Origin of the sequence: Pseudomonas sp. KD5 (assembly GCF_012932895.1) — a bacterium.
Taxonomy (GTDB): Bacteria; Pseudomonadota; Gammaproteobacteria; order Pseudomonadales; family Pseudomonadaceae; genus Aquipseudomonas.
Genome location: NZ_JDWJ01000015.1, coordinates 57,672 through 114,415 on the forward strand (window position 1 = coordinate 57,672; position 56,744 = coordinate 114,415).

Genomic DNA, 56,744 nt, shown 5'->3' on the forward strand with positions numbered 1-56,744 from the left:
CACGGAAAACGCTTGCTATGAAAGCAGCTGGCCGGCGAGTCAGTTGCACTGTGCGGTGGATGCCTCCTGCTGGGTGCGCGGCCATCTCAATACCCTGGCCCAGGCGCTGGAAAACATTCTGCGCAATGCCATTCGTCATTCACCGAAGGGAGCTGTCGTGACGCTCGATGGCAGGCGCGATGGCGACTTCTGGCATCTGTGGCTGGAGGACGAGGGCGGTGGGGTGGCTGACGAGGATCTTGAACGGATCTTCTCGCCGTTCATCCGGCTCGAGGGTTCACTGCCGGGGGAGGGTGGATTCGGGTTGGGGTTGAGCATCGCGAGGAATGCGGTGCAGCGGCAGGGCGGGCGGCTTTGGGCGGAGAATGCAGGGCGGGGCTTACGACTGAATATGCTGTTATTGGCTGATCTCCATGGCGACAATGATGACGCCCCCGCTCCCACAATTGATATGTGTCGACCACAAATTGCGTGATCAACCCCGGCCGCGAAGAGGCTTGCTGATTTTGCCGGAGCGTTCCCGTTATTTTGTACGACCTTTCTTAAAGGGTATCGCCGACACCTTAAGCCTGACTTGACGGAATAGACTCGCGTTTTTCCTCGTCCTCCAGGAGTTCGGTATGAATGCATCCAGCGTCCCCGGCAACGCACACGACGACCGTTTCAATGAAGTGCTTGCGCTGATTCAAAATGCCAAACAGCAGGCCATGCAGGCGGTGAATACCCAGTTGATCGAGCTGTATTGGCAGGTCGGTGCTTACATCAGCCGCAAGCTGGAACAGGCTGAGTGGGGCGATTCTGTGGTCAGCCAACTGGCTGAGCATCTGGCTCAGACTCAACCGGGGTTGCGCGGGTTTACCCGGTCGAACTTGTTTCGCATGCGCCAGTTCTATGAGACTTATCACGCTGAAGAGAAAGTCGCACCACTGGTGCGACAATTGTCCTGGTCGCATAACCTGATCATTTTCAGCCAGAGTAAACGGCCGGAAGAGCGGGAGTTCTACGTGCGTTTGGCAGTTCAGGAAAAATGGTCGAAGCGCGAACTAGAGCGTCAGTTCAAAACCGCACTGTTTGAACGAAGCGTGACCCAACCAGCAAAAATCTCAGCAGTGCTGAGACAAGCCCACCCGGCAGCGCTTGAGATATTCCGCGACGCCTACATGCTCGAGTTTCTCGACCTGCCGGGTGGCCATGCCGAAACTGATCTGCATAAAGGGCTGATGGCGCGCCTCAAAGAATTCCTGAGCGAGCTTGGCCGCGATTTCTGCTTTGTCGGTTCCGAGTATCCGCTTCAAGTGGGTGGGTGTGATTTTTCCCTGGACCTGCTGTTCTTCCACCGTGGCCTTAATTGTCTTGTAGCCATTGAGCTTAAGGTCGGTCGTTTTAAGCCGGAGTATTTGGGCAAGCTGAACTTCTATTTGGAAGCGCTGGATCGCAAGGAGCGCAAACCCCACGAAAACCCGGCCATCGGTGTGTTGCTCTGCGCCAGTAAGGATGACGAAGTGGTCGAATACGCCCTTAACCGCAGCCTGTCGCCAGCGTTGATCGCTGAATACCAGGTCCAGCTTCCGGACAAACAGCTGCTGCAGGCCAAATTGCATGAGTTTTATGCATTGAATATTGCACAAGGAGAAGAGGAGTGAACTGCTTATTCCCATAAGCCATAAGCCCCTTACTTTGCGTGATATGGCCTGCGCACGTTTGCCGGTATGATAGGCGCCCCCGCAGTTCGGATTGCGAATACGCCATGACCTTGCAGTACCCAACCATCGCCGATTGCGTCGGCAACACTCCGCTGGTCCGTTTGCAGCGCCTGCCTGGCGTCACCAGCAACACTCTTTTGCTCAAGCTCGAAGGGAACAACCCGGCGGGTTCGGTCAAGGATCGTCCGGCGCTGTCGATGATCACCCGCGCCGAATTGCGCGGGCAGATCCACGTCGGCGACACGCTGATCGAAGCGACTTCGGGTAACACCGGGATTGCCCTGGCCATGGCCGCCGCGATCAAGGGTTACAAGATGATCCTGATCATGCCGGACAACTCCAGCGCCGAGCGTAAAGCCGCGATGACGGCCTATGGTGCCGAGCTGATTCTGGTCAGCCAGGAAGAAGGCATGGAAGGCGCGCGCGACCTCGCCCAGCGAATGGAAGCCGAAGGCCGTGGCAAGGTGCTCGATCAGTTCGCCAACGGTGACAACCCCGAGGCGCATTACACCACCACCGGTCCGGAAATCTGGCGTCAGACCCAGGGCACCATCACGCATTTCGTCAGCTCGATGGGCACCACCGGCACCATCATGGGTGTCTCGCGCTACCTGAAAGAACAGAACGAGAACGTGCAGATCATCGGTCTGCAACCTATGGAAGGCTCGGCAATTCCGGGCATCCGCCGCTGGCCCCAGGAATACCTGCCAAAGATTTATCAGGCTGATCGCGTGGACCGGATCGTCGACATGGCGCAAAGCGAGGCCGAGGACGTGACCCGTCGTCTGGCGCGCGAAGAAGGCATTTTCTGCGGCGTGTCTTCGGGCGGAGCCGTGGCGGCGATGCTGCGCCTGTCCAAAGAAGTTGAAAACGCGGTGATTGTCGCGATCATCTGTGACCGTGGCGACCGTTACTTGTCGACCGGCATTTTCGACGCGCCCAACTGATGGCCAAGCAAGAGAGAGGCCTGCGCTTCCAGCCCACGGGCGGTAGCAAGGCCCCGCAAGTCCCGACCGGCAAAAAGCAGCGTTTGACCATCGAGCGCCTGGCTAATGACGGTCGCGGTATCGCGTTTTTTGAAGGTCGCACCTGGTTCGTCATCGGCGCCTTGGCCGGTGAAGAAGTCGAGGCGCGGGTCTTGGGTGCCCACGGTAAAGTGGTCGAGGCGCGTACCGAGCGGGTGTTCCAGGCCAGCCAATTGCGCCGCCCGGCACCGTGCGCCCATGCCGGTCGCTGCGGTGGTTGCAGCGTGCAGCATCTGCCCCACAACGAACAACTCGCCCTGAAACAGCGCATGCTCGCCGAGCAATTGTCGCGGGTTGCCGGCGTCGAACCCGAAGAGTGGGCTGCGCCATTGAGCGGTCCGGAATTCGGCTACCGGCGTCGTGCCCGGGTGGCGGTGCGTTGGGACATGAAGGCGAAAAAACTCGAAGTCGGTTTCCGCGCAGCTGGCAGCCAGGACATCGTCGCCATCAACGAGTGCCCGGTGCTGGTACAGCCCTTGCAACCGATCATGACCCGCTTGCCGGATATGCTGCGGCGCTTGAGCAAACCTCAGGCACTGGGGCATGTGGAATTGTTCAGCGGTTCGTCATTGGCGGTATTGCTGCGGCACATGGCGCCGTTGTCCGAAGCCGACATGACGATCCTCAAGGAATTCTGCGCGCTCCATGAGGCCCAGTTGTGGCTGCATGGCGACGGCGAGCCGCAACCGGTCGACGCCGATCAGACCCTGGGCTATCGCCTTGAACCGTGGGACTTGAACCTGGCGTATCGGCCTGGAGATTTCATCCAGGTCAACGCCGGGGTCAACGAAGCGATGATCGCTCAGGCGCTGGAATGGTTGGCGCCGAAAGCCGATGAGCGGGTTCTGGACCTGTTCTGCGGGTTGGGCAACTTTGCCTTGCCGCTGGCCAGAACCGTTCGTGAAGTGGTGGCGGTGGAAGGTGTGCAGGCCATGGTCGAGCGGGCCGCCGCGAACGCCGCTAGTAATAATTTGCATAACGCAAAATTTTTTCAGGCCGATTTATCCCAGCCTTTGGCTGATGCCGAATGGGCCAGCGAAGGCTTTTGTGCGGTACTCTTGGACCCACCTCGCGACGGTGCTTTCGAGGTGGTGCGCAAGCTTGCGTCCCTGGGTGCCGAACGATTGGTTTATGTGTCGTGCAACCCTGCAACTCTGGCGCGCGACACGGTCGAATTGATCAAGCAGGGCTACCGGTTAAAACGTGCCGGGATTCTCGATATGTTTCCTCAAACGGCGCATGTCGAGGCCATGGCGTTATTTGAAGCGAGCTAGGATGGCTCGTCTGGTCCGACTGACCGTCCGTGCCGCCACGCATCAGCCCGGCGGGGCGCCCGGACAATGAAGGTCAGCGATTTGACGCATTGAATCTGCGTCGTAGGGAAGGTAAAGCAAGATGGTACAGGTGAGAGCACACCAGCCGATCAACACTGACGGCAGTATCAATCTCGAGGCTTGGCTCGATCACGCGGTCAGTATCGATACGGCACTGGATCGCGAAGCCTTGAAAGAAGCCTGCGAGTTCGCTCGCGAGGCCGAACAACAAGCCAATGCGGCGAAAAACCTGTGGTCCGAAGGGACCTCGAGTTTCCGCACCGGCCTTGAGATCGCCGAGATTCTCGCCGACCTCAAACTCGATCAGGATTCGTTGGTCGCGGCAGTCTTGTACCGCGGCGTGCGCGAAGGCCAGATCCAGTTGCCGGCGGTCAGCCAGCGCTTCGGCCCGGTGGTCGCCAAACTGATTGACGGCGTGCAACGCATGGCGGCGATCAGCGACAGTCTGAGTCCGCGTAAATCCATGGTGATGGGCACCCAAGGCCAGGTGGAAAACCTGCGCAAGATGCTCGTGGCCATGGTCGACGACGTGCGCGTCGCGCTGATCAAACTGGCCGAGCGCACCTGTGCGATCCGTGCGGTAAAAACCGCCGATGACGAGAAGCGCAACCGCGTCGCCCGTGAAGTCTTCGACATCTACGCGCCGCTGGCTCATCGCCTCGGTATCGGTCATATCAAGTGGGAGCTGGAGGACTTGTCCTTCCGTTACCTCGAGCCCGACCAGTACAAGCAGATCGCCAAGTTGCTCCATGAGCGACGGCTGGATCGCGAGCGCTTCATCAGCGATGTGATGACCCAGCTCAAGAACGAGTTGCAGGCCACCGGCGTCGAGGCTGACATTAGCGGCCGGGCCAAACACATCTATTCGATCTGGCGCAAAATGCAGCGCAAGGGTCTGGAGTTCAGCCAGATCTACGACGTGCGCGCCGTTCGCGTGCTGGTGCCGGAAATGCGCGACTGCTACACCGCGCTCGGCATCGTCCACACCCTGTGGCGGCACATCCCGAAAGAGTTCGACGACTACATCGCCAACCCGAAAGAGAACGGCTACCGCTCGCTGCACACCGCGGTAATCGGCCCTGAAGGCAAGGTGCTGGAAGTGCAGATACGCACTCACGCCATGCACGAAGAAGCCGAGTTGGGTGTCTGCGCGCACTGGCGTTACAAGGGCACCGACGTCAAGTCCGGCTCGAACCACTACGAAGAGAAAATCTCCTGGCTGCGTCAGGTTCTCGAGTGGCACGAAGAGCTGGGCGATATCGGCGGCCTTGCCGAACAGCTGCGGGTCGATATCGAGCCGGACCGGGTTTATATCTTCACTCCCGACGGTCACGCCATCGACTTGCCGAAGGGCGCGACGCCGCTGGACTTCGCCTACCGCGTGCACACCGAAATCGGTCACAACTGCCGCGGCGCCAAGATCAACGGGCGCATCGTACCGCTCAACTACAGCCTGCAAACCGGTGAACAGGTCGAGATCATCACCAGCAAGCACGGCACCCCAAGCCGCGACTGGCTGAACCCGAACCTGGGTTACATCACCACGTCGCGGGCGCGGGCGAAGATCGTTCACTGGTTCAAGTTGCAGGCCCGCGATCAGAACGTCGCGGCCGGTAAAACCTTGCTTGAACGCGAACTCAGTCGCCTCGGTCTGCCGCAGGTGGATTTCGACAAGCTGGCCGAAAAGGCCAACATGAAGACCGCCGAAGACATGTTCGCTGCGTTGGGCGCAGGCGATTTGCGCCTGGCGCAACTGGTGAACCTGGCGCAGCAACTGGTCGAGCCGGAACGCGGCAACGAACAGCTGGAGCTGATCCCGCGCAAAGCCACCGGCTATAAACCGGGCAAGCGCGGCGATATCCAGATCCAGGGCGTCGGCAACCTGATGACCCAGATGGCCGGTTGCTGCCAGCCATTGCCGGGGGACGCCATCGTCGGTTACATCACCCAGGGCCGTGGCGTGAGCATCCACCGTCAGGACTGCGCCTCGGTGCTGCAACTGGCCGGGCGCGAGCCGGAGCGGATCATCCAGGTCAGCTGGGGCCCGGTGCCGGTGCTCACCTATCCGGTGGACATCATCATTCGCGCTTACGACCGTTCCGGTCTGCTGCGTGACGTGTCGCAGGTGCTGCTCAACGAGCGGATCAACGTGCTGGCGGTCAACACCCGCTCGAACAAAGAGGACAACACTGCGTTGATGTCCCTGACCATCGAGATTCCGGGGCTGGATGCGCTGGGGCGGTTGCTGGGGCGGATCTCCCAGTTGCCGAACATCATCGAAACCCGCCGTAACCGCACACCGTGAGAAACCTTCACGGAAATTGATGGTGTAGAGATTGATAAAAGATGTATTCACTTGAAGACCTGCTGCACCTGATGAACCGTCTGCGCGACCCGCAGTACGGCTGTCCGTGGGACATCAAGCAAACCTACGCCACCATCGTCCCGCACACCCTGGAAGAAGCCTACGAAGTCGCCGATGCTATTGAACGCGGCGATTTCGATCACTTGCAGGGTGAGTTGGGCGACTTGTTATTCCAGGTGGTTTATTACAGCCAACTGGCTCGGGAAGAAGGGCGCTTCGAATTCGCTGGCGTGGTCGACAGCATCACGCGCAAGTTGATCCGCCGTCATCCTCACGTATTTCCCACCGGTGATCTGTACGCGCCGCTGGACGTCCCGCGTCTGAATGAAGAGCAGGTCAAGCAACGCTGGGAAGAGATCAAGGCCGAAGAACGCGCCGAGAAGTCTTCGGCGCCGGAGCAGTTGTCCTTGCTCGATGACGTACCTGCGGCACTGCCGGCGTTGTCCCGTTCGGCAAAACTGCAGAAGCGCGCAGGGCAAGTCGGTTTCGATTGGCCGGACGCCTTGCCGGTGCTCGACAAGGTTCGCGAAGAGCTCGATGAAGTGCTCGAAGCCATGGCCGACAATGACTCGGTGGCGATTGCCGATGAAGTCGGCGACTTGCTGTTTTCCGTGGTCAATCTGGCGCGTCACCTCAAGGTCGATCCGGAAACCGCACTGCGTGGCGCGAACACAAAATTTGAAAGACGCTTCCGATTTATCGAACAGGCATTGCGCGACACCCACCGTCCCATAGAAGATTGCACCCTCGAAGAGTTGGACGCCTTGTGGGGCGAAGCCAAACGTCAGGAAAAGAATTTGCCCAGCTGCGGCTGAGCTGTTGCCTAAGTGAGTAAGCACCATGAGCCTTTCCCTTCGCGACCAGTTGCTCAAAGCAGGGCTGGTCAACCAAAAGCAGGCCAAACAGGTCGGCAAAGAAAAACAGAAACAACAGCGTCTGGCCCACAAAGGCCAGATCGAACTCGATGACTCCCAGCAGCGTGCGGCTCAGGAAGCCATGGCCGAGAAGGTCAAGCGCGACCAGGAGCTCAACCGTCAGCAGCAGGAGAAGGCCGAGCAGAAGGCCCGAGCCGCCCAGGTCAAGCAATTGATCGAAGTCTCGCGCCTGCCCAAGCTGAACACCGAGGACTACTACAACTTCGTCGACGACAAGAAGGTCAAGCGCATCAGCGTCAACACCCTGATGCGCAACAAGCTCAGCAGCGGTTCCCTGGCGATCGTGCATCACGCTGGCGGTTACGAAGTGATCCCTCGTGAAGCGGCCCTGAAGATTCAGGAGCGCGACCCACAGCGCATCGTGCAGCTGAATGTGAAGACAGAAGAAGTCAGCACCGAAGACGATCCGTACGCGGCCTATCAGATTCCTGACGATCTGATGTGGTAAGCCGTTAGCAGCTGCAACAACGACAAACCCCGCTCATGGCGGGGTTTGTCATTTTCAATGCGGTGGTTATGCAGAACGCGCTTCGCGTTGCTGCTCCAGTGATTCCAGTTCGGCCTTGTATTGGTGGGCTTCGGTCTCGGAGTGGAACATCCCGACCAGCAGGTCTTGTTGATGTACATCCCAGATGCGGATACCGGCGGCGATGCCTTCATGGGACATATGTGAATCGTCGCGTTCAGTTACTTTTACAGTCATCTGCTAGCTCCAATCTCTGTTATCTGCAGCAAGGCGTGTGCAGGCCTTTGTTATAAGTTTTGTTAGCTGGCTAAGTAAACGACTGAAATCGGTAACGGATTTTTGCAAAAACGGAGAAAGTGCTGCAGCCCGCGAAATACGCGACATTCAGTCGCAGGCTGTTGAGTTCCATGACAAATGTTTCATGTTTCAAGGGCTGTCTGGCCGTAGATAAAACCTGGCAAAAAAAAACGCCCCGAACCAGTCGGGGCGTTTTTATGTGTGGCGTAGGCGGGGTATTACTTACCCTGCCAGCGCTTCAGTACCAGCGTGGCGTTGGTGCCGCCGAAGCCGAAGCTGTTGCTCATCACGGTGTTGATGGTGGCGTCTTCGCGAGTCTTGGTCAGGATTGGCATGTCTGCCACTTCCGGGTCCAGTTCGTCGATGTTGGCGGAACCCGCCATGAAGTTGCCTTCCATCATCAGCATGCAGTAGATCGCTTCGTGAACGCCGGCGGCGCCCAGGGAGTGACCCGACAGGCTCTTGGTGGAGCTGATGGCCGGAGCGTTGTCGCCGAACACTTCACGCACACCTTTCATTTCCATCACGTCGCCGACCGGAGTCGAGGTGCCGTGGGTGTTCAGGTAGTCGATCGGTGCGTCGACGGTGGACATAGCCATCTGCATGCAGCGGATGGCACCTTCGCCGCTTGGGGCGACCATGTCGTAGCCATCGGAAGTCGCGCCGTAGCCAACGATTTCCGCGTAGATCTTCGCGCCGCGGGCCAGAGCGTGTTCCAGCTCTTCGACCACGACCATGCCGCCACCGCCGGCGATGACGAAACCGTCACGCTTGGCGTCGTAGGCACGGGAAGCTTTTTCCGGGGTTTCGTTGTACTGGCTGGACAGGGCGCCCATGGCGTCGAACAGGAACGACTGGCTCCAGTGCTCTTCTTCACCGCCGCCGGCGAATACGATGTCCTGCTTGCCCATCTGGATCTGTTCCATGGCGGTACCGATGCAGTGAGCACTGGTGGCGCAGGCAGAAGCGATGGAGTAGTTCAGGCCCTTGATCTTGAACGGGGTGGCCAGGCAAGCGGAGACAGTGCTGCTCATGGTCCGCGTTACGCGGTATGGGCCGACACGCTTGACGCCTTTCTCGCGCAGGATGTCCAGCGCTTCCATCTGGTTCAGCGTGGAGGCGCCACCGGAACCGGCGATCAGGCCGGTACGCGGGTTGGAAACTTGCTCTTCGGTCAGGCCGGAGTCTGCGATGGCATCTTTCATGGCCAGGTAGGCGTAAGCCGCCGCGTGGCCGACGAAGCGATAGATCTTGCGATCGATCAGCTCTTCGAGGGGAAGGTCAATGGAGCCGGAAACCTGGCTACGCAGACCCATTTCGGCATATTCCGGGTTGAACCGGATGCCAGGGCGGCTTGCACGCAGGTTAGCGGAGACGGTCTCTTTGTCATTGCCCAGGCACGAAACGATGCCCAGACCAGTGATAACGACGCGGCGCATGCGGATAACCCTTAGAAGTTGTCAGTGGAGGTGAAAACGCCGACCCGAAGGCCTTCGGCGGTATAGATTTCGCGGCCGTCGACAGTCACGGAACCATCGGCGATGGCCATGTTCAGCTTGCCTTTGAGGACGCGTTTGATATGGATGTTATAGGTGACTTTCTTGGCGGTCGGCAGTACCTGGCCAAAGAATTTCACTTCGCCCGAACCCAGGGCGCGACCGCGGCCCGGCAGGCCTTGCCAGCCGAGGAAGAAACCGACCAGTTGCCACATGGCATCGAGGCCCAGGCAGCCCGGCATCACCGGATCACCTTCGAAGTGGCAGGCGAAGAACCACAGGTCTGGAGTGATATCCAGCTCGGCGACCAATTCACCTTTGCCGTACTTGCCACCCTCTTCGGAGATCAGGGTGATGCGATCGACCATCAGCATGTTCGGGGCGGGCAGTTGCGCGTTACCCGGGCCGAACAGCTCACCACGACTGCAGCGCAGCAGGTCTTCCCGAGTAAAGGCGTTTTGTTTGGTCATGCGAGCTCCTCAATAGTCCATGCGGCAGGGGGGCGAATCTTCCCGGCCGATCGAAGCGTTCATGCCTCGAGTCAGCAGCCTACTCATAGACTATTGCGTTGTAGTGAAAGTCACAGCACCAAGGACATGAATGTACACTTGTGCACTGAAATTATTATTCAAGCCCCTTTTAGGGCCTGTTCGGGTGCCTAAGACTGCCGCACTTTCGTCTTTCACGCCAGTCGCAGATCGTCGAAAGGCCTGCACTACTGCACCCAACGCTGCAGAATTTGCTGCAGATCAGTGCGTTTAAAGGGCTTGGCCAGGTAATCGTTCATTCCCGCGGACAAACAGGCTTCACGATCGCCCTGCAAGGCGTTGGCCGTCAGGGCGATGATCGGCACGTCAGCGCAGCCGGGCAGTTGGCGAATCTGTCGGGTGGCCTCGTAGCCGTCAATGACCGGCAGTCGGCAATCCATCAGAATCGCTTCGAAAATCAGGCTCTCGGCGCTGCGCACCGCTTGTGCGCCATCGGTGACAACGCTGACAGTAAAGCCCAGGCTGCGCAACATTGCTTCGACGACGGTGCGGTTGACCGGGTTGTCTTCCACCAGCAACACATTGCGACCTTCGCCGTGGCCATTGCCGGTATGTACTCGCGGCGTCAGCACCGGCAACGACTGCTTATACAGCGCCAAAGGAATTTCCAGGGTGAACACCGAGCCGACGCCTTCTTCGCTCTGAGCACGCAAGGTGCCGCCCATTCGTTCTGCCAGGGTGCGGGCAATCGGCAGCCCCAGCCCGGTGCCACCGTAACGTCTTGAAATAGAACTGTCGGCCTGCTGGAACGCGTTGAACATCAATTCCAGGCTTTCGGCCGGGATGCCGATCCCGCTGTCGCGCACGGTGCAGGTGAACCACAGCAATTCGTGATCCAGCGACTGCCACTGCGGTTCGATCGTGACGCGGCCCCGTTCGGTGAATTTCAGCGCATTGCCGACCAGGTTGACCAGTATCTGCCGGATCCGCGTCGGGTCGCCCTGAACCTGCAGGGCGCGCATGTCCTCGGGGATCTGCAGTTGCAGGTCAAGCCCGCGTTGCACTGCGCTGTGCTGGAACGACTGGGCGCAACTGGTGATCAGGTCCGCGAGGTTGAATGCAATGTGCTCCAGCTCCAGTTCCGAGCGTTCGATGCGCGAGAAGTCGAGAATGTCGTTGATCACTTTGAGCAGGTGTTCAGTCGATTCAGAAGCCAGCGCGGCGTACTCGATCTGTTCCTCGGTCATCGCGGTGGTTTCCAGCAGTTGCAGCATGCCCAGCACGCCATTCATCGGCGTGCGCAGCTCATGACTCATCATCGCCAGGAATTCGGATTTGGCGTTGTTGGCCTTTTCCGCTTCCTCGCGGGTCTGGATCAATTGCGCCATGGCCTGATGCTGTTCGCGGCTGGCTTGTTCAAGGCCCTGGGCAAGGTTGTTGATGTGTTGCGACAGGGCGCCCAGTTCGGTGTCATCGACAATCGGCAGGGGCGTTTTGTAGTCGCCTTTCTGGATCGCCTTGACCGCATTGCCGATGTCGTGGATCGGTTGCGACAGGCTGCTGGCCAGGCGCCGAGCCAGCAGAAAGGTAAACAGCAGGGCGAACAGGGCCAGGATCCCTGCCTTGAACAGGATTTCCTGTTGGCGCTGGTTGAAGGCGTCATTGGACAGACCGACGATCACCCGGCCCAGATAATCCTCTCCCGGCTTCGTGGGGGCGGTGCGGCTGTTCTGGAAGAAGTCATTGTTGAGCGCGATGCGTTGCAGCCGCACCGGTGCCTGGAACACTTCGACCTGGTGCGAGCGATTGTGGGTTTCCGACGGTTGTTCGACGTACACCAGAACCCGGTTGGTGCTGTCCTGAACCTCCAGAAAACGCACATTGGGCGTGGCCAGGGTGGCTTTGAGCAAACTCTCGAGCACGTCGTTATTACCCGAGATCACCCCGTATTCGGTGGCCGGCGCCAGTTGGTTGGCGATCAGTTGACCGGTGTGGTTGAGTTCCTGGCGCAGGTCCTGGATTCGCACGAAGGTGAAAAAACTGATCAGCAGCAACGTCAGCAGCAGCGCCGGGCCGAGGCTGATGATCTGGGTACGGGTATTGATGTCCCAACCGCTATGGAAGGTCATGGGCGATGTTCTCCTTCGGCCAGCTGTGTTGCGACAGAAGCTTCATTCATCGGTTCAATGCTTAATGAACGAGCCACTTGCGGGTTGCTCAAGACCTTGAAGTGCTGCGGATAAAGGGTGCGCGGCCAGGTGCTGGAGGGGCGGTCGAGCAGTTCGTCGAGAATCTTCAGCCAATCGCTCTGATCGCTGTAGGTGCTGGCGAGGCTGCCCGCCCTGACGAAGGCGGCATTGGGACCGATCAGCGGCAACTGCCGTGCGTAGCTGCTGAGCAGTAGGTTTTTCACGGTTTTGGGGTTGTACAGATCAGGATCATCCAGGCCCAGCAGCACATCGCTGTTTTTCAGCAGGGCCTGCAACGGGCGGCTGTCATTGGTGTTGTCCCAACGCTCGGTGACCACTTCAAGGCCCAGGGGCAGGGCAGCCTGATGCAGTTCCTTCAGCAGGAATTCGCTGTGGCTGTCGAAAAGCACGCCGACACGTCGAGCCTCGGGCAGGACGAGTCGGGTCAGGCGCAATTGTCGATCCAGCGGCGGATCGCTCCAGAGCAGGCTCAGGTGCGGTGGCGAAACATCGCCAAAGCGTTGGTGGGCTTGCAGACGGCTGATGCGCAGCACCAGCGTTGCCGGGCCTTGGGTGTCTTGCAGGCGCCAGTCGAGGCTTTGCAAGTCGAGCAGAATCAGGCGGGTGCCCGTGGGCAGTTGGCCGGGTGCCGGCAAGCTGGCGACCGGCTGGAAACGCACGCTGTCGGTGGGGCGCAACTCGCTCAGAGCCTGGACGAAAGACTGCACGCCAGGGCTGTCGTCGGCGCCGGTCAGCAGAATGTCGGCGGCCCGGGCCGGCAGATTGCACAGCAGCCCGGCAAACACCAGGCACAGCCCGGCCAGCAGGCGGCCAAGGGTTGGCGTCTTCCGTGGCAGGCAATACGGCATCTTAAAACTCCAGCTCCGCGCTGAAGTAGAGCACCCGGCGTTCGTCGTAGTTGTTGTCGACGAAAGTGGTGGGCTGATTGTCGAGGCGTTGCTGGAGGATCCCGGCCAGCTCCAGATTGGCCTTGCCCAGGCCGATGCGTTTGGCGATGCGGGTGTCGACCCGTTCGAAGCGGTAACCGTTGAGGGCGTCGGCACCATAGTAGAAGAGCGCACTGTTCCAGCCCTGGCCCCAGTTGCGCAGCCAACCGGCGGAGCCGCTGTTGCGCGCCGTTTGTTGTGCATCCAGCGGGTTGCTCGCCTCGGCATCGACATAGGCGTACGTCAGGCGCAGACGATCGGTGCTGCTGACGCGCCAGTCCAGTTGGGTTTCCGTCCCTGAGAATCGTGAGCTGTTCGAGTTGCTGGCAATGTACTGATTGTTGCGCAGCGGTTCGCTGATCATGCCGTTGATTTCGTCGTAGAACAGCTTTACATCGACCGTCAGCCCCCAGTCTGTGAAGTAGCCGTTGTAGCCCAATTCCCGGGAGCGCATGCGTTCCTGTTCGAGGTCACCCGGGCCACGGGTCCTGACGAAATAGCGGACGCTGGTCTGGCCATAGGCACTGGGTTGCAGGTTGGTCACCTGGTAACTCCAGTTGACGCTGTTCTCGAACATGTCCGGCGAGCGGACGGCTTCTGAATACACCGCGCGCAAACCGTGACGCGGAGTGATCAGATAGTTGACCGCCACCCGCGGGGTCAGCGAACTGCCGGTCAATTGTGTGTCTTCGAACATCGCCCCGCCTTGCAGCAACCAGTGCTCGGTGGCGCGCCACTCGAGTTGGCCGAACGCCCGCCAGGTGGTGTCGTCGAGCGTGCCATTGAAGTAGGTCTCGGAATCGGCCCGGTCGTAACGATAGTTCATGCCGCTGACCAGCCGCAGCGTGTCGGACAGGCTGAGGGTGTCTTGCAGTTCGAGGTCGTAGCGCGACTCTCGGGCACTCTGGTCGATGTCGCCGCACAGCGTTTTGTTCGCGCCGTTTCGCCATTGCGCCAGAACCTGATTGGCCAAGTCTTGTTCTGCCGCTGTACCGGGGGGCGCGCCGGTGAAACGAGCGATGTTGCGCGCCAGGCGTTCGGTGTAATTGGGATTGAGCTGCCAAAGTTGGGTCAGCTCCGGGCTGAACGAGATCTCGGCATCGCAGGCACGCCAAGTCTGCTGACGATCCCAGTGTTGCGCCGAGCCTTGAATATAAAGGCTGTGATCAGGGTTGATGTCCAGGTTCCAGCGCAGCGAGCCCGCGTAGTCCTTGGCGATGACGTCGGAATTGTTCCCAGCGGCGGTAATCCCTGAGAACACCGGGCGGTAGGTATAGGGGCGCTGGTTGCTCCCGTCCTTGGCGTTCAGTTGCCAGTCGATGCTCTGGTTTTCATTGAGTGTCTGGCTGACGGCCAGGCTGAAGCGGTTCAAGCGACGGCTGTCGCGGTAATCGGCGCCGGTGCGGTCCGAGTCGAAGCCATCGTCTTGTTGCCCGGACAACGACAGGCGCAAGTCGCCGCTGTCCCAGCCCATGCCCTGGCTGGCGTAGAAATCGTTGATGCCGCGTTGGCCTCGGGTGATTTTCAGCCGCGTGCCGTGGCTGTCGGCCGGTTTGCGGGTGATGATATTGACCACCGCCATCAGCGCGTTGGCGCCGTAGCTGACGGTGTTCGGCCCACGGAAAACCTCGATGCGCTCGATGTCTTCCATGGCCACCGGAATATCACTCCAGTCCACCGTGGCCAGGCCCGCGCGGTACACCGAGCGGCCGTCGATCAGCACTTGCATGCGCCGCGCTTCGCTGGCGTTGGTGCCGTGGTAGTTCACCGCCGCCTGGTTGCCGCTGATATTGCCGACCATCATCCCCGGCACCAGCCGCAGCAACTCGCTGATGTCCCGCGCGCCGCTGGCGTTGATCAGTTCGCTGTCGATCACCGTCATGCTGCCCGGCACGGCCGCCGGCGACTGCTTCAGGCGCGTCGCGGTGAGCACTTGCGGCAACGGATCGTTGTCCAGGAACAGGTCGTCGGCCAGCAATGGCGAGCTGAACATCAGCGCCAGCACCAGTGGCGAGCGAGGAGAGGGAGAGCCAAAAGACACGGCACGGCCTTGATAGCGATTAATTGGCGCGCATGTTAACCGAGCGCAATGACTTTTCCAGTCACGTTGTGGGCATTTTCCTCGGTTTTCTTGGTCTTCTTCCTACAAGTGCCGGTAATTGATGTCGGGGCTGGCCGCCACTGGGCCGCTCCGTATAATGCGGGCATCGCCACTGGTATGGATTAACGGATTGCATATGACTGAACAGCGCCCAATTGCGGTCCTGGGAGGCGGAAGTTTTGGTACCGCCGTGGCTAATCTGCTGGCCGAGAACGGGCATCAGGTGCGGCTGTGGATGCGTGACCCCGAGCAGGCCGAGGCCATTCGGGTCAATCGCGAGAACCCGCGTTACCTCAAAGGCATCAAGATTCTTCCGGCGGTGGAGGCAGTCACAGACCTGCAAGCCACGCTGGAAGCCTGCGACCTGTGCTTCGTCGCGTTGCCCTCCAGCGCGCTGCGCTCGGTGCTGGCGCCTTACGCTCAGCTTCTGAGCGGCAAAATGCTGGTGAGCCTGACCAAAGGCATCGAAGCCCATACGTTCAAGCTGATGAGCCAGATTCTTGAAGACATCGCCCCGCAAGCGCGCATCGGCGTGCTGTCGGGACCGAACCTGGCCCGTGAAATCGCCGAACACGCGCTGACCGCCACGGTGGTCGCCAGCGAAGACGAAGACCTTTGCCAGCAGGTCCAGGCCGCGCTGCATGGCCGGACCTTTCGTGTATACGCCAGCGCCGACCGCTTTGGCGTGGAGCTGGGCGGGGCGCTGAAAAACGTTTACGCCATCATCGCCGGCATGGCAGTGGCGTTGGGCATGGGCGAAAACACCAAGAGCATGCTGATTACCCGGGCGCTGGCGGAAATGACCCGCTTCGCGGTCAGTCAGGGTGCCAACCCGATGACGTTCCTGGGGCTGGCGGGCGTCGGCGATTTGATCGTCACCTGCTCATCGCCGAAAAGCCGCAACTACCAGGTCGGGTTTGCCCTTGGCCAGGGCTTGAGCCTGGAGGACGCGGTGACGCGTCTGGGCGAAGTGGCCGAAGGCGTGAATACCCTCAAGGTGCTCAAGGCCAAGGCTCAGGAAGTAGGCGTGTACATGCCGCTGGTCGCCGGATTGCACGCGATTCTGTTCGAAGGGCGCACGCTTGATCAGGTGATTGGGTTGTTGATGCGTGGCGAACCGAAAACCGACGTGGACTTTATTTCCCCCAGTGGTTTCTAAGCATTTAACCGATACGAGCAGGGAGCGAGACAGACATGAACGATCCGAAAGTAGAAGAAGGCAAGTACGAATCCATCCTGCTGCGGGTGCTGTGGATGATTGTCTATGTGCTGGTCTGGCAAGTGGCGCAATTGATCCTCGGCGCGGTGGTGCTGGTGCAGCTGATCTATCGTTTGATATATGGCGCACCGAGCGCCAGCCTGATGAATTTCGGCGACAGCCTGAGCCAGTTTCTGGCGCAGATCGGTCGTTTCGGCAGCTTTCACAGCGACCAGAAGCCCTGGCCGTTCGCCGACTGGCCAGCGCCGCGTACACCGGAAGGTGAAGCCCCGCACGTTGTGGCGCCGGCGCCGCATCCGGCCCGAGATGAGGAACCGAAACTATGAAACTCTGGGTATTGCGTCATGGTGAAGCCGAACCTCACGGTACCCGCCCGGACTCCGAGCGGGCCCTGACCGATAAGGGGCGCAAAGAGGTGAAGCGCATCGCGGCGAAATTGAAGGGCAAACACCTGACTGCCATTTATGCCAGCCCTTACCTGCGAGCACAGGAGACCGCAATGCTGGTGCGTAAGGAACTGGGTTTTGCACCGGAGATTCGCACCGTCGAATGGCTGACGCCCGACAATAATCCGCAAGCGGTGGCGGAGCAGTTGGTTTCCGTGGATCACGCGCTGCTGGTCAGCCACAACCCGCTGGTCGGTAACCTGCTGGGCTATTTGCAGCATGGTCACGTGCAAGACCCTGAGAGAGTCGGCACCGCCGGGCTGGCGGAGCTTGAGGGCGACGAGCTGCTGGTTGGGGCGATGAAGCTCAACGGCATCAAAACCCCATAACCGGCTCCCACAGAACGCTGATTTTTGTGTGAAATAGTCAACCAAGCACTTGCTTGGTTGACTACGCTTGCTCCAGACCAGAAATATGGGAGCAAGTCGCATGTCTGCTGCTTTTCGTTTGCCACTGGACGTCTTCTACGAGCGCGAAGCCCGTCATCCGCGCCAGCGCTTTCTGGTCCAGCCGACAGGGGGTGGCCAGGTTGAGACGCTGACCTGGGCCGACGTCGGTCATCAGGCGCGTTGTGCCGCCCACTGGCTGCGGGCTCGCGAATTGCCGCAAGGCAGCCACATCGCATTGATCTCGAAAAACTGTGCCCACTGGATCATCGCCGACCTGGCGATCTGGATGGCCGGGCATGTCTCGGTGCCGCTGTACCCCAATCTGACCGCCGATTCCGTGGCCCAGGTGCTCGATCATTCTGAAGCTACACTGGCGTTCATCGGCAAGCTGGATGACTGGCCGGGCATGTCCGTCGGGATTAGGCCTGACCTGCCGACCATCAGCCTGCCGCTGTGCCCGGTGGGCACTTTCGATTTCAGCTGGGCCGACCTGCAACGCAGCTCACCGATTCAGGACGACCCCAAACCCGCCGCCGATCAACTGGCAACCATCATTTACACCTCTGGCACCACGGGCCAGCCCAAAGGCGTGATGCACAGTTTCGGCACGCTGGGATTTGCCACCACCCATGGCACCCGGTTGTTTGGCCTGAATGAGTCGGATCGCCTGCTGTCCTACCTGCCGCTGTGCCATGTCGCCGAGCGGATGTTCGTCGAGCTGGCAGCGATCTACACCGGGCAAACGGTGTTTTTCGCCGAGAGCCTCGACACCTTCCTCACCGATTTGCAGCGTGCCCGACCGACCGCGCTGTTCGGCGTGCCACGCATCTGGACCAAATTCCAGATGGGCGTGTACGGCAAGATCCCGGCAAAACGCCTCGACTTCCTGCTCGGCCTGCCTTTCATCGGCAAACGGGTAGGGCACAAAGTCCTCGCCGGGCTGGGGCTGGACGCTTTGCGCATCGCCTTGTCCGGCGCGGCGCCAGTGCCGCAGACCTTGTTGCATTGGTACCAAAAACTGGGGCTGGACGTGCTGGAGGTGTACGGCATGACCGAAAGCTGCGGTTACTCCCACATCGGCCTGCCCGGTCAAAACAACCCCGGCTGGATCGGCAAGCCCTGCCCGGAGGTCGAGGTGCGCATCGAGCCGTCCGGCGAAGTGCTGGTGCGCAGTGGCGCGACCATGCTCGGCTATTTCAAGGAGCCTTTGAAAACCGCCGAAACCCTCACCGAGGACGGCTTCCTGCGCACCGGTGACAAGGGCGAGGAAGACGCAGAGGGCAACCTGCGCCTGACCGGGCGCCTGAAGGAAATCTTCAAGACCAGCAAAGGCAAATACGTGGCCCCGGCGCCAATCGAGAATCGTCTGGCGGTGCATTCGCGGATCGAACAAGTGTGCGTGGTCGGCGATGGTTTGAGCGCGCCACTGGGGTTGTGCGTGTTGTCGGCGGTCGGTCAGCAGGACGCCAGCGGGACGGCGAGGGCGGGTTTGCATTCAAGCCTGGAACAACTGCTGGAGGAGGTCAACGGCGTCCTCGACAGGCATGAACGCTTGTATCGGCTGGTGGTGGTCAAGGACAGTTGGGCGGTGGAAAACGGCTTCCTGACACCGACCCTGAAGATCAAGCGCAACATGATCGAAGCGGCTTACGGTGCGCGCTTCGAAGAATGGAGCGCGCGCAGCGAGGCGGTGCTGTGGCAGGATTGAGTCACGAACAACACCAACAAAGGAACGCAACGATGACTCTGTGGCGCACCACTCCCAACATCGAGCAGTTGAACGCTATCCAGAAAAACACCATCGGCGAAGTGCTGGATATTCGCTTCGAAGCCTTCGATGACGAGTCGCTGACCGCGAGCATGGTCATCGACCACCGTACGCACCAGCCTTATGGCTTGCTGCACGGCGGCGCTTCGGTGGTGCTGGCCGAAACCGTTGGCTCGATGGCCAGTTTCCTGTGCATCGACGCCAGCAAGTTTTATTGCGTGGGCCTGGAAATCAACGCCAACCATTTGCGCGGTCTGCGCAGCGGGCGGGTGACGGCGGTGGCCAAGGCGATTCACATCGGGCGCACCACCCATGTCTGGGATATTCGCTTGACCAGTGATGAGGGCAAGGCCAGTTGTGTGTCGCGGCTGACCATGGCGGTGGTGCCGTTGGGGGAGAAACCGCCGGCGCGATGAGTTTCGGCATGGTCTGTGTAGCAAGGCGAGGGGGCATTCTTGCTCCCCCGCCATAGCCCTGACCCGACTGTCATCATTCCTGTCAGTTACGGTCATTGCTGTAGGACGCCGTCTTACGGACAATCAACGTCTGTTTTTCGCACATGGATCCGTCGGTATGCCGCAACAGATATTTTTCGCCCACGCCAATGGCTTCCCTTCGGGGACCTACAGCAAGTTGTTCGCGGCGCTGGCGCCCGAGTACCAGGTGGCGCATCTGGAGCAGCACGCCCATGACCCGCGTTTTCCGGCGGACGACAACTGGAACAATCTGGTGGATGAGCTGATTCATCACCTCCAGCAGCAGCCGGAGCCGGTCTGGGGCGTCGGCCACTCTTTCGGCGGCGTGCTGCACCTGCACGCCGCGTTGCGCTGCCCTGAGCTGTATCGCGGCGTGGTCATGCTCGATTCACCGGTGCTGACCCGCACCGATCAATGGGTGATCCGTGCCGCCAAACGCTTTGGTTTCATCGATCGCCTGACCCCGGCCGGTCGCACGTTGGGACGACGGGAAGAGTTCGCCGATCTGGAAGCGGCCCGCCTGTATTTCGCCGGTAAAACCCTGTTTCGTGGCTTCGACCCGGAATGCTTCGAAGCCTATCTTCAACATGGTTTGCAAAAGGTCGGCGACAAGCTGCGCCTGCGTTTCGACCCGGCCACGGAAATCAGCATCTACCGCGGCGTACCGCACACCAGCCCTGGCCGCGCGCGACAGTTGAAAGTGCCGCTGGCAGTAGTTCGCGGGCACAAGAGCCGCGTGGTGATGCGTCATCACGCCCGATCCGTCGGGCGCATGCCGCTGGGCGAGTCCTTGACCCTGCCCGGTGGCCACATGTTTCCCCTCGAACGTCCACAAGACACGGCCACGCTGCTGAAGAATCTGTTCAGTCGCTGGGACAGTCGCCGCCAACAGGATTGCGCATGAGCAGCGTTGTTGAAGAAGTTCGCCTGAGCCTGCCGCATATCGAGTTGGCGGCGCACCTGTTCGGTCCCGAGGACGGTTTGCCGGTGATTGCCTTGCACGGCTGGCTGGACAACGCCAACAGCTTTGCCCGGTTGGCGCCGAAGCTCAACGGCTTGCGCATCATCGCGCTGGACATGGCCGGGCACGGTCACTCGGGGCATCGGCCGAACGGCGCCGGTTACGCGCTGTGGGACTACGCCCACGACGTGTTGCAAGTGGCCGAGCAGTTGGGATGGAAACGTTTTGCGCTGCTGGGGCATTCCCTGGGGGCAATTGTCTCGCTGGTGCTGGCTGGCTCGTTGCCGGAGCGGGTGACTCACCTGGCGTTGATCGACGGCATCATTCCTCCTACGGACAAAGGCGAAAACGCCGCCGAGCGCATGGGCATGGCCCTGCAAGCGCAGCTGGACCTGCGGGAAAAACGAAAACCGGTCTACAACACCCTCGACCGGGCCATCGAAGCGCGCATGAAAGGCTTGGTGGCGGTCAGTCGCGAAGCTGCTGAACTGCTGGCCCAGCGCGGCTTGATGCCGGTGCCGGGCGGTTATACCTGGCGCACCGACAGCCGCCTGACGCTGCCGTCGCCGCTGCGTCTGACCACTGAGCAGGCAATGGCTTTCGTCCAGCGCGTCAGTTGTCCTGCACACCTGGTGGTCGCGGCTGACGGCATGCTCGCCAAACATCCCGAGTTGCTGGAGCGTCTACCCTTTAGCCATGAACAGTTGCCTGGCGGCCATCACTTGCACCTCAATGACGAACCCGGTGCCGGTCTTGTCGCAGACTGTTTCAATCGGTTCTTCGCCGTTCCTTGACTTGCGTCGGGCAACTGTCGAGGCTGGGCGGGTTGAAATGGGAGACAACCATGATAGATCTGTACACAGCTGCGACCCCGAATGGCCACAAGGTCTCTATCGTGCTCGAGGAGCTCGGCCTGCCCTACACGGTGCATGCCTTGAGTTTCGACAAAAAGGAACAGAAGTCCGAGGAGTTCCTCAAGATCAACCCCAATGGCCGGATTCCGGCGATTGTCGACCGCGCCAATGGCGATTTCGCCGTGTTCGAGTCCGGCGCGATTCTGATTTACCTCGCCGAGATGACCGGCAAACTGCTGCCCCAGGATCCGAAAGGGCGCTCGGTGGTGTTGCAGTGGCTGATGTTTCAGATGGGCGGCATCGGCCCGATGCAGGGCCAGGCCAACGTGTTTTTCCGCTACTTCCCGGAAAAGCTCCAGGGCGCCATCGATCGCTATCAACATGAAACCCGACGCTTGTATGAAGTGCTCGACACGCGTCTGCAAGCCGTGGAGTTTCTGGCGGGCGAGTACAGCATTGCCGATATCGCGACCTTTCCGTGGGTCCGTGGTCATGACTGGTCCGGTGTCTCGGTGGACGGCTTGCCGGCCTTGCAGCGCTGGCTGGCCGCCCTCGAGGCGCGCCCTGCGGTGCAGCGCGGTTTGCGGGTGCCGGAGCGCATCGATGATGCCAGTGTCATCAAGGGTGCCCAGGCCATGTTGATCCGATGAGCCTGTCCATGCGTTCACTCACTCTGCTGGCGCTATGCAGTTTCAGTCCCTGGTTATTGGCTGCTGACATTCCTGGCAGTCAGGACCTGCCTATCGTGCCGCGCATGACCGATGCGCAGATCGTCGACTATCGCCCGACGGTGGAACTCGAGCGGATTTACCCGCTGGGTTCGATCCGCAAGATCAGCGGCCAATTGCGTTTCGACGGCCAGGTCACCGCTCGCGGTCAAACCACCTCGGTCACCTACGAATTGCCACCGGAGCATTCCTCCACCGATGCCTTCACCGCCGCCCGCGAAGCCTTGCAGAAGCAGGGCGCCGAGCTGTTGTTCTGGTGTCAGGCCCGGGATTGTGGGGAAAGCAGCCTGTGGGCCAATGAAGTCTTCGGTAACGCCAAGCTCTATGGCGCCGATAATCAGCAGGCTTATTTGCTGCTGCGTCTGGCGGCCCCTCAAGACAACACCCTGGTGGCGCTTTACAGCATCACTCGCGGTAATCGCAGGGCTTATCTGCACGTCGAACAGTTCGATGCTTCGGCGCCGTTGGGGGATTTGCTGCCGACATCCGCGACGTTGCTGCGCCAGCTCAAAAGCACCGGGAAACTCGATTTCCCCAAACTCGACGGCGACCCTGACGATACCTGGCTGCGTTTGATTTCCCGAGGCCTGAACCTGGACACCACACTGCGAGTCAGCATTTCCGGAGCCAGTGCCGAAGCCTGGCGCCAGGCGCTGATCGGCCAGGGCGTGCGCACGGCGCGGATGGAAACCGGCAGCGTCGAAGGCTCTGGCCTGCACTTCGAACTGTTGCGATAAGCTTCATTTGGCGAATGCGTTCTGCGCATTTGCCTACTCTTTACGGACTGACTTTTTTCGGGATCTTACATGGTCAATAACGATCGGCTGTTGGTGCAGATCCTGCTGCTGGTGCTGTTTGGCGCGAGTTTATGGGTAATGGCGCCGTTCTGGTCGGCACTGTTCTGGGGCGCGGTGCTGGCGTTTGCCAGTTGGCCGTTGATGCGTCTGTTGACTCGTTGGCTCAATGGTCGTGAATCCCTGGCGGCGCTGTTACTGACCCTCGGCTGGATGCTGCTGGTGGCGGTGCCGCTGGTGTGGCTGGGGTTCAACCTGGCGGATCACGTGCGAGATGCCACGGCGTTCATCAAGGATGTGCAGGTCGATGGTCTGCCCGAAGCGCCGGCCTGGGTTGGCAGTATTCCTTTGGTCGGCGAGCGGCTGGTAGGGATCTGGAACAGCATTGATCAGCAGGGTGCGGCGATGATGCTGGCGATCAAGCCCTATCTGGGTCAGGTCGGTAACTGGTTGCTGGCACGCAGTGCGCAGATTGGTGGCGGGATCCTCGAGTTGACGCTGAGTATCGTGTTTGTGTTCTTTTTCTACCGGGACGGGCCGCGTTTGGCGGTGTTTGTCCATGGGTTGCTGGAGCGGCTGATTGGCGACCGCGCCGGGTATTACATCGAACTGGTGGCGGGCACCGTGCAACGGGTGGTCAACGGGGTGATCGGTACAGCGGCGGCGCAGGCGGTGCTGGCGTTGATTGGCTTCCTGATTGCCGGCGTGCCTGGGGCGCTGGTACTGGGGATCGTGACTTTCTTGTTGAGCCTGATTCCGATGGGGCCGCCATTGGTGTGGATTCCGGCCACGGCGTGGCTGGCCTGGAAGGGTGAGTACGGAATGGCGGTGTTCCTCGGGATCTGGGGCATGTTCATTATCAGCGGGGTCGACAACGTGCTTAAGCCGTACCTGATCAGCCGGGGCGGGAATTTACCGTTGGTAATTGTGCTGCTTGGGGTGTTTGGCGGGTTGATTGCGTTCGGGTTTATCGGCCTGTTCATCGGCCCGACGTTGTTGGCAGTGGCTTACAGCCTGTTGACCGATTGGAGCAAGAGCCAGGCCCGGGTTGAAGATCGCCGGCCCTAAGTTTTTTGTTGGGTCTTAGGGCCGCGAAGTTTTTTGACTCAGGTCGCCACGTTCAGGTGTTTGCCCACGGTCGCCACGTTGTCGAGCGAATACTGCTTGCTCAGGTTGGCGATCATTTTGTTCAGGGCTTCGGTCACGTTGAACTGATGGGTGGAGCTGTCGGAGTTCTGCTCGCGGCCGGCTTGCAGGACGGCTTTCAGTTCATCGCTGCTGACGCCACCGCTGCTGTCGCTATCGAGTACTTTGAGCAACGCGGCGCTGGTGTCGGTGGCGGTCGATGAAGTGCTGTCGCTCGCCTGCAACGCGCTGCTCAGTTCCGTGGTCGTGACACTGCCATCGCTGTCGGTATCGAGTTGGCTGAACAGCTCTTCGCTGGACATCTGCTGAGGTGGCGGTGGCGGCGGGGTCAGGCTGGCGGCGAGTTCTTCCTGGCTGACGGTGCCGTCTTCATTCTTGTCCAGGGCCGAGAAAATTTCCGAACTGTCGGCCGTGCTGCCGGTGCTGGTCAGGCCATTGCTCAGCTCATCGCTGTTGATGGCGCCGTCGCCGTCTGTGTCCAGCGCGCTGATCAGCGCATCGGCCAGCTCGGTGTTCGGTGCCTGATCGTGCGGCGGTGGCGATGGAGGGGCCATCGCGGCCATTTCTTCGCTGCTCAGGCTGCCGCTTTCGTCGCTGTCCAGGTCGCTGAAGTTCTTGCTCAGGCTGACCAGCAGACCATCGTCGGATTTCTGCGACAGGGCGCTCTTGAGCTCATCCTGATCCACCGCACCGTCGCTGTTGTTGTCGAGTTTGGCGAGCAGTTCTTTCTGGAATTGCTGGCTGCGGGCGCTGTTGGTGGCGGTACTGCTGGTGCTGGTATAGCTCGTGTAGCTGCTGACACTACCGATCATTGTGCTCACTCCTTGGAATGGGAAACCGGTGGGTGCACCGGTTCATGCAGCCTCAAGGGGCAAGTTGTCGTGGGTATGTGGGATTTGTACCGATGGGTACACACAGCTTATCGAGTTAGCCCCCCGATCCTGTGGGGGCAGGCTTAGACGCGGGGCAGGCGGATGACGGCGGTCAGACCACCGCCGGGTGTTTCTTCCAGGCTCAACTGTCCGCCCAAACGCTCCGCGGCTTCCCGGGCGATGGTCATGCCCAGACCGACGCCGCCGGAATTGCGATTACGCGAACCTTCCAGGCGAAAGAACGGTTCAAACACCGCTTCACGTTTATCCGCCGCGATACCCGGGCCATGGTCAATGACTCGGATCACCAGTTGTTCGCGACTGTCCTCAAGCGTGATCAGCGCGTCCCCGGCATAACGCAAGGCGTTGTCCAGCAGGTTGTTGATGCACGAGCGCAAAGCCATCGGTTGAACCTGCAGCGGGGCGCAATGGCCGCAGGCCTGGACGTCGGCGCCCTGATCCTGGGCGTTTTCGCTCAGGGACTCCACCAGCGCTTGCACGTCCATCCATTGTGGCGCCTCGCTGGTGCGCTGTTCGTGCAGGTAAGTGAGGGTGGAATCGAGCATGCCGATCATGTCGTCCAGGTCCTGACGCATCTGGCCTTGCAGCTTCTCATCGTCGATCTGTTCCAGCCGCAGCTTGAGCCGCGACAGCGGTGTGCGCAGGTCATGGGACACCGCGCCGAGCATGCGCGAACGTTGCTGCATTTGTTCAAGAATGCGTTTCTGCATCAGGTTGAAAGTGTGCGCCGCTTGCCGCGCTTCCCGTGGGCCGGACTCATCCAGCGGCGGACTGTCGAGATTTTCACTCAGGCGCTCAGCGGCGTCGCTCAGGCGCTGAATCGGGCGGGTCAATAGCTTGGCGCCGTACCAGGCGGCGATGATCAGCGAGACAAACTGAAAGGTCAGTGGCACCAGCGGCCCGCCGAACCATGGCCGCGGTGGTCGATTGCCGAAACGCGGGTCCATTGGTGGGGGAGGGCCCTCGAAGTGCTCGGAAAACCCCGGCGGCGGAGGGGGAGGAGGGGGCGGCCCGTAATGTTTGAACCATAAAAAAGCTAACAAGTGCGCCAGTACGATCGCCACCAACAGCACGCCGAACAGGCGGCCGAACAGCGTATCGAAGCGCGCACGCATCAGCTGATGTCTCGTGCGTCGAACAGATAACCCTCACCACGAACGGTCTTGATCAACTGCGGGGCTTTCGGGTCGTCGCCCAGTTTCTGGCGCAGACGCGACACCAACAGATCGATGCTGCGATCAAACGCTTCGATCGAGCGACCGCGCGCCGCGTCCAGCAGTTGTTCGCGGCTGAGCACCCGGCGCGGCCGTTCGATGAACACCCAAAGCAAGCGGAATTCGGCGTTGGACAGCGGCACCACCAGGCCATCGGCGGCGATCAACTGGCGCAACACGCTGTTCAATCGCCAGTTGTCGAAGCGAATATTCGCACGCTGTTCGGTGCGGTCGTCACGCACCCGACGCAGAATGGTCTGAATTCGGGCGACCAGTTCCCGTGGTTCGAACGGTTTGGCCATGTAGTCGTCGGCACCCAGTTCCAGGCCGATGATCCGGTCGGTGGGTTCGCAGCGGGCGGTGAGCATCAGAATCGGGATGTCCGATTCGGCGCGCAGCCAGCGGCACAGCGACAAACCATCTTCGCCCGGCAGCATCAGATCGAGCACCACCACATCGAAATGCTCGGCTTGCAGCGCCTGACGCATGGCGGCGCCATCAGAGACGCCGCTGGCGTGGATATTGAAACGGGCCAGGTAGTCGATCATCAGTTCGCGGATCGGAACGTCATCGTCGACGATCAGGGCGCGAATGCTCCAGCGTTTGTCATCGGCCGGCGCTTTTTGATCGTCGTTCAGAGGTGCTGGGGAGTTGTGCATGCGTGCGTTCATCTGCCAGGTAGGCTGCCAACCACAAAGATAGGCTGCGAGGTTGTGGCTTCAGCATAGGCGTCCGGCCGTGAGGCGGGAAGTGCTGTAGGACTTGTTGCGGCTGACGAGGGTAGCGTTGAAGGGTGTTGTGGGCGTGTCGTGTGTGTATCGGGGTCGACACAATTGCTGCAGCAGCTAGTCTTGCCTGAGCCGCGACGACGAATTACCGATCATCGGGTCCCGCAGCGGCGCTGGTTCCGCTACAATGCGCGCCGATTTCGACTTGCCTGAGAGCCCACTCATGTCCGCCTGCCAGACGCCTATCATCGTCGCCCTGGATTTCCCCACCCGTGACGCCGCACTGAAGCTGGCCGATCAACTGGACCCGAAACTGTGCCGGGTCAAAGTCGGTAAAGAACTGTTTACCAGTTGCGCTTCGGAAATCGTCGGCACCTTGCGCGACAAGGGCTTTGAAGTGTTCCTGGACCTCAAGTTCCACGACATTCCGAACACCACCGCCATGGCCGTCAAGGCGGCTGCGGAAATGGGCGTATGGATGGTCAATGTGCACTGCTCCGGCGGCCTGCGCATGATGGCCGCCTGCCGTGAAGTGCTCGATCAGCGCAGCGGCCCGAAACCGCTGTTGATCGGCGTGACCGTGCTGACCAGCATGGAGCGTGAGGATCTGGCGGGTATCGGCCTGGACATCGAGCCGCAGGAGCAGGTGCTGCGCCTGGCTGCGTTGGCGGAAAAGGCCGGGATGGACGGTCTGGTTTGCTCTGCCCAGGAAGCCCAGGCCTTGAAAGCCGCCCACCCGTCGTTGCAACTGGTGACGCCGGGGATTCGTCCGGCGGGCAGTGCCCTGGACGATCAGCGCCGCATCCTGACGCCGCGTCAGGCGCTGGATGCCGGTTCCGATTACCTGGTGATCGGCCGTCCGATCAGCCAGGCGGCGGATCCGGCCAAGGCGTTGGCGGCGGTCGTCGCAGAAATCGCTTAAGCGTCACGGACCCTGTGGGAGCGGGCTTGCCCGCTCCCACAGGGTTTTGTGCTCTTTTCAGATATTGGGTTAAACCTTCAACACCAACTTCCCGAAATTCTCGCCGCTGAACAACTTCATCAGCGTCTCCGGGAATGTTTCCAGTCCCTCGACGATGTCTTCCTTGCTCTTGAGCTGCCCCTTGGCCATCCAGCCGGCCATTTCCTGCCCGGCAGCGGCGAACTGCGCAGCGTAATCCATCACCACGAAGCCTTCCATCCGCGCGCGGTTGACCAGCAACGCCAGGTAGTTGGCCGGGCCTTTGACCGCTTCCTTGTTGTTGTACTGGCTGATGGCACCGCAAATCACCACCCGTGCCTTCATGTTCAGGCGGCTCAGCACGGCGTCGAGAATATCGCCGCCGACGTTATCGAAATACACGTCGACGCCTTTCGGGCATTCACGCTTGAGGCCGGCGATCACGTCTTCGTTCTTGTAATCGATGGCACCATCAAAACCCAGCTCATCGATCAGGAACTTGCACTTGTCCGCGCCGCCGGCGATGCCGACCACCCGGCAACCTTTGATCTTGGCGATTTGCCCGGCAATGCTGCCCACCGCGCCGGCCGCACCCGACAACACCACGGTGTCACCGGCTTTCGGCGCGCCGACATCGAGCAGGGCGAAGTAGGCGGTCATTCCGGTCATGCCCAGTGCGGATAAATAACGCGGCAGCGGCGCCAGTTTCGGATCGACCTTGTAGAAACCTCGCGGCTCGCCAAGGAAGTAATCCTGCACACCCAAGGCGCCGTTGACGTAGTCCCCGACAGCAAAGCCCGGATTGTTCGAGGCGATGACTTTGCCTACGCCCAGTGCGCGCATGACTTCGCCAATGCCGACCGGCGGGATGTAGGACTTGCCCTCGTTCATCCAGCCACGCATGGCCGGGTCCAGGGACAGGTATTCGTTTTTGACCAGGATCTGACCTGCCGCTGGCTCACCGACCGGTACTTCTTGATAGGTGAACGTCTCGCGGGTAGCTGGCCCCACGGGGCGTTTGGCGAGCAGGAACTGGCGATTGGTCTGGGTAGTCATGACAGGCACTCAAGGTGAATGAAGTCTTGTTGATAGACCTTCATTGACGATGCTGCAAGGTTGGCTGACACGGCGAATGCACATCGATCCAGTGCAGTGATAGTCAGGGCGGTGGTTCCATCACTGCCACTCATGGGCGCCCAACCGGCCTTCTGATAGTGCTGCCGTGTCACAGGGCACTGTGGCTAACTGAAAACACGTGACTCCCCACATTCTTCTCTTCGAGGACATAACAATGAGCATGACGTTTTCCGGCCAGGTCGCCGTTGTGACGGGCGCGGCCAATGGGATTGGCCGCGCAACCGCTTTGGCGTTCGCCGCCGAAGGGTTGAAAGTGGTGGTGGCCGATCTGGACGTGGCCGGTGGTGAAGGCACTGTGGCGCTGATTCGCGCTGCCGGCGGTGAAGCGACCTTCGTGCGCTGCAATGTCACTGTGGAAAGCGATGTAAAAAATCTGATGGACGAGGTAGTGAATGCCTACGGCCGTCTCGACTATGCCTTCAACAATGCCGGCATCGAAATCGAGAAAGGCAAACTGGCCGAGGGCACGCTCGATGAGTTCGACGCGATCATGGGCGTCAACGTCAAAGGCGTCTGGCTGTGCATGAAGTACCAGTTGCCATTGCTGCTGGCCCAGGGTGGCGGCGCGATCGTCAATACCGCTTCGGTCGCCGGCCTGGGGGCTGCGCCGAAGATGAGCATCTACGCCGCCTCGAAACATGCGGTGATCGGCCTGACCAAATCGGCGGCCATCGAATACGCCAAGAAAAAGATTCGCGTGAATGCGGTATGCCCGGCGGTGATCGACACCGACATGTTCCGTCGTGCCTATGAAGCGGACCCGAAGAAGGGCGAGTTCGCCAATGCCATGCACCCTGTCGGACGTATCGGCAAGGTCGAGGAGATTGCCAGCGCGGTGCTGTACCTGTGCAGCGACGGCGCGGCGTTCACCACCGGTCATTCGCTGGCGGTGGATGGTGGGGTTACGGCGTTTTAACTCTTTCCAGGCCGCGATGGTTTGGAATCTGTGGATGTTGTGGGAGCGGGCTTGTGTGGCGAGGGGGCTTGCCCCCGTTGGGTCGCGAAGCGGCCCCCGGCGCCCGTCCAGACGGACCGAGTTGTCTGGATTTACGACTGCTTCGCAGCCGAACGGGGGCAAGCCCCCTCGCCACACAAGCCCGCTCCAGGTTTTTATCATTCGGCGCCAGGTTCCGTGAAAGCACCGGGCATTGTGTTTCAAATGGTTAGAATCGACGGTTTTGGCGGTTTTGTCGCACATCTTGTCGAGCGCTCCTGTGATTAACTGTTTTCCGCAAAACAGACAGGAGTTTGCTTGCTCATGGAGTTGAGAATCGATCGACAGGCATTGGTGCCGGTCGTGCAGCAAATCGTCGACGCGATGACCGAATGGCTCCATCGTGGCGAGGTGTCGCCGGGGACGCGTTTGCCTTCCGTGCGGCAAATCGCGCGGATCAATCTGCTCAGCCAATCCAGTGTTGTCGAGGCCTGTGAACGGTTAGTGGCTCAAGGTGTGCTGGCGACGCGTAGCGGGGCGGGTTTCTTTGTCGCGGCAACGAAGCTTGCCGCTCACGGGCAACGGGATTTTTCCTGGGTCGAGGGGGTTGAGCAGCAGAATGGCGTCGCGGGCGATCTGAAGCTGGGTTGCGGTGGATTACCCGAAAGCTGGCGTGAGACTGACGACCTGAGCTATGCCATACGCCAAGTCAGCCGCACCGACATGGCCGGTTTGTTCAACTACAGCACACCGCTGGGCCTGCTTGCCCTGCGCCAACAGATCCTCAAACGACTGAAACAGCTGGATATCGCGGTGGATGAAAGTCGAATCCTCACCACGGCGGGTGCCAGTCATGGGCTCGACCTGATCGTGCGCACGTTGTTCAAACCGGGCGATTGCGTGGTGGTGGAGAACCCCGGTTATTCGATGCTGTTCGATTTGCTCAGGCTGCACGGGGTCAGCATGATCGAAGTCCCACGAACGCCTCACGGACCCGACACCGAAGCACTCCAGGCACTGTTGCTGAAATACAAACCCCGTGGCTTGTTCATCAACAGCTTTTATCACAACCCCACCGGCAGCAGTTTGACCTTGGGCGTGGCTCGGCAGGTTCTGCAGCTGGCCAGAAACCATGGCGTACTGGTGATCGAAGACGACGTCTATGCGGATTTGTACCGCGGTCCCGGGACGCGTCTTGCGGCACTGGGTATCGATGACAACGTGATCTACGTCAGCAGCTACTCCAAAACCCTCAGCAGTTCGTTGCGGGTCGGCTTTGTCGTGGCGGGTGCCGACGTCATTGCGCGACTGGCTGAGGTCAAGATGATCAGCAGCATGGGGGCTTCACGGTTCTGCGAATCGGTGCTGGCTTCTTTATTGGCCAGTGGTGCCTATCGCAAATTGGTGCAGCGTCAGCGCCAGCGTTTGAGCACCGACAGGGACGCGGCCTTGCAGGTGCTTGAAGACGCGGAATGGGAGGTTTTCGGCAAACCCGCAGGAGGCCTGTTCATCTGGGCGCGATCGCGCAAGTCCGACGCCGTACAGGTGCAGGTTCAGGCGCGACGCTTCGGCATCCTGCTGTCTTGCGCAACGGCATTCAGCCCTACCGGCGAGGCTCATGACTGGCAGCGCATCAACGTTGCCTATGCCTGTGATCCTCGTGCTCGGGCATTTTTTCAGGCTACGGCCCGGGATCGACCTCAAACGTTCTGAAAACGACGCTGGCGTAGCTTTTGGCCATTATTCCGACGCCAGAGACTTGTGTTGGCACAAGCCCGTTGCGAATCTGCATTCACAGACAATGGCAGGGGACTAAGCGCAATGATTTCGGCCGTGCAAGGACGTTTTGCCAACCTCGGTATGGCGAAAAAACTGGGTGTCGGGTTTGTACTGGTGCTGCTGTTGACAGCCCTGGTGGCGGCCATCGGCGTATGGTCCCTGCAAACCATCAGTCATCGCTTCGATGGGCTCAAGCAGATGTCGTCGCTCAACAGCGGTTTGCTCAAGGTGCGTCTGCTTGAGCAGGAGTACGCCTTGCGCGGCGACCCGAAAACCGTGGACGCCTTGCACGCGGGGGTAGACGCGTTGATCGCGCTGGCGACCGAGCTCAAGGCTCAGTCCGCAGCCAACGTGCCGGTCATGAATGACGTCGAACAGTCTCTGGGGGCTTATCGCAAGGCCTTTGACGAGTTCGTCTCGCTGAGTCAGGCCAAGGATCTGGCGCTGGAAATGGCCAGTTGGTCGGTGTCCAGTGTGGCCAATAACCTCGATGTGCTGCAGGCCGGGCTTAGCGATGATGGCACCTATGCCTTGAAGGAGTCCGAGGGCAAGGACGGCGCGCAATTCATCGAGCAGGCGAATCAGGTCAGCCAGGTTTCGCGGCTGATGTTGCAGGCCATGAACGAAGCGCACGTACGCCTGGATCAGAGCCGCAAGGGCGACGACAGTGCCGGGCAGGGCAAGATCGAACAAGCCGACCAAGCGCTGGCCCAGGCCGAACAGTTGAAAGCTACCGTAAAGGATGAGGGTTACCAGACGGTCCTCAATGAAGTGTCCGGTCATATCGGCAGTTTCACTGAAAAACTCGCCGAGTACACCGGCCTGTTGGCGCAGGAAAAAACTGTCTCCGAGCAACTCCACCAGCGCGCCGCGCAAGTGGTGGAACGGGTAGATCAGGCCTACGTTGCCGAAGACCGGTCGATGCAGGCAGAGCTGAAAAAGAACTCGCTGTTGATCATCGGTTCCTCGGCGCTGGCCTTGCTGGTCGGGCTGATTGCCGCGTGGGTGATTACCCGGTTGATCGTCGCACCGTTGCGCAGCGTGATCCGCGTTGCCCAGCAGATCGCCGCGGGGGATTTGAGCGCGACGATTGAGGTGACCCGCCGTGACGAGATCGGCCAGTTGATGCAAGCCATGCAGCAAATGGGTGCCGGGCTCAGCAGCATTGTCAGTGGTTTGCAGGCCGGTATCGAACAACTGGCTAGCTCTGCTCAATCGCTGTCGGCGGTGACCGAGCAGACCAACCTTGAAGTCAGCAGCCAGAAAGAAGAAACCGAGCAGGTCGCCACCGCGATGAACCAGATGACCGCCACGGTGCACGACGTCGCACGTAACGCGGAGGAAGCCGCCCAGGCGGCGCAGACTGCCGACGACAAGGTCGAAAGCGGTCAGCAGGTGGTGCGTCAGAGCATGGCACGGATCGAGCAACTGGCGGACTCCGCCACCTCGGCCAGCTCCAGCATCGAAAGCCTCAGTGCAGAAATCCAGAACATCGGCACAGTGCTCAGCGTGATCAAAAGCGTTGCCGAGCAGACCAACCTGTTGGCGCTCAATGCGGCCATCGAGGCGGCGCGCGCCGGCGAGCAGGGCAGGGGCTTTGCGGTGGTGGCCGATGAGGTTCGGGCGCTGGCCAGGCGAACCCAGCAATCGACCGAGGAAATCGAACGTCTGGTCAGTGCCTTGCGCTCGGCGGCGCAGTCGTCGGTGCAGCAGATTCAGAGCAGTGGCGAGTTGGTGAAGCTGGCGGTGAGCGATGCGTTGCAGACCGAAAGTGCATTGGGGAGTATCGCGGCGGCGGTGTCGCTGATTCAGCAGATGAACCAGCAGATTGCGGCGGCTGCGGAGGAGCAGAGCTCGGTGGCCGAGGAGATCAATCGCAGCGTCACGAGCATTCGCGCCAGTGCGGATCAGTCTTCATTGGCGATGCAGGGCAATGCGGCGTCGAGTATTGAACTGGCGCAGTTGGGGAGTGAGTTGAGGGGGATGGTGGGGCATTTCAAGCTGTAGCAGCTGCCGAAGGCTCGGGCTGCGTCCGGATAATCTATTGATTCTGGCGGCCATCAATCCCAACGCAAAAAAAAGCCACCTGACCCGGTGGCTTTTCAGTATTTGCATGATCAGTCGTAGATCACTTTCTTCTTCCAGTCGGCATCCGCCTCGACGTCTTTGAGCCCTTCAGTCAGTTGGTTCACTTCGCCTTCAACCGGGGCGATCTTGTCCATGACCTGGTCGTTGGCGCGGGCCAGGAGTTTCTCCAGGTACTCGAGTTGTTCGCTGTAGACCTGGGGCTCCGGTTGTTTGCGCAGGTACTGCACGCCGCGTTCGAAGGCCAGGCGGGCCTGGCCTGGCTGGTTTTGTTGCAGGGAATGCTGGCCGAGGTTGTTGAAGAATTCGATGTGCAGCAGGACCAGGATGTGCCGCACTTCACGGATCCAGCGCTTGGCTTCGTTGGCTGGCAGGAAACCGTCCTGTGCGGCGCGGGTGATCTGGCCATGAATGGCTTCCAGCAGGAAGCGCACGTCTTTGGCCTTGGCTTCGGTCTGGATCGGTGCCGGCGGGTTGTTGACCGGGATCGATTCACCTTGGGCAACCAAGGCACTCAGCTCGGTAATCCGTGCCTTTAGCGTGGCACTGGTTTTTTCCAGGTTGAGCAGGCGCTGGCAGACGTTCAGTTCCAGGCGGGTCAACAGCAGCTTGAGTGCGGGTGTCATGAACTGACCGGGAAAGGTCTCGGTGATTTCGCCGCAGCGACGCAGGCGGTCGTTGAGTTCAACCTTGGTGCGGGCTTTTTCCAGCTTATTGTTTTCCACCACATGGTTCATGTAGCCAATGGCGATCAATAGTGCGATCCCGGCTACGACTAGCAGGGTGATCATGAGTGGTGTCACCGGTAAGACCTCTTTATGGGGTTCGCGTTCGAGTCGAGTGTAGTTGGCTTGGCATATGGGCGCATAGGGCCGCTCGACGAGTGAATCGGCTATAGCTCTTCTTATATCGGCCGCAATGCCGCTTCTATAAGTAAATAGCGTGCGAGGTGCACATTGCCATCATCTCGGCATGGACTATAGCGTCTTGGTGGATGCCAGAATATAGGCGCCAAAGGCCAGGCGACATAAAAGCCTGAATCGCTGCTAAAAGCAGGGCGAAGTCATTGATTTAAATAAATTTATATCTGGGGGTTGACGACCCCTCAATCCATCCATAGAATGCGCGCCACTTACAGCGTAAAGCACACAGCGAAACGCGGTAGGGAGTGAATGTTGTACGTGTGTCCCCTTCGTCTAGTGGCCTAGGACACCGCCCTTTCACGGCGGTAACAGGGGTTCGAGTCCCCTAGGGGACGCCAATGCGGGAATAGCTCAGTTGGTAGAGCACGACCTTGCCAAGGTCGGGGTCGCGAGTTCGAGTCTCGTTTCCCGCTCCAATTTTAAACAGCGTTGCTTTCGGGCAAGGCTGAGTGAAACCAGAACCAAGTCTTCGGATGCGGGTCTGGGCACCGAAACACACACCATGTGTTCCGGGCAGCGTGTCCCCTTCGTCTAGTGGCCTAGGACACCGCCCTTTCACGGCGGTAACAGGGGTTCGAGTCCCCTAGGGGACGCCATTTGCGGGAATAGCTCAGTTGGTAGAGCACGACCTTGCCAAGGTCGGGGTCGCGAGTTCGAGTCTCGTTTCCCGCTCCAAATTCAAAAAACGCCGCTCATTGAGCGGCGTTTTTTTATGCGCGTAAAAAACCTGCCTCAACTTCCAAGGCTCTGCACCAGGCTTTCGAGTGCTTCAATGGTTGTATCTTCCAGTGGAGGTTGCGCTGCTACCGCTCTAAGTTGGCTGGCCAAACGGTATTCGCTGGGCGTGCAGTTGACGAACTGCTTGAAGGCGCGGGCGAAGTAGGAAGGATCCTTGAAGCCGGCCTCATAGCCGATGCTGGTGATCGGCATCTGGCTGTTGTCGAGCAGTTGTTTGGCGAAACTCATGCGCTTGTCCAGGATGTAATCCGTGAAACCGACGCCATTGGCCTCTTTGAACAGGCGACTGAAGCGGAATGTCGTCATGCCGCAGCGCTTGGCCAAATCCCTCTGATCGATGCTGTCCCGAAAGTGCTGGTCGATGTACAGCATGATATGGCTCAGCGCCTGGTGTTTTTGGTGCCCGGAGGTCAGGCGGATGCTATCGGGCAGAGTGGGCGAGTGGTCGATCAGCAATGTCTTGTCCTGACCGACATTGCGGCGCAATTCGCAGAGCTGCAGCAGTGCCGTCAGGTAGCGCTTCCTCTCGGCATTGGTGAGCGGGAGCACCATGTACTCCCAGACACTGGAGCGCATGGCCCAGACGGCCAGTTCTTCTGAGTGCTGCACGGTGAACATGGTAATCGGGATGGTAGGAGTGGTGCGTTTGATCTCCAGCAACAACCTCAAACCGGGGGTGTCGGGGCGATCGAAATGGACGCAGATCATGTCTGCCTGTTCCCCGCTGGGCAGCACGGAATTTTTCGCCAGTTTGCAGTCGCAAGTCTCCTCGAACTGCGCGATGAGTTCCTTCGTGGAACGATCGTGAGTCAGATCGAACCATAGCAGCGATGGCCTTCTGGTCATGTTGGACGTCATGTCTCTACTCTGCGGTTCTACGGGCCCCTCTTCGCTGAGTAGTATTGCTAACGTGCCATCACTTTGCAGATTAAATCCTGATAAAAAAGTCGATTTTTAGTCCTGTCCGCTCTATGCGTTGCCTGGAAATCAGTTCCAGGCAACTGGCTGTTGGTGTGTCGTCTATGAACCAGGTATCAGCCGCTCGTCGCTTGTAAATCGAAGTCAGTGGTTTCCGCGAGCCCTCTCTTGTTTTACCCCTCCTGCTACTTCTGCAAAGGCCAATAACCGCTTTTGGAAGCGCCCGCAAAAAAGTCCTAGTGATGTGCAAAATCTTCCTAACGCCCATGCCTTGCCCCTGACTAGTGTTGCATCCAGGCAGTTCAGAACGTACTGCCTTCCGGAAAAAACAACATTCGAGTGAGGTGGGCAAAATGATCATTCAAGCAATCAAGACTTCGGTACTGAAGTTCATCAAAGACGAAGATGGCCTGACCATTGTGGAATACGCAGTGGCGGGTGGGTTGATTACGGTAGCTGTCGCCGCCGCATTCACCGATCTCGGAGCAAACGTACATACCCGAATCACGGCGCTGTGCAATGCCGTTGGTGGTGGTGCTGCTTGCGCGTAACGATAATTTCCGAGAGGGAGATGCTGCAATGTCCATGGAGCAGCTGGTGGCAACTGGTGTGCTGATAGGGCTGCTGGGCATAGCGGTGGTGAGCGATATTCGTCGCCACCGCATTCCCAACCTGCTGATCCTGGTAGGCCTGGCTCTGGGATTAGCCGGCCAGATTTATTCAGGTGGAATAAGCGGGTTGGGTGACGGCCTGTTGGGCATCCTGATCTGTTTTGCGCTGTTTCTGCCCATGTATGCCGTGGGTGGCATGGCCGCTGGCGACGTCAAGTTAATGGCCATGGTTGGCAGCTTCCTACCGGTCCATTACGCGTTGTGGGCCGCCCTATACAGTCTGGTATTCGGCGGCCTGTGCGGTCTTCTGGTCGTGTTGATACACGGTCAGATGTTGCAGACACTGGGGCGTTACTGGCTGATTCTCAAGGCTCGGTCCTACTTGGCGCCGAGTGCGGACGAGGTGGCTGGTAAGCCCTTTCCTTATGCAGTTGCAATCTTGCTCGGCACTCTGGGCAGCATCTACTGGCAACTCGTTGCCAGTGGGTTGGGAGATTAGTCATGCACGTCATGGTTGATACTGATGCCTTCCCCAATGAGCGGGAAGCGGTGCAACGACTGGCTCCTCAGCCGTGCACAATCCGTGAAACCGGTCTGACCGACAGTTTTCTCGGCGAGTTGGTATGTAAGCATTTGTATGACGCCGGCGTGCTCGACATGCCGCGGCTGGTGGAACGCCTGGCGCTGACCGGCGCCGTACTTGAAGAAGTCCTGGCGTTCCTGCGCAAGGATGGCCGTATCGAAGTACTTGGTCAGATGGGCCAAACCGGTGGGCAGATGCTGCGTTATAGCCTGACCGAACGCGGTCGCAGTGCCGCCCGCGATGCCCTGTCGCGTAGCGGCTATATCGGCGCAGCCCCTTTCCCGGTGAGCACCTACCGTTCCCTGATCAAAATCCAGACCATTCACCATGGTCGCATCAGCTCAAGCGATATGCACAAGGCCCTCACCGGCGTAGTGCTCACGGAGGGGATGCTCGATCAACTGGGTGTGGCACTGAACTCCGGGCGCGCAATCATGATTTATGGCCCCGCGGGTACCGGCAAGACCTATGTCAGCAGTCGGTTGATTCGTCTGTTCGCCGAGGCCATCTGGGTGCCGCATGCCATCGTGATCAACGAGTCGGTGATCGAAATCTATGACCCGCAGGTGCATCAGCGGCTGGATGAAAACGGCCATCAGAACAATCTGATGCTCAACGAAGGGATCGATCGTCGACTGTTGTGCTGCAAACGCCCGATCGTCATTACGGGCGGTGAGTTGAGCATGGAACAGCTGGATGTTCGCTATGACCCCTTCACCCGCCAGTACCAGGCCGCCTTGCAGCTCAAGGCCAGCAATGGCCTGTTCATCATCGATGACATGGGTCGCCAGCGCATGGCACCCGCCGAGCTGTTCAATCGCTGGATCGTACCGATGGAGGAGAAGCGCGACTTCCTCAATTTGGGCGGTGGTCGGCATTGCGAGCTGCCATTCGATCTGATTCTGGTGTTCTCCACCAACCTCAATCCCCTGGAACTGGCTGACGAGGCCTTCTTGCGGCGGATTGGCTACAAGCTGCAGTTCGGTTACCTGAAGCCCGAGGAGTACGAAAAGATCTGGCGTCAGGAAAGCGAGCGTCTGGGCATTCCTTTTGACCCGTTGCTGCTGCGTTATGTACTGCAAAGGCTTTATGCAAGTGAAGGCATGCCCCTGGTGCCTTGCCATCCCCGCGATCTCCTGAACATGGCCCTCGATCGTCAGCGTTACCAGGGCGGTTCCGGGAACCTGTCGCCACAGGAGCTGGAATGGGCCTGGCACAACTACTTCGTCCAGCTCGACTTTTCTTGATACGGAGATACTGACATGAGCTCTCGTACTCTTCCCCTGATAGGCGTTTCCCTGGTCATGGGCCTTGGTGCAGCATGGATGGCCGACTCCTGGCTGAGCGCCCGGCTCAATGCCACGCCAGATGACCATCTTCGAAGCGTGGTGGTTGCCACGGTAGAAATCCCCTTCGGGCAGATGGTCGAGGCCCAACAGGTCACGACCGTGCGCATGCCCATGGACACGATCCCGGACGATGCGCTCGATTCCAGCGACAAGGCCGTGGGCAAGATCGCAACGTTCGACATCTTGCGTGGCGACGTCATGCGCGGTGCACGTCTGAGCGAGCACTTGGGCGGCAGTACCCTGGCCTCTCTGATTGCCACAGACAAGCGTGCCATATCGGTACGCGTGGACGATGTGGTCGGTGTGGGCGGATTCCTCCTGCCAGGTAACCGGGTCGATGTACTGGCGACCAAAACCACGAATGCCGGCAGTAACAGCGCCGTGTCCAGGACCATCCTCGAGAACTTGCGAGTGCTGGCGGTGGACCAGACGGCGGGTACCGACAAGACCCAACCGGTGGTGGTGCGTGCAGTGACGCTGGAGATGACAACCGCAGAGGCTGAAACCCTGGTCACGGCGCAAACCGAAGGGAAACTGCAACTGACCCTGCGCAACCCGCTGAACTCCGAGAAAAAAATCGTGACCGCTGCGCCTGTTGCACCGGCCCCCATGGTTGTGGCCGCCGCCCCGGTGCAAAAACGCGTGGTGCAACGTGGCGACGGTGGCGGGGCTCTCACCATCATCCGTGGGATCCAGACCAGTGTAGTGAAAGTTCGTTGACAGGGCGGTAGGGGTGCCTGGGCACCAAGGTATTGGCGGAGCCGATCCGGATCAGTATCGGCAAACGAGGGCTTGATGATGAATCTTCGTATTCAGCAGCCGTTCACTGCGACGCCAAGGCGCCAGGAAGGATCGGTGAGCGTATTGATGGTAATCGCGTTGGCGGCGATGGCGATGATGGCGGCGTTGGCGCTGGACGGCGGACACATGTTGCTGAACAAAACGCGCCTGCAGAATGCGGTAGACGCTGCCGCCCTGAGTGGTGCCAAAACCCTGCTTCAGGTGGAAGGTGCTGCCAACATGGCCAGCGCGACACGCACCGCCGCGCTCAACACGCTGACGCAAAATGCCAATGCTACGGGCAATACCGAATTGGCAACGGCGGTCGCCGGCAACCCAGGCGCATTTGCAGTGGTGGAACTTTCCAGCAAAGTCTATGGCCCGTTCTCCTATCCCGGGCCGGCAGATGCCAAATACGTTCGGGTATCGGTACCGAGCTATAGCCTGACGGGTTTTTTCTGGAACTTCGCCCAGGCATTCGGCGCTCTGGGGACCAAAGCAGTGGCGGCGATTGCCACTGCCGGTCCCAGCCCTGCCAGCCCCTGTGATCTCGCACCTTTGATGGTCTGTGGCGACCCGACCAAATACAACCCGGCCACCGGCATGTTCTGGGGCTTCCAGTTTGGTGATTTGCAGGTACTGAAGACAGCTGCCGGTAATTCGTCCCCCATTGGCCCAGGTAACTTCCAGTTGCTCGACTTTGGCTCGGGCGGCAGTACAGTCAGGGATGACCTGGCTGGAGGTGGCAAGGTCTGTCGCAACGTCGGGCAAAACGTCCAGACTGCTCCTGGCAACAAGGTCGGCCCTACCTCTCAAGGTTTGAATACGCGCTTCGGCATTTATAACGGTCCGGTCAGTGCCTCGGACTATCCGCCAGACCTGGTGACGACGTCCAGCACCCCTGCGATCACTTACGACGCCTCAGTCACCCCACCAATGCAGTACAAGGGGCAGCCCGTCACCTCAACCAACGGTAATCTCACGGCGGGTACCAACGCGATATTTGACTACAACGACTGGCGTGCGAGCACTGCCGCGTGTGTGGCCGGGTCCGGCAGTGGCTGTCAGAGCGGTGGGGTGTTCGAGCGTCGGATGCTGAAAATCGTGGTGGGCGACTGCACCGGTAAACAGGGCGGCACCACCTCGGTCCCCGTCCTGGGTTTCGGTTGCTATTTCGTGGTGCAGCCAATGAATAACGGCGGCACGGAATCGCAGATCTTCGGCCAGTTCGTGAAAGAGTGCGAAGGCGACAACGTGGCCGGCCCCTCGCCGTCTACCGATTCCGGCCCGCAGATCATTCAGCTCTACAAAACCTACATTGGCAGCGGCACTGGCACTCCGAGCACAGACTCGTAGGAGGCGTCATGAGACTTCACTCGTTTAAACATCCGCAGCGCCAACAAGGCGTGGCGATGGTGGAGTTCACCCTCTTCCTGCCCTTGTTGCTCCTGTTGTTGCTGAGTCTCGGCGAATTCGGCCGCATGCTCTACCAGTACAACGTCCTGCTGCAGGCCAGCCGTGATGCCGGCCGTTTCGTCGCCAGCCAGGCCTGGAACTCGACGCTTGGCGCAGTCTCTCTGAGCGGCACGCTGCAGACCCAGACGAAAAACGTCGCGGTTTATGGCGTGCCTGCAAATACCGGGGCTGCGGTGGTGTCTGGGTTGACGACCGCGAACGTCGCGGTCGCCGCGGTGGGCATCGACCATGTGCGAGTCACCATCACTTACAACTTCTGCCCGGTGATTGGCAGTGGCAATTGTGCCGGCTCGATTCCGGGATTTTTTGGTAATCAGATTGCGCTGAGCATTCCGCTGGTCGCCACTACTGTCATGAGGGCACTGTGATGAATCGCAAACGCATGCGCGGTACTTATGTCGTGGAGTTCGCCATCATTGGCATGCTGGTATTCACGCTGTTGTTCGGCGTGTTGGAAATGGGCCGCCTGTACTTCACGGTCAATGCGCTGGATGAAGCCGCGCGGCGTGGTGCGCGCCTGGCAGCGGTGTGCAACATCAGCGATCCGGTGGTCTTGCGGCGTGCGATCTTCAACGCCGCGACCGACGCCGGTACGAGCCAGCTGATCACGAGTCTGGCCACCACCAACCTGACGCTGACCTATCTGGATGTTAACGGTGCTGTGGTGGCCAGTCCCGGCGACCTGGTCAGCGCCACTGGTTTTCGTGCCATCCGCTATGTCCAGTTGAGTCTGCAAGGCTTCGTTTTCAATCTGTTTATTCCCGGGTTCGGCGTGCCCATTACCTTGCCTGCATTCAAGGCAACCTTGCCACGCGAAAGCCTCGGGCGTCATTCCGATTCCGGGGAGATCACACCATGCTGAATACCAAGGACACCCCGCTTTCCAGCTCGACCGGCAAGACCGGGCTGCGGTTGCTGATCAGCAGTCGTGATGCCACCGCTTTGCGCGATCTGCAGAGCGTCTGCCAGCGCATGCCCTGTCTGGAGGTGAGCACTCGCCTGGTGAGTAATGGGCATGTCGACCCGCTCTACGGTCTGGACCGGATGCCCGATCTGTTGCTGTTGCGCGTCAGCCACTTGTGGCGTGAGGAGCTGGCGGCGCTGTTGCAGCGTCCGGCCCATGAGCGTCCACCGATGTTGGTGTGCGGCCTGCTGAGCGAGCAGGAAGGCATGCGTCTGGCGATGCAGGCCGGCGCCCGTGACGTGCTGCCGGAGCCTATCGCCGAGACCGAATTGGTTGCCGCCTTGAATCGCCTGGTCATGGAGGTTCGCACCGGCAGCGGGGCAGAAGGCAAATTGATCGCCGTGATGAGCGCCAAGGGCGGCTCCGGCGGAACCTTGCTGGCCTGCAACCTGGCTCAACAGCTCAGCGTCAAGGGCGGAAGCACTCTGCTACTGGACATGGACCTGCAATTCGGCAGTGTGACGCATTACCTGGATGTGGCGCAGACGCACAGCCATCTCGAGGTATTGCATCAGATCGATGGCATGGACAGCGTCGCGCTACGCGGTTTTTGCAGCCACTTCAGCCCCACCTTGCATGTGCTGGGTGGCCGGGCCGGTGAGCTGTGCCTGCCGCAGGATGCCCAACCCGAGCAACTCGACACCCTGTTGCAACTGGCCCGCGCCAGCTACGACTGGGTGGTGATCGACCTGCCGCGGCAAATTGACCACCTCACCGGCTCTGTACTGGAACAGGTGGATCGGGTGTACGTGGTGGTGCAGCAGAGCGTCAGTCATCTGCGCGATGCCAGCTCCCTGGTGCGGATTCTTCGCGACGACCTGGGCGTGCGCGGGGATCAATTGCAGATAGTGGTCAACCGCTTTGACAAGGCAGCAGCGATCAGCCTCAAGGATATCGGCGAAGCGCTGCGCTGCACGAATCTGTCGAAATTACCCAACGACTTCAACCTGGTCAGCCAGAGTCAGAACACTGGCGTGCCGTTGGGGCTGCATGCGCCGAGGGCTGCGATTACTTCCGCCCTGCGCGACATGACCGAGGACCTGGTCGGTCAACAGGTAGCCGGGAACAAAGGCTTACTCAAACGCGCCTTCAACCGTTTTTTCGGGGGATGACCCATGATCAGCGACTTTCGTAACCGCTTGCGCAAACAGTCCGGTAAAACCGCTGCATCGTCAGCTGCTCAGGGCGACGACCTGCTGGATCCGGCAGAGGAATTAATGGCGTGGGAGCGTGTAACACCAGACGTTCTTTACGAAACCAGAAGCCAGGTCACTCCGGTGGAAGCCGAGTGGCGGGAAAAGATCTACCAGCAGTTGCTCAAGGTCATGGACCTGTCCTTGCTGGACGCCCTCGAACAGGCCGAGGCCGCGCGGCAGATTCGCGATATTTGCCAGCGTCTGCTCGACGAGCATTCGGCCCCGGTGAGTACCACCAGCCGCCAGTTGATCATCAAGCAGATCACCGACGAGGTGCTCGGCCTGGGGCCCTTGGAACCGTTGCTGGCCGATCACAGCGTGTCCGACATTCTGGTCAACGGCTATGCCTCGGTCTATGTCGAGCGCTTCGGCAAACTGCAACGGACCGATGTGCGCTTTCGCGATGATCAGCATTTGCTGAATATCATCGACCGTATCGTGTCCGGCCTGGGTCGGCGTATCGACGAGTCTTCACCGTTGGTGGATGCCCGGCTCAAGGACGGTTCGCGGGTCAACGCGATTATCCCGCCGCTGGCCATTGATGGCCCGAGCATGTCGATTCGCCGCTTTGCGGTGGACTTGCTCAATACCGATAGCCTGATCCAGGTGGGCACGCTGACCCCGGCCATTGCCCTGCTGCTCAAGGCGATTGTCCGCGGGCGCCTGAACGTACTGATTTCCGGCGGTACCGGTAGCGGCAAAACCACCATGCTCAATGTGCTGTCCAGTTTCATCCCGCACAACGAACGGATTGTCACCATCGAAGACTCGGCCGAACTGCAACTGCAGCAGCCCCATGTGGTGCGTCTGGAAACCCGGCCTTCGAACATCGAGGGGCGTGGTGAGGTGAGTCAGCGGGAGTTGGTACGCAACAGTTTGCGGATGCGCCCGGACCGCATTGTGATCGGCGAGGTGCGTGGCGCCGAGGCGCTGGACATGCTGACGGCCATGAACACCGGCCACGATGGCTCCTTGACCACGATCCACGCCAACACCGCGCGCGATGCGCTGGGGCGAGTCGAGAACATGGTGTCGATGAGCGGGGCGACCTTCCCGATCAAGGCCATGCGACAGCAGATCGCGTCGGCCATCGATGTGGTGATCCAGCTGGAACGTCAGGAGGACGGCAAGCGCCGGCTGGTCAGCGTGCAAGAGATCAACGGCATGGAGGGCGAGATCATCACCATGACCGAAATTTTCTCCTTTGCGCGTCAAGGCATGGGCGAAAACGGCGAGGTGCTCGGCGATTATCGCCCTAGCGGCATGATCCCGGCCTTCCGCGATGTGCTGGCCAAGCGCGGCATCGAGTTGCCGCTGACGATGTTCAGGCCTGAATGGATGGAGGCACGGCAGCCATGAGTCATATCCCTGGTGAATTCATTCTGATGTTCTTGGGCATGGTGTTCATCGCCGCGTTCCTCCTGTCTCAGGGCGTGGTAGTGCCGGTGTTCGGCGAGGCCGGCAAGATGCGCAAGCGCATTCGCGGTCGGTTGAACGTACTGGAGAAAGCCAACAATTTGCCTAACATGCAGACAGTGTTACGGCAGAAATACCTGACGCGTTTGTCGCCACTGGAGGCCATGCTTGAGCAGTTGCCCTTTATGGCGAACCTGACACAGGTAATCGAGCAGGCGGGTCATGAATATCGTGCTTATCGGGTGCTGTTGCTCGGGCTGTTTCTGGGCGCCTGCGCAGGCATCTCGATCTGGATGATCTCGTCAGTCTGGTGGATGGCGCTGTTGGCGGGCTTCGGGGTGTTCTGGGTACCCTTGCTGAAAATTTTTCGTGACCGTAGCAAACGTTTCGCTGCGTTTGAGGAAGGTCTGTCGGATGCACTGGATGCCATGTGCCGGGCCCTGCGCGCCGGGCACCCGTTCAACGAAACCCTGCGCCTGGTCGCTGAGGAGCACAAGGGGCCGGTCGCTCATGAGTTCGGCCTGACTTTCGCCGATATCAACTACGGCAACGATGTACGCCGGGCCATGCTCGGCTTGCTGGAGCGCATGCCAAGCATGACGGTGATGATGCTGGTGACTTCGATCCTCATCCATCGCGAGACCGGCGGCAATCTGACGGAAGTGTTGGAGCGTTTGAGTCGGCTGATCCGGGGACGCTTCCGCTTTCAGCGCAAGATCAAGACCCTGTCGGCGGAAGGGCGCATGTCGGCCTGGGTGCTGGTGGCGATTCCCTTCGTGTTGGCGATCGTGATGATGATCACAAGCCCTAACTACATACCTGTGCTGGTCAATGATCCCACAGGCCACAAGCTGATCATCGGGGCTTTCTGCGCCATGTTGGTCGGAATTTTCTGGATACGCAAAGTCATCCGAATTCAGGTTTAAGCGGTGTTCGCTACCGGGAGGTACAGGTCATGGACTTTTTACTCGGGTTGTTCAGTCGGGTCACTGGGAACGAGGAGATGGGGCGGCTGTTGTTCATTGGCGCGATCGGTCTCAGTACGGTGCTTGCGGTCGTTGCGGTAATCTTGCTGATGCTGGGGCTTCAGGACCCGGTGCAGCGCCGTTTGGAGCTGATCAAGCGTGGTCATTTAGGCAACACGGCCAGCCAGGAAGCTCCGAGTAATCTGCAACTGCTGCTGGAGCGGGTCGGCCAGCGCTTTGCCTCGGCCGAATCGGCTAAGGCGTCCGTCACCCAGACCCTGTTGATGCATGCGGGGTATCGATCCTCTTCGGCGGTGCAGATGTACTGGGCGGTGCGCTTGCTGTTACCCCTGGTGTTGGTCGGCATTGCGCTGTTGCTATTGCCGATAATTCCCAAGGTTTCGCTGAACCAGGGGCTGCTGTTGGTGGCCGTGGCGGCTGGTATCGGATGGCTGGTGCCAGCGCTGTATGTCGACAAGCGCAAGCAAATGCTACAAGGTCGGCTGCGTGCCGCGTTTCCGGACGCACTGGATCTGATGGTGGTGTGCGTGGAGTCGGGTCTGGCCCTGCCCACGACCATTGAACGGGTGGCTGAAGAGATGTCGGTCAGTCAGGTTGAGCTGGCTGAGGAACTGGCGCTGGTCAACGCGCAAATCCGCGCTGGCATTCCCAGTACCGAGGCGCTGAAACAGCTGGCTGTGCGCACCGGCCTGGAAGACGTACAAGGATTGGTCAGCCTGTTGGCGCAGAGTATTCGCTTTGGTACCAGCGTGGCCGATACCCTGCGTATCTATGCCGATGAGTTCCGTGACCGGCGTACACAAGCCGCCGAAGAGATGGGGGCGAAAGTCGGTACCAAACTGATATTCCCACTGATTTTCTGTCTGTGGCCTAGCTTCTTCCTGGTCGCCATCGGGCCGGCCATTATCGGCGTGTTGAGAGCATTCAGGTGAGGTAAACGGGCGGGGCTGTCGAGCACGATGGCCTTGCCACCCGAGCCTTTTCTGTACTTCCCCTCGTAGATCTGCACATAACCTGTAGGAGCAAGGCTTGCCCGCGAAGAGGCCGTCATATCCGCCATCTATGGTGGCAGACAGATCGCTTTCGCAGGCAAGCCTCGCTCCTACTTTCAGCCGCGACGCATTCTTTGTAGCAGCTGCCGAAGGCTGCGTTCGACTGCGCAGCAGTCGTCAAACCAGTGATTGCGGTGTGTCAGGCAGACCGTGTCAGCCGGACTCACGACTGCTGCGCAGCCGAACGCAGCCTCGCAGGCTCGACAGCTGCTACGGATCGCATTACTGCTTAAGTGAACAGCATTGCGGTTCCTACAGGGGGATTCGGTCAGAACTGAAAAATGAGTAGATGCCAATACTTTCCTGCAGACGTAATTAAGCCTGGCTTTTTAGCCAGGCTACTCTGGACTATGCCAGAGGTTGAGCATCCATTGACGTGCCTCAGTTGTTACTGCCGGTGGTCATTTTCCCCGCCGCATCCTGTTCAAAGAATTCCGGAATCGGGTGGGTGAAACTGTTCAGCCAGCGCTGGAAGGACAGGTCACGCTCAGTGACCGATGCAGTTTGCCGAAAAGGGGAGGCAACCACACCACGGATCTGTAGCTGCATCCACTGTTCGGTGCCTTTTTGCGGCGCCGAGGAGGGACCCGGCTCAATAGCCCAGGCACTGGTGGACAGGCAAGCCATGCACACAATCAACAGCCTTTTGGTATTCATCTCGACTCCTCGTACGTTCTACTTGATCGCAGCACTGGGTGAGGCATCGGCTACCTCAGCCTTACGATTCCCCTCGGAAGCCACCGCTTTTTTAGCAGAGGCCTTGAGTTTTTCCGCGCGGTTTTGCGCCTCTGCGACTTGCTGGGGGCTCAAGCTGGCGCGGTTCGCGAGTTCGGCAGCCGCCTTCCAGTTATCCTGATAAATCAGCAGCGTCACCATGTTGAGTGCCGCCAGAGAATCCGCCTGCTTGAGCTCCATGGCCGTCATGAACTCGAAGCGTGCTTCAGGGATCCGTCGCTGATTGAGGTAGACGACCCCCAGGTCATTGCGCATCTTGTCGTCGGTGGGGGACATCTTCACCGCTCGCTCAAGGTGAGTGGCAGCGGTGGCGTTATCATTTTTAGCCGCGGCCAACTGGCCCAGGCCATGTTCCCCTTCAGGGGCCAGACAGGTGCCGAGCAAGCTTTGATACAACGGCTCCGCATCTTTACGCCCCATCAAGCGCAGCACCCGAGCCTTTCGCAGGCGAACCTGGACCAGGTCATCGGGCAAACCTTCAAGATTCGCCAGGCTGGCATACAAACGGCCCTCATTGACCATGTTGTCAGCCAGATTCAGGGCCAGCTCTTGCTCCGAACTGGGTTTGGCACAGACAGCCGGTCGCGAAGACAGGCCATTGGTGGCACAACCTGCGAGCATCAATGTCGCCGTTATTGCAATGACTGCTTTCATCGAGTGTCCTCTGGCTACAACACGTTGAACGCCTGGCCAATGGCAATACAGCTGGCCCGCCAAGCGCTCAAGATCACCGTTAAGAGTGAGGGCGAAAGCCCGGTTCAGCGTCTGGCTCCGGTTCATTGCGAGAGCCCGCTCTTACTGTCGAAATCACCATTTTCTAGGAAGAACATGCGGTAGAAGTTCGGGTCGTAATTGCGCAGCTGCTCGCCAGGCAACGATGGCAGTTGTGCATTGGCCGCCAGGGGCTGGACCAGATGCGGGGTGACGATCATCAGCAGTTCGCGCTCTTCACGGTTGATGGTGTTGTCGCGGAAGAACGCGCCCAGAATCGGGATATCGCCCAGCCCCGGGAATTTGTTCACCTGGGAATTGTTGCGGGTACTGATCAGGCCGCTGATGACGAAGCTTTCGCCGTCGGCCAGGGAGATGCTGGTGTCGGTACGGCGTATGGTCAGCGCCGGAACTATCGTGCCGGCGATGCTTACGGCGTTGGTGAAGTCCAGTTCACTGACTTCCGGCGCCACTTTAAGGGCAATACGGTTTTTCTCGATGATGGTTGGCGTCAGGGTCAGGCGGATACCGAACTCCTTGTACTCGATGGAGATGTTATCGCTGCCCGAACTGGGCACCGGAATCGGTACTTCACCGCCGGCCAGGAAGCTCGCACTCTGCCCGCTGAGCGCCACCAGGCTTGGTCGCGCCAGGGTATAGGCGAAACCGCTGCCTTCCAGCGCGTTGATCGCCACCAGGGTATTGCCGGTCGCAAAAGAGAGGTTGAAATTATCGTTGTTCACCGGCAATGACGGCGTAACGATGCCGCCGATGGTAGGCAAGGTTCTCGGCGAGCCGAACAGGAAGTTGCCACGGGTGCCGAAAATAGACGCTGAGGCTTCCTTGAGTTTGGTCCGGCTGACTTCAACGAAGCGAATATCGGTTTGCACCTGGCTTGGCAGCATCGGGTCTTCGGTAGGTCCCGTCGACACGCTGGTCAGCGCCGCGGTGGCCCGGCCCTTGACGAACACCATGCTTTGGCGTGGTGTTTTCGAACAGGAGGTCCAGACCATCAGGCTGGTGGCTCCCGGTGTCAGACCGGTGAGTATGAAGGCGCTGGGATTGTTGCCGCTGGGTTGCACATCGGCAATTTTCGGGTCACCCACGGCCAATTGCGTCACCGGAACCGGTGTGTGCAGTTCACTCTGAAGCCCCTGACCGACCTCGAACGTTGTCGGCATACTGTCCATCTGCGAACAATTGGCCGCCGCGGCCTGAGCCGCGTCCACGCTGAGGCCCATCCAGAACAGGCCATGGATAATTCGCTTGAAAGCGGGCACGGTACGATAGCTCATTAAGTGCATCCTCGCTGAATAGGCCATCTACAAGGCAAACCAAGTTGCCTCGGATCACTACAGGGGGCCTGAGTCGACCCTCAACCTCGCCAGAGCACTCACCACTAATGACCAATGCCCCCGGCAATATTCCTTGGTGCTACACGCAAGCAGGTGCAATACGCTGATCCGAATGAACAGCGAGCGACCTTCTAAAACGGCTTTTAGTGATCCAGATACCTGGGCTGCCGACCCGAGCGGCAGGCTCAGGCTCGACAACCATCGCGGTTATAGGCGGCACTTCCCGCCAACCTGACTCCCCTAAAAAGCAACCGGCAATCACAGCTCTGCGCCGGTAAACGCCTGTCAGGATCATAGTGAGGTAACTCCTTTTGCCAATTCGCTATCTGATCTCTGAACCTAACGTCAAAATTCAAACCGTTATGACTTCTTCTTGTTTGAAGGTAGTTCAAACAAAGCAAAGCGCCACGATTTAAAACAAAACTTTCAGGGCAGAGTGTGGAGATAGCCATGTTGCTGGCGTTGGAGCGGCAAAAAAATGCGGTTCGGCGAGGCAACTAAGGCGGCAGGGCTTACATGGACAGAATCAGGCGTCCGGCGAACAGAATAAGGATCACCCCCATGGTTCGTTCGAACCAGTGCCCCATACGCATGAACAGCAGTCGCACCCGGGCGCTGGAAAAGAACAGGGCCACGATCACGAACCACAGGGCGTTCACGAAACACATCCACAACCCGTACAGCGCCTGAATCTGCAGTGGTGTCGTGGCACTGATGAGGGTGGTGAAGATCGCCAGAAAGAACAGCGTAGCCTTGGGGTTGGTGGCGTTGGTCAGAAACCCCGTGCTGAAGGCCTTGAACAGGGTCTGCTGCTCAGTTGACGCTGCTGCGCCGTTGTCGCCTTCAATCGCCACTTTGGGTTTGCTGCGCAACAGGCTCACACCGAGGTACAAAATGTAGGCCCCCCCGATCACCTTGGCCACCGTCAATAGCCAAGGCGTGGTGTGCATCAATGCGCCGACGCCGAGCAAGGTGTACAGCACATGCACGGAAATGCCCGCGCCGATGCCCAGCGCCGTGCAGATGCCCACTAAACGCCCGAAACGCACGCTTTGGCGGATGGTCACGGCGAAATCCGGACCGGGAGCTACCACGGCCAGAAAATGGATGGTTGCCAGCGCCAGAAACTCGCCCAGGTAATTCGAAAACATCTCAACTCCAGAAAGTCAGGGGGGAAGCATTGCCGCGGTAGCCGACAAAGAAAGAAAGGCTCAATCGCGGATCGTCCACACCTGGTGTCACCGAGTGCATGCGGCGTGAATTGAACATGATGAAATCACCGGGCTCAGGGCGAATCTCCAGGGTCGGAGGGCCGAGCAAGGCCGGATCGATGCCGTAACTGTCGCCACGCATCTCGTCGAACTGGTCCGGGGAAATGTCGTGGTCCCACATCTGCAAGGCGCCGCCCTCGGTCGGCATGTTCAGGTAAACATTGCAGGCGAACTGCGCTTCCAGGCTTCTGGCCTGGAAACTGTCCGGGGCGTCCTTGGCGAAAATGTCGTGATGGGCGAGGAAGCACACGCCGGGTTTGACCACGCGCGATAGCCCCACATACATCTTGCGGCCATAGAGGTTTTCCAGGTGCGCCCCCGCCGGCCAGGACTCATCGAGCATGCAGCGCAGGGTGTCGACAGGCGAGGAGTAGGGCGCACAACGGCTGCGCAACTCGGCGATGTTGCTGGTGGCGCGCTCGAAATAGTCTTCGATCAGCAGTGGCTGGTTTTCCGCTTCGTAAAACGCCATGCCGATGCGACCGATGCTCGGTGCGTTGATGTAGCCTTCAAAGCCGGGGGCGAGGATCTTGTCGCCGATCTGGATCGCCAGTGGCCGAGGCAACAAGCCTCTGACGCGGATGGCGAGGACTTCTTCGTTGGCCAGTTTTTGTATGCACGTCTCATCGAGACGCTCGACGTCAAGCATCATGTCTTAGGTCCATCTATCAGATAGTCAACAGAGCCCGTGAACACAGGCCCCCCGGCGTCAGGCGATGACGAGGTCGACATCGCCCAAAGGCTCAATCCACGTGGTAGTGGACTGACAACGTTCCCTTTTTCTGCGAAAGGGAAGCGATTGTGACCATGCCTAAATCCTTCAGGCTGCGTACATGGGTGCCGCCGCAGCCGTAGGCGGGCAGCTCACCGAAACCGATTTCACGGGCGCCTTCGCGCAACGACGTCAAGCGCGGCAGATCATGGGCGATCCATTGCTTGATGCCGTGCTGAATCGTCTGGGCATCAACCTCCTGCGCGCCATCGCCCGGTTTGAATTGCACACGTCCTTCATCCGGCCAGTGATGAGCCTTGATCGGCATCCAGCCCATGGCCTGGACGAAGTGACCAATCAGATGCCCCGCCGAATGCATGCGCGTATTGAACTGGCGGCGTTGCTCGTCGACCCGAATCTGGATCATGCCGAGTTTTACCGGGTGGTCGACGAAATGGATGATCCGCTCCGTTTCCTGCACCACGCGCAGCACCTGGCTTTCGCCGATCCAGCCGGTATCACAGGGTTGCCCGCCGCCCTGGGGGTGAAACAGAGTGGCGCGCAGCACCACGGCGAACTCGTTCTCATAGGGCGTGCAATCCAGGACTTCCACATTGGCCCTGAGGTCATCACTATGGAAAAAGAGGCGAAGCGTCATATTCCATGCCCTTATTAAAGTTTCTATTTTTATTATATGAACCGTGGAATTGCGTGATAATCCGTTCAACCATCAAAGGACTGTTGCGCTGTGAGCATAAATCTTCCCCTGCCGCTGCTCGGTGAAATGGCGATTTTCGTCAAGGTTGTCGAAACCGGCAGTTTCTCCGAAGCGGCGCGTCAGTTGGGGGCTTCACCCTCGGCGGTGAGTCGCAGCATTTCGCGGCTGGAGAAGGCGCTTGCCACGCGTTTGTTGCAACGAACCACGCGCAAGCTACGCCTGAGCGACGGAGGCGAAGAGGTGTTCAAGCGCTGCCAGGAGATGGTCAGCGCGGCGAAGTCGGTGATGGAAATCAGCGGTCAGTTCACTCAGGAAGCGGAAGGGCTGGTGCGCGTCAGCGTGCCCAAGGCCGTCGGGCGATTTGTGATTCATCCGCATATGCCGGAGTTTCTGCGGCGTTATCCCAAAGTGGATGTGGAGTTGTTGCTCGAGGACCGCCAAGTGGATTTGATCGATGACAACGTCGACCTGGCCATCCGTATTACCGATCGGCCCCCTGCGGGGCTGGTGGGGCGGCAATTGCTGACCATCGACCATTTGCTCTGCGCCACGCCGCAGTACCTGGCCGAGCACGGCACACCGACTCATCCCCACGACTTGCTCAATCACAGCTGCATCTATCTGGGCGAAACCCCGAGCGATGCGCGCTGGAAGTTCAAGAAAGGCAGTAAAGCCGTGACCGTCGGTGTGCGCGGACGTTACGCCGCCAATCACACGGGCGTGCGATTGGGCGCGGTATTGCAACACATCGGGATCGGTAGCCTGCCGTACTTCACCGCCCGTTATGCGCTGGAACAGGGGCTGATTGTGCAGGTATTGCCGGACTGGACCTTTCTGGCGTCCTACCACGGAGGCGCCTGGCTGCTGCATTCGCCCACCCGCTATCTGCCGCCCAAGTTACGGGTATTCATCGACTATCTGGTGGAATGCCTGGAGAAAGAGCCGACCTTGAGCAAGCCAGGCAAGCCAAGTGCGTTGGGCAAGGGCGCGGCAGCGTATGAGTTGCCGGAGAGTGATGGGTTGTTTTGATCTTTACCCGGCCAACAAAAAAGGCCCGCATGATTAACCATGCGGGCCTTTTGCGTTACTGATTGGAGATCAGTGCTTGCTGTCCTGATTCGACATCGCCAGCAGCTGTTTTTCCTGATTCCAGTCGAACGGTTCATCGTTCTGTTCGGCTTCGAAGCGACGTTCTTCCAGCGCCTGGTACAGGTCGATTTCATCATCGGGCATGTAATGCAGGCAGTCACCGGCGAAGTACCACAGCAGATCGCGCGGCACCAGGTGGGCGATTTGCGGGTAGCGGGTGATGATCTGGCACAGGATGTCCTGGCCCAGGTATTGGCTTTCGATCGGGTCGACCGGCAGCAACGCACGCAGTTCGTCGAAGCGCTCCAGGAACAAGGCATGGCTTTCTTCGGGAACCTGTTCGGCCTCACCTACGGCGACCAGGATACTGCGCAGGTGGTCGAGCAAGACGAGATGATCGGCAACGACATTGGACACGAGATAAGTCCTCAAGAGCAAAACGGGCGCAGGAGTATAAAGCTCCCGCGCCCTTTTTTCACAGGGTAAAGCGCCCCATGATGGTAAGGCGACACACGGTCCTCTGGATCAGCGGACCTTGCCCTTGCCCAGCACCAGCACCTGTTTGTCGAAATCATCGACGTCGATCACCTTGCGCCGCGCCACCTCCACTTCACGCAAGGTCTCGGCCTCAACCGGTTGCAAGACGCCAGCCTCCAGTGCGGCATCGATGACCGACTCCCCGACAGTGGGTTTGACCTGGCGACTTCTCAGCGCCGTGTTGAGTTTTTTCTGTAGCGGTTTGGCGGCGTTCAGCAAGTCGCAGGCGTGTTGCAGGGCGCCGACCGGATCCTCTGTCGATTGCGGGCGATAGCAGCCCGCCAATAACTCCTCAAGGGTCGGATCGCCCTTGGCGCGGCCGAGGACTGCGGCGACTTTGGCCGCCAGCCTGTCCGACGGGCCTTTGTGCCGGCGACCGAACGGGAACACCATCACTCGCAGCAGGCAGCCGAGTACCTTGTTCGGGAAATTGGTCAGCAGTTCGTCCAGCGCACGTTCGGACTGGCCGAGGCTCTCTTCCATGGCCCAGGCGAACAGCGGACGCATATGTTCCGGCGAATCGAGATCGTGATAACGCTTGAGCGCCGCGGAGGCCAGATACAGGTAGCTGAGCACATCGCCCAGACGTGCGGACAAGCGTTCGCGGCGTTTCAGATCGCCGCCCAGCAGCATCATGCACTGGTCTGCAAGCATGGCAAAAGCCGCGGCCTGACGGTTGAGGGCGCGCACGTAGCGTTGGCTGAGCTTGTCCCCAGGCATGTGTTCGAAATGCCCGAAGCCAAGGTTCAGCACCAGGGTGCTGGCGGCGTTGCTCACGGCAAAACCAATGTGATTGAGCAGCAGGGCGTCGAATTCGATCAACGCCTGTTGTTTGTCTTCGCGGTGGACAAGGGCCATTTCCTTGAGCACGTACGGATGGCAGCGAATAGCGCCCTGGCCGAAGATCATCAGGTTGCGTGTCAGGATGTTCGCACCTTCGACCGTGACGGAAATGGGCGCACCTTGCCAGCTACGCGCCAGATAGTTGTTCGGGCCCATGATGATGGCCTTGCCGCCGTGAACATCCATGGCGTGACTGATGCACTCGCGACCGCGTTCGGAGAGGTGGTATTTGATGATGGCGGAGGGCACCGACGGCTTTTCGCCGAGGTCGACGGCGTTGGCGGTGAGCATCCGCGCGCTGTCCATCAGCCAGGTACTGCCGCCGATCCGCGCCAGTGCTTCCTGAATCCCTTCGAAGGCTGACAGCGGTGCGTTGAATTGCTCGCGAACCTGCGCATATTGGCCTGTCACCAGGCTGCTGAACTTGCCCGCGGCAGTACCGATGGCAGGCAGCGAAATGGAACGCCCGACCGACAGGCAGTTCATCAGCATCATCCAGCCTTCGCCGAGCATTTCCTGACCGCCGATGATGAACTCCAGCGGTATGAACACATCCTTGCCGGCGTTCGGGCCGTTCATGAAGGCGGCGCCCAGCGGCAAGTGACGGCGGCCGATTTCTACACCGGGGGTCTGGGTTGGAATCAATGCGAGACTGATCCCCAGGTCGACTTTGTCACCCAATAGATGATCCGGGTCATAGGCCTTGAAGGCCAGGCCGATCAAGGTCGCCACCGGACCGAGGGTGATGTAGCGTTTTTCCCAGTTCAGGCGCAGGCCGAGGGTTTCCTGGCCTTCCCATTCACCTTTGCAGATCACTCCGGTGTCGGTCATGCCCCCGACGTTGGAACCGGCCATCGGGCCTGTCAGGGCAAAGCAGGGGATATCGTCGCCGCGGGCCAGCCGTGGCAGGTAATGATTGCGTTGTTCGTCGGTGCCGTAATGCAGCAGCAGTTCCGCCGGGCCGAGGGAGTTGGGCACCATGACGGTGGAAGCGAGGTCGCCGCTGCGGGTTCCCAGTTTCATCGCGATCTGGGAGTGGGCATACGCCGAGAAGCCTTTGCCGCCGTACTCCTTGGGAATGATCAGGGCAAAAAAGCCATGCTGCTTGATGTGATCCCAGGCCTTGGGTGGCAGGTCCATCAACTGGCTGATCTGCCAATCGGTGACCATCGCGCAGAGTTCTTCGGTCGGGCCATCGATAAACGCCTGTTCCTCTTCACTCAGTTGCGCTTTTGGATAGGCCAGCAGCTTGTTCCAGTCCGGACGACCGCTGAACAGCTCGCCATCCCACCAGACCGTGCCGGCTTCAATGGCTTCACGCTCGGTTTGCGACATGGGCGGCAGGTTTTTTTGAAACCAGTTGAATATGGGCGCCGTGAACAGTTTTCGGCGCAGGTCCGGCAGCAACAGGGGGGCGGCCACGGCCGCTAGTAACACCCAGAAAATCAGCAGCAGCCAGACGGGGGCATGGCTCGCATGTCTGAAGATGCCCATCGCCAGCAGATAGACAGCGATGATGCCCAAAGCGGGCAGAGGTGCGGTGCGGCGATGTGCCAGCCAGGCAATCCCGACCACCAGAACCAGTATCCACAACAGCAGCATAATTAATTCTCCTGAAGCCAGGGGCAAAACCACTCTCAGAGCTTAGACGGCATCCATAAAAGTGGGTGGTCGGAGCGATCGGGTTGAGCTTGTAGGACGAAACGGCCGGACTTCGTCAGTTATTTCGATGGAGGGCTCGTCAACAGAGCGGGCAAGCGCTGATATTTGGCCGAAACGTCGTTATCTCTGTGCTGAAGGTGTCGCTAGACTCGTGGCTTCCCCCAGGAGATTGCTCCCATGCACGCGTATCTGAGCCCCGGCCGCTTCATCGACAGTGACCATCCCTCGGTGGTGGAGTTCACCGAAAAACATCGTGGCGCCGGGCGCGATCCGTTGGAGCAG

General features: G+C 59.7%; 53 protein-coding genes, 4 tRNA genes and 2 pseudogenes (2 of these 59 cut by a window edge). 39 read left to right on the top strand and 20 right to left on the bottom strand.

Annotation, left to right across the window (positions count from 1 at the left end; translation table 11 throughout):
• The 7 genes and pseudogenes from AF70_RS26515 to AF70_RS26545 form a co-directional block, all read left to right on the top strand.
• A pseudogene (locus AF70_RS26515) lies at positions 1-475 on the top strand (sensor histidine kinase) (its annotated part extends 242 nt beyond the left edge of the window); the annotation flags it as partial.
• Between the two features lie 145 nt (positions 476-620).
• Positions 621-1,643: a YhcG family protein gene (locus tag AF70_RS26520; protein ID WP_018926293.1), complete on the top strand. Its 1,023-nt coding sequence runs from the start codon at positions 621-623 to the stop codon at positions 1,641-1,643.
• Positions 1,644-1,747: 104 nt separating this feature from the next.
• Complete coding sequence (cysM, locus tag AF70_RS26525; RefSeq protein WP_018926292.1) at positions 1,748-2,650, top strand: cysteine synthase CysM; 903 nt, start codon at positions 1,748-1,750, stop codon at positions 2,648-2,650.
• Positions 2,650-4,002 carry a 23S rRNA (uracil(1939)-C(5))-methyltransferase RlmD gene (gene rlmD, locus AF70_RS26530; protein WP_028938908.1) on the top strand — a complete coding sequence of 451 codons (1,353 nt, stop codon included), beginning with the start codon at positions 2,650-2,652 and terminating at the stop codon, positions 4,000-4,002. Before cysM ends, rlmD begins: the two co-directional genes overlap by 1 nt.
• A gap of 121 nt (positions 4,003-4,123) precedes the next feature.
• Positions 4,124-6,367, top strand: coding sequence for a GTP diphosphokinase (gene relA / locus AF70_RS26535; RefSeq protein ID WP_019581222.1), 2,244 nt, complete (start codon positions 4,124-4,126; stop codon positions 6,365-6,367).
• Positions 6,368-6,408: 41 nt separating this feature from the next.
• The gene (mazG, locus tag AF70_RS26540; RefSeq protein ID WP_028938909.1) at positions 6,409-7,242 is read left to right on the top strand and encodes a nucleoside triphosphate pyrophosphohydrolase; all 834 of its coding nucleotides are present in this window, start codon (positions 6,409-6,411) and stop codon (positions 7,240-7,242) included.
• Between the two features lie 25 nt (positions 7,243-7,267).
• The gene (locus AF70_RS26545; protein WP_018926288.1) at positions 7,268-7,810 is read left to right on the top strand and encodes a DUF2058 domain-containing protein; all 543 of its coding nucleotides are present in this window, start codon (positions 7,268-7,270) and stop codon (positions 7,808-7,810) included.
• A 66-nt stretch (positions 7,811-7,876) separates the two neighbouring features.
• Here the strand turns inward: AF70_RS26545 and AF70_RS26550 are convergent, their stop codons facing one another.
• The 6 genes from AF70_RS26550 to AF70_RS26575 form a co-directional block, all read right to left on the bottom strand.
• Positions 7,877-8,065, bottom strand: a complete 189-nt coding sequence (locus AF70_RS26550) for a hypothetical protein (protein ID WP_018926287.1) — start codon at positions 8,063-8,065, stop codon at positions 7,877-7,879.
• Positions 8,066-8,343: 278 nt separating this feature from the next.
• Positions 8,344-9,564, bottom strand: coding sequence for a beta-ketoacyl-ACP synthase I (fabB, locus tag AF70_RS26555; RefSeq protein WP_007937568.1), 1,221 nt, complete (start codon positions 9,562-9,564; stop codon positions 8,344-8,346).
• 11 nt (positions 9,565-9,575) lie between these two features.
• A complete protein-coding gene (fabA, locus tag AF70_RS26560; RefSeq protein ID WP_018926285.1) occupies positions 9,576-10,091 on the bottom strand; it encodes a 3-hydroxyacyl-[acyl-carrier-protein] dehydratase FabA in 516 nt (171 codons plus the stop codon).
• Between the two features lie 245 nt (positions 10,092-10,336).
• Positions 10,337-12,238: an ATP-binding protein gene (locus tag AF70_RS26565; protein WP_028938910.1), complete on the bottom strand. Its 1,902-nt coding sequence runs from the start codon at positions 12,236-12,238 to the stop codon at positions 10,337-10,339.
• Positions 12,235-13,167 (bottom strand): ABC transporter substrate-binding protein, encoded by a 933-nt coding sequence (locus tag AF70_RS26570; protein WP_028938911.1) that lies wholly within the window; start codon positions 13,165-13,167, stop codon positions 12,235-12,237. The genes AF70_RS26565 and AF70_RS26570 overlap by 4 nt, the downstream gene beginning before the upstream one ends.
• A 1-nt stretch (position 13,168) precedes the next feature.
• Positions 13,169-15,286 carry a TonB-dependent siderophore receptor gene (locus AF70_RS26575; protein ID WP_028938912.1) on the bottom strand — a complete coding sequence of 706 codons (2,118 nt, stop codon included), beginning with the start codon at positions 15,284-15,286 and terminating at the stop codon, positions 13,169-13,171.
• Positions 15,287-15,482: 196 nt separating this feature from the next.
• Here AF70_RS26575 and AF70_RS26580 point away from each other — a divergent pair, with 196 nt between their 5' ends.
• The 10 genes from AF70_RS26580 to AF70_RS26625 all read left to right on the top strand — a co-directional run bounded on the left by AF70_RS26580 (position 15,483) and on the right by AF70_RS26625 (position 24,049).
• Positions 15,483-16,505 (top strand): NAD(P)H-dependent glycerol-3-phosphate dehydrogenase, encoded by a 1,023-nt coding sequence (locus tag AF70_RS26580; RefSeq protein ID WP_018926281.1) that lies wholly within the window; start codon positions 15,483-15,485, stop codon positions 16,503-16,505.
• Positions 16,506-16,540: 35 nt separating this feature from the next.
• Complete coding sequence (locus tag AF70_RS26585; RefSeq protein ID WP_018926280.1) at positions 16,541-16,891, top strand: DUF4389 domain-containing protein; 351 nt, start codon at positions 16,541-16,543, stop codon at positions 16,889-16,891.
• Entirely contained in the window at positions 16,888-17,340 is a 453-nt protein-coding gene (gene sixA, locus AF70_RS26590; RefSeq protein WP_018926279.1) for a phosphohistidine phosphatase SixA, read from the top strand. Before AF70_RS26585 ends, sixA begins: the two co-directional genes overlap by 4 nt.
• Positions 17,341-17,440: 100 nt before the next feature.
• Positions 17,441-19,108: an AMP-binding protein gene (locus tag AF70_RS26595; protein ID WP_028938913.1), complete on the top strand. Its 1,668-nt coding sequence runs from the start codon at positions 17,441-17,443 to the stop codon at positions 19,106-19,108.
• 32 nt (positions 19,109-19,140) lie between these two features.
• The gene (locus tag AF70_RS26600; RefSeq protein ID WP_019581216.1) at positions 19,141-19,584 is read left to right on the top strand and encodes a hotdog fold thioesterase; all 444 of its coding nucleotides are present in this window, start codon (positions 19,141-19,143) and stop codon (positions 19,582-19,584) included.
• Between the two features lie 157 nt (positions 19,585-19,741).
• Positions 19,742-20,548 (top strand): alpha/beta fold hydrolase, encoded by an 807-nt coding sequence (locus tag AF70_RS26605; protein WP_028938914.1) that lies wholly within the window; start codon positions 19,742-19,744, stop codon positions 20,546-20,548.
• Positions 20,545-21,399 (top strand): alpha/beta hydrolase, encoded by an 855-nt coding sequence (locus AF70_RS26610; protein WP_018926275.1) that lies wholly within the window; start codon positions 20,545-20,547, stop codon positions 21,397-21,399. The genes AF70_RS26605 and AF70_RS26610 overlap by 4 nt, the downstream gene beginning before the upstream one ends.
• A 50-nt stretch (positions 21,400-21,449) precedes the next feature.
• Positions 21,450-22,109: a glutathione S-transferase family protein gene (locus AF70_RS26615; RefSeq protein WP_028938915.1), complete on the top strand. Its 660-nt coding sequence runs from the start codon at positions 21,450-21,452 to the stop codon at positions 22,107-22,109.
• Between the two features lie 8 nt (positions 22,110-22,117).
• Positions 22,118-22,924, top strand: coding sequence for a DUF4892 domain-containing protein (locus tag AF70_RS26620; protein ID WP_019650391.1), 807 nt, complete (start codon positions 22,118-22,120; stop codon positions 22,922-22,924).
• A gap of 69 nt (positions 22,925-22,993) precedes the next feature.
• A complete protein-coding gene (locus tag AF70_RS26625; protein ID WP_019581211.1) occupies positions 22,994-24,049 on the top strand; it encodes an AI-2E family transporter in 1,056 nt (351 codons plus the stop codon).
• A gap of 38 nt (positions 24,050-24,087) precedes the next feature.
• Here the strand turns inward: AF70_RS26625 and xopAW are convergent, their stop codons facing one another.
• From xopAW to AF70_RS26640, 3 genes are all read right to left on the bottom strand, one after another.
• Positions 24,088-24,939: a XopAW family type III secretion system calcium-binding effector gene (xopAW, locus tag AF70_RS26630; protein ID WP_028938916.1), complete on the bottom strand. Its 852-nt coding sequence runs from the start codon at positions 24,937-24,939 to the stop codon at positions 24,088-24,090.
• A 143-nt stretch (positions 24,940-25,082) separates the two neighbouring features.
• A complete protein-coding gene (locus tag AF70_RS26635) occupies positions 25,083-26,135 on the bottom strand; it encodes a HAMP domain-containing sensor histidine kinase (RefSeq protein ID WP_028938917.1) in 1,053 nt (350 codons plus the stop codon).
• Entirely contained in the window at positions 26,135-26,893 is a 759-nt protein-coding gene (locus tag AF70_RS26640) for a response regulator (protein ID WP_019581208.1), read from the bottom strand. Before AF70_RS26640 ends, AF70_RS26635 begins: the two co-directional genes overlap by 1 nt.
• A gap of 292 nt (positions 26,894-27,185) precedes the next feature.
• On the opposite strand from AF70_RS26640, the gene pyrF reads away from it, so the two are divergent.
• A complete protein-coding gene (gene pyrF, locus AF70_RS26645) occupies positions 27,186-27,884 on the top strand; it encodes an orotidine-5'-phosphate decarboxylase (protein ID WP_167331181.1) in 699 nt (232 codons plus the stop codon).
• A gap of 69 nt (positions 27,885-27,953) precedes the next feature.
• On the opposite strand, the gene AF70_RS26650 is transcribed toward pyrF, so the two are convergent.
• Complete coding sequence (locus AF70_RS26650; RefSeq protein ID WP_018926267.1) at positions 27,954-28,958, bottom strand: NADP-dependent oxidoreductase; 1,005 nt, start codon at positions 28,956-28,958, stop codon at positions 27,954-27,956.
• A 235-nt stretch (positions 28,959-29,193) separates the two neighbouring features.
• Between AF70_RS26650 and AF70_RS26655 the strand changes: the two genes are divergently transcribed.
• The 4 genes and pseudogenes from AF70_RS26655 (at position 29,194) to AF70_RS30140 (ending at position 33,759) form a co-directional block, all read left to right on the top strand.
• Positions 29,194-29,955 carry an SDR family oxidoreductase gene (locus tag AF70_RS26655; RefSeq protein ID WP_018926266.1) on the top strand — a complete coding sequence of 254 codons (762 nt, stop codon included), beginning with the start codon at positions 29,194-29,196 and terminating at the stop codon, positions 29,953-29,955.
• Positions 29,956-30,297: 342 nt separating this feature from the next.
• On the top strand, positions 30,298-31,686 hold the full coding sequence (locus AF70_RS26660; RefSeq protein WP_028938918.1) for a PLP-dependent aminotransferase family protein: 1,389 nt from the start codon (positions 30,298-30,300) through the stop codon (positions 31,684-31,686).
• Positions 31,687-31,833: 147 nt separating this feature from the next.
• Positions 31,834-32,898 (top strand): annotated as a pseudogene (locus AF70_RS30135) (HAMP domain-containing protein); the annotation flags it as partial.
• A complete protein-coding gene (locus AF70_RS30140; protein WP_371929213.1) occupies positions 32,896-33,759 on the top strand; it encodes a methyl-accepting chemotaxis protein in 864 nt (287 codons plus the stop codon). The pseudogene AF70_RS30135 and the gene AF70_RS30140, both read left to right, overlap by 3 nt.
• A gap of 110 nt (positions 33,760-33,869) precedes the next feature.
• Here the strand turns inward: AF70_RS30140 and AF70_RS26670 are convergent, their stop codons facing one another.
• The gene (locus AF70_RS26670; protein WP_019581205.1) at positions 33,870-34,628 is read right to left on the bottom strand and encodes a hypothetical protein; all 759 of its coding nucleotides are present in this window, start codon (positions 34,626-34,628) and stop codon (positions 33,870-33,872) included.
• Between the two features lie 394 nt (positions 34,629-35,022).
• Here AF70_RS26670 and AF70_RS26675 point away from each other — a divergent pair.
• The 4 genes from AF70_RS26675 (at position 35,023) to AF70_RS26690 (ending at position 35,435) form a co-directional block, all read left to right on the top strand.
• A tRNA-Glu gene (locus tag AF70_RS26675) sits at positions 35,023-35,098 on the top strand.
• 2 nt (positions 35,099-35,100) lie between these two features.
• A tRNA-Gly gene (locus tag AF70_RS26680) sits at positions 35,101-35,176 on the top strand.
• Positions 35,177-35,280: 104 nt separating this feature from the next.
• A tRNA-Glu gene (locus AF70_RS26685) sits at positions 35,281-35,356 on the top strand.
• Positions 35,357-35,359: 3 nt separating this feature from the next.
• Positions 35,360-35,435: transfer RNA gene (locus AF70_RS26690), tRNA-Gly, on the top strand.
• 57 nt (positions 35,436-35,492) lie between these two features.
• Here AF70_RS26690 and AF70_RS26695 read toward each other — a convergent pair.
• Positions 35,493-36,356 carry a DNA-binding response regulator gene (locus AF70_RS26695; RefSeq protein WP_028938920.1) on the bottom strand — a complete coding sequence of 288 codons (864 nt, stop codon included), beginning with the start codon at positions 36,354-36,356 and terminating at the stop codon, positions 35,493-35,495.
• A gap of 413 nt (positions 36,357-36,769) precedes the next feature.
• On the opposite strand from AF70_RS26695, the gene AF70_RS26700 reads away from it, so the two are divergent.
• The 11 genes from AF70_RS26700 (at position 36,770) to AF70_RS26750 (ending at position 46,709) form a co-directional block, all read left to right on the top strand.
• On the top strand, positions 36,770-36,967 hold the full coding sequence (locus tag AF70_RS26700; protein ID WP_028938921.1) for a Flp family type IVb pilin: 198 nt from the start codon (positions 36,770-36,772) through the stop codon (positions 36,965-36,967).
• Between the two features lie 28 nt (positions 36,968-36,995).
• Positions 36,996-37,526: a prepilin peptidase gene (locus tag AF70_RS26705; RefSeq protein WP_028938922.1), complete on the top strand. Its 531-nt coding sequence runs from the start codon at positions 36,996-36,998 to the stop codon at positions 37,524-37,526.
• Between the two features lie 2 nt (positions 37,527-37,528).
• Positions 37,529-38,857, top strand: coding sequence for an ATPase AAA (locus tag AF70_RS26710; protein WP_028938923.1), 1,329 nt, complete (start codon positions 37,529-37,531; stop codon positions 38,855-38,857).
• Between the two features lie 15 nt (positions 38,858-38,872).
• Positions 38,873-39,679 (top strand): Flp pilus assembly protein CpaB, encoded by an 807-nt coding sequence (cpaB, locus tag AF70_RS26715; protein ID WP_028938924.1) that lies wholly within the window; start codon positions 38,873-38,875, stop codon positions 39,677-39,679.
• A 75-nt stretch (positions 39,680-39,754) separates the two neighbouring features.
• A complete protein-coding gene (locus AF70_RS26720) occupies positions 39,755-41,095 on the top strand; it encodes a Tad domain-containing protein (protein ID WP_028938925.1) in 1,341 nt (446 codons plus the stop codon).
• 8 nt (positions 41,096-41,103) lie between these two features.
• On the top strand, positions 41,104-41,583 hold the full coding sequence (locus AF70_RS26725) for a TadE/TadG family type IV pilus assembly protein (RefSeq protein ID WP_028938926.1): 480 nt from the start codon (positions 41,104-41,106) through the stop codon (positions 41,581-41,583).
• Positions 41,583-42,077, top strand: coding sequence for a TadE/TadG family type IV pilus assembly protein (locus AF70_RS26730; RefSeq protein WP_028938927.1), 495 nt, complete (start codon positions 41,583-41,585; stop codon positions 42,075-42,077). Before AF70_RS26725 ends, AF70_RS26730 begins: the two co-directional genes overlap by 1 nt.
• On the top strand, positions 42,071-43,291 hold the full coding sequence (locus tag AF70_RS26735; RefSeq protein WP_028938928.1) for an AAA family ATPase: 1,221 nt from the start codon (positions 42,071-42,073) through the stop codon (positions 43,289-43,291). Before AF70_RS26730 ends, AF70_RS26735 begins: the two co-directional genes overlap by 7 nt.
• 3 nt (positions 43,292-43,294) lie before the next feature.
• Positions 43,295-44,734, top strand: coding sequence for a CpaF family protein (locus tag AF70_RS26740; protein WP_028938929.1), 1,440 nt, complete (start codon positions 43,295-43,297; stop codon positions 44,732-44,734).
• Entirely contained in the window at positions 44,731-45,717 is a 987-nt protein-coding gene (locus tag AF70_RS26745) for a type II secretion system F family protein (RefSeq protein WP_028938930.1), read from the top strand. Before AF70_RS26740 ends, AF70_RS26745 begins: the two co-directional genes overlap by 4 nt.
• Before the next feature lie 29 nt (positions 45,718-45,746).
• On the top strand, positions 45,747-46,709 hold the full coding sequence (locus tag AF70_RS26750) for a type II secretion system F family protein (RefSeq protein WP_028938931.1): 963 nt from the start codon (positions 45,747-45,749) through the stop codon (positions 46,707-46,709).
• A 501-nt stretch (positions 46,710-47,210) separates the two neighbouring features.
• Here AF70_RS26750 and AF70_RS26755 read toward each other — a convergent pair.
• The 6 genes from AF70_RS26755 to AF70_RS26780 form a co-directional block, all read right to left on the bottom strand.
• Positions 47,211-47,486, bottom strand: coding sequence for a DUF3613 domain-containing protein (locus tag AF70_RS26755; RefSeq protein WP_028938932.1), 276 nt, complete (start codon positions 47,484-47,486; stop codon positions 47,211-47,213).
• A gap of 18 nt (positions 47,487-47,504) precedes the next feature.
• Positions 47,505-48,218, bottom strand: a complete 714-nt coding sequence (locus tag AF70_RS26760; RefSeq protein WP_028938933.1) for a tetratricopeptide repeat protein — start codon at positions 48,216-48,218, stop codon at positions 47,505-47,507.
• Positions 48,219-48,340: 122 nt separating this feature from the next.
• A complete protein-coding gene (locus AF70_RS26765; RefSeq protein WP_028938934.1) occupies positions 48,341-49,570 on the bottom strand; it encodes a type II and III secretion system protein family protein in 1,230 nt (409 codons plus the stop codon).
• Positions 49,571-50,142: 572 nt separating this feature from the next.
• Positions 50,143-50,781: a LysE family translocator gene (locus AF70_RS26770; RefSeq protein ID WP_028938935.1), complete on the bottom strand. Its 639-nt coding sequence runs from the start codon at positions 50,779-50,781 to the stop codon at positions 50,143-50,145.
• Position 50,782: 1 nt separating this feature from the next.
• Positions 50,783-51,553 (bottom strand): 2OG-Fe(II) oxygenase, encoded by a 771-nt coding sequence (locus AF70_RS26775; RefSeq protein ID WP_019581187.1) that lies wholly within the window; start codon positions 51,551-51,553, stop codon positions 50,783-50,785.
• Positions 51,554-51,644: 91 nt separating this feature from the next.
• Positions 51,645-52,271: a hypothetical protein gene (locus tag AF70_RS26780; RefSeq protein WP_019650412.1), complete on the bottom strand. Its 627-nt coding sequence runs from the start codon at positions 52,269-52,271 to the stop codon at positions 51,645-51,647.
• A 90-nt stretch (positions 52,272-52,361) separates the two neighbouring features.
• Between AF70_RS26780 and AF70_RS26785 the strand changes: the two genes are divergently transcribed.
• Complete coding sequence (locus tag AF70_RS26785) at positions 52,362-53,360, top strand: LysR family transcriptional regulator (RefSeq protein ID WP_019581185.1); 999 nt, start codon at positions 52,362-52,364, stop codon at positions 53,358-53,360.
• Positions 53,361-53,429: 69 nt separating this feature from the next.
• Here AF70_RS26785 and AF70_RS26790 read toward each other — a convergent pair whose 3' ends face one another.
• Both AF70_RS26790 and AF70_RS26795 read right to left on the bottom strand, forming a co-directional pair.
• A complete protein-coding gene (locus AF70_RS26790; protein ID WP_007938686.1) occupies positions 53,430-53,837 on the bottom strand; it encodes a PA2817 family protein in 408 nt (135 codons plus the stop codon).
• A gap of 108 nt (positions 53,838-53,945) precedes the next feature.
• The gene (locus AF70_RS26795) at positions 53,946-56,402 is read right to left on the bottom strand and encodes an acyl-CoA dehydrogenase (protein ID WP_028938936.1); all 2,457 of its coding nucleotides are present in this window, start codon (positions 56,400-56,402) and stop codon (positions 53,946-53,948) included.
• Between the two features lie 237 nt (positions 56,403-56,639).
• On the opposite strand from AF70_RS26795, the gene AF70_RS26800 reads away from it, so the two are divergent.
• Positions 56,640-56,744: the start of a transglutaminase family protein gene (locus AF70_RS26800; protein ID WP_028938937.1), read on the top strand. Its footprint extends 555 nt past the window's final position; 105 of the gene's 660 nt are visible here — the first part of the coding sequence; the start codon lies at positions 56,640-56,642; its stop codon lies beyond the right edge, outside the window.

Coding starts and splice junctions, on each gene's coding strand:
- AF70_RS26745 (WP_028938930.1), top strand. CDS start 44,731: ATGAGTCATATCCCTGGTGAATTCATTCTGATGTTCTTGGGCATGGTG.
- AF70_RS26565 (WP_028938910.1), bottom strand. CDS start 12,238: ATGACCTTCCATAGCGGTTGGGACATCAATACCCGTACCCAGATCATC.
- AF70_RS26700 (WP_028938921.1), top strand. CDS start 36,770: ATGATCATTCAAGCAATCAAGACTTCGGTACTGAAGTTCATCAAAGAC.
- AF70_RS26635 (WP_028938917.1), bottom strand. CDS start 26,135: ATGCGTGCGCGCTTCGATACGCTGTTCGGCCGCCTGTTCGGCGTGCTG.
- AF70_RS26620 (WP_019650391.1), top strand. CDS start 22,118: ATGCGTTCACTCACTCTGCTGGCGCTATGCAGTTTCAGTCCCTGGTTA.
- mazG (WP_028938909.1), top strand. CDS start 6,409: ATGTATTCACTTGAAGACCTGCTGCACCTGATGAACCGTCTGCGCGAC.
- AF70_RS26795 (WP_028938936.1), bottom strand. CDS start 56,402: ATGCTGCTGTTGTGGATACTGGTTCTGGTGGTCGGGATTGCCTGGCTG.
- AF70_RS26710 (WP_028938923.1), top strand. CDS start 37,529: ATGCACGTCATGGTTGATACTGATGCCTTCCCCAATGAGCGGGAAGCG.
- AF70_RS26660 (WP_028938918.1), top strand. CDS start 30,298: ATGGAGTTGAGAATCGATCGACAGGCATTGGTGCCGGTCGTGCAGCAA.
- AF70_RS26755 (WP_028938932.1), bottom strand. CDS start 47,486: ATGAATACCAAAAGGCTGTTGATTGTGTGCATGGCTTGCCTGTCCACC.
- AF70_RS30140 (WP_371929213.1), top strand. CDS start 32,896: ATGGGTGCCGGGCTCAGCAGCATTGTCAGTGGTTTGCAGGCCGGTATC.
- AF70_RS26550 (WP_018926287.1), bottom strand. CDS start 8,065: ATGACTGTAAAAGTAACTGAACGCGACGATTCACATATGTCCCATGAA.
- AF70_RS26595 (WP_028938913.1), top strand. CDS start 17,441: ATGTCTGCTGCTTTTCGTTTGCCACTGGACGTCTTCTACGAGCGCGAA.
- rlmD (WP_028938908.1), top strand. CDS start 2,650: ATGGCCAAGCAAGAGAGAGGCCTGCGCTTCCAGCCCACGGGCGGTAGC.
- AF70_RS26615 (WP_028938915.1), top strand. CDS start 21,450: ATGATAGATCTGTACACAGCTGCGACCCCGAATGGCCACAAGGTCTCT.
- AF70_RS26600 (WP_019581216.1), top strand. CDS start 19,141: ATGACTCTGTGGCGCACCACTCCCAACATCGAGCAGTTGAACGCTATC.
- AF70_RS26720 (WP_028938925.1), top strand. CDS start 39,755: ATGATGAATCTTCGTATTCAGCAGCCGTTCACTGCGACGCCAAGGCGC.
- AF70_RS26775 (WP_019581187.1), bottom strand. CDS start 51,553: ATGATGCTTGACGTCGAGCGTCTCGATGAGACGTGCATACAAAAACTG.
- AF70_RS26750 (WP_028938931.1), top strand. CDS start 45,747: ATGGACTTTTTACTCGGGTTGTTCAGTCGGGTCACTGGGAACGAGGAG.
- fabA (WP_018926285.1), bottom strand. CDS start 10,091: ATGACCAAACAAAACGCCTTTACTCGGGAAGACCTGCTGCGCTGCAGT.
- AF70_RS26735 (WP_028938928.1), top strand. CDS start 42,071: ATGCTGAATACCAAGGACACCCCGCTTTCCAGCTCGACCGGCAAGACC.
- AF70_RS26625 (WP_019581211.1), top strand. CDS start 22,994: ATGGTCAATAACGATCGGCTGTTGGTGCAGATCCTGCTGCTGGTGCTG.
- cpaB (WP_028938924.1), top strand. CDS start 38,873: ATGAGCTCTCGTACTCTTCCCCTGATAGGCGTTTCCCTGGTCATGGGC.
- AF70_RS26780 (WP_019650412.1), bottom strand. CDS start 52,271: ATGACGCTTCGCCTCTTTTTCCATAGTGATGACCTCAGGGCCAATGTG.
- AF70_RS26580 (WP_018926281.1), top strand. CDS start 15,483: ATGACTGAACAGCGCCCAATTGCGGTCCTGGGAGGCGGAAGTTTTGGT.
- AF70_RS26730 (WP_028938927.1), top strand. CDS start 41,583: ATGAATCGCAAACGCATGCGCGGTACTTATGTCGTGGAGTTCGCCATC.
- cysM (WP_018926292.1), top strand. CDS start 1,748: ATGACCTTGCAGTACCCAACCATCGCCGATTGCGTCGGCAACACTCCG.
- AF70_RS26695 (WP_028938920.1), bottom strand. CDS start 36,356: ATGACGTCCAACATGACCAGAAGGCCATCGCTGCTATGGTTCGATCTG.
- relA (WP_019581222.1), top strand. CDS start 4,124: ATGGTACAGGTGAGAGCACACCAGCCGATCAACACTGACGGCAGTATC.
- AF70_RS26610 (WP_018926275.1), top strand. CDS start 20,545: ATGAGCAGCGTTGTTGAAGAAGTTCGCCTGAGCCTGCCGCATATCGAG.
- AF70_RS26585 (WP_018926280.1), top strand. CDS start 16,541: ATGAACGATCCGAAAGTAGAAGAAGGCAAGTACGAATCCATCCTGCTG.
- AF70_RS26670 (WP_019581205.1), bottom strand. CDS start 34,628: ATGATCACCCTGCTAGTCGTAGCCGGGATCGCACTATTGATCGCCATT.
- AF70_RS26520 (WP_018926293.1), top strand. CDS start 621: ATGAATGCATCCAGCGTCCCCGGCAACGCACACGACGACCGTTTCAAT.
- AF70_RS26740 (WP_028938929.1), top strand. CDS start 43,295: ATGATCAGCGACTTTCGTAACCGCTTGCGCAAACAGTCCGGTAAAACC.
- AF70_RS26605 (WP_028938914.1), top strand. CDS start 19,742: ATGCCGCAACAGATATTTTTCGCCCACGCCAATGGCTTCCCTTCGGGG.
- AF70_RS26655 (WP_018926266.1), top strand. CDS start 29,194: ATGAGCATGACGTTTTCCGGCCAGGTCGCCGTTGTGACGGGCGCGGCC.
- AF70_RS26705 (WP_028938922.1), top strand. CDS start 36,996: ATGTCCATGGAGCAGCTGGTGGCAACTGGTGTGCTGATAGGGCTGCTG.
- AF70_RS26570 (WP_028938911.1), bottom strand. CDS start 13,167: ATGCCGTATTGCCTGCCACGGAAGACGCCAACCCTTGGCCGCCTGCTG.
- xopAW (WP_028938916.1), bottom strand. CDS start 24,939: ATGATCGGTAGTGTCAGCAGCTACACGAGCTATACCAGCACCAGCAGT.
- AF70_RS26640 (WP_019581208.1), bottom strand. CDS start 26,893: ATGCACAACTCCCCAGCACCTCTGAACGACGATCAAAAAGCGCCGGCC.
- fabB (WP_007937568.1), bottom strand. CDS start 9,564: ATGCGCCGCGTCGTTATCACTGGTCTGGGCATCGTTTCGTGCCTGGGC.
- AF70_RS26770 (WP_028938935.1), bottom strand. CDS start 50,781: ATGTTTTCGAATTACCTGGGCGAGTTTCTGGCGCTGGCAACCATCCAT.
- AF70_RS26765 (WP_028938934.1), bottom strand. CDS start 49,570: ATGAGCTATCGTACCGTGCCCGCTTTCAAGCGAATTATCCATGGCCTG.
- pyrF (WP_167331181.1), top strand. CDS start 27,186: ATGTCCGCCTGCCAGACGCCTATCATCGTCGCCCTGGATTTCCCCACC.
- AF70_RS26725 (WP_028938926.1), top strand. CDS start 41,104: ATGAGACTTCACTCGTTTAAACATCCGCAGCGCCAACAAGGCGTGGCG.
- AF70_RS26650 (WP_018926267.1), bottom strand. CDS start 28,958: ATGACTACCCAGACCAATCGCCAGTTCCTGCTCGCCAAACGCCCCGTG.
- sixA (WP_018926279.1), top strand. CDS start 16,888: ATGAAACTCTGGGTATTGCGTCATGGTGAAGCCGAACCTCACGGTACC.
- AF70_RS26545 (WP_018926288.1), top strand. CDS start 7,268: ATGAGCCTTTCCCTTCGCGACCAGTTGCTCAAAGCAGGGCTGGTCAAC.
- AF70_RS26760 (WP_028938933.1), bottom strand. CDS start 48,218: ATGAAAGCAGTCATTGCAATAACGGCGACATTGATGCTCGCAGGTTGT.